The organism is Clostridium lacusfryxellense (assembly GCF_018861735.1).
Taxonomy (GTDB): domain Bacteria; phylum Bacillota; class Clostridia; order Clostridiales; family Clostridiaceae; genus Clostridium_AD; species Clostridium_AD lacusfryxellense.
In genome coordinates this window covers 1-57,671 of record NZ_JAHLEB010000029.1, presented here as the reverse complement: position 1 = coordinate 57,671, position 57,671 = coordinate 1, and the positions used below count along the sequence as shown (strand labels likewise).

At 31.4% G+C, this 57,671-nt stretch carries 50 protein-coding genes, 2 tRNA genes and 1 riboswitch (1 of these 53 running past the window's edge); of the genes, 36 read left to right on the top strand and 16 right to left on the bottom strand.

Annotated features, from left to right (window positions below; all coding sequences use genetic code 11):
* The 7 genes from recD2 to KPL55_RS15760 form a co-directional block, all read left to right on the top strand.
* A protein-coding gene (gene recD2 / locus KPL55_RS15790; RefSeq protein WP_216307707.1) for an SF1B family DNA helicase RecD2 crosses the window boundary here: on the top strand, positions 1-2,099 show its 3' portion. Its footprint begins 142 nt before the window's first position; the window shows 2,099 of its 2,241 coding nt (coding positions 143-2,241); its start codon lies off the left edge, out of view; it ends in the stop codon at positions 2,097-2,099.
* Between the two features lie 35 nt (positions 2,100-2,134).
* On the top strand, positions 2,135-3,163 hold the full coding sequence (locus KPL55_RS15785) for a hypothetical protein (protein WP_216307706.1): 1,029 nt from the start codon (positions 2,135-2,137) through the stop codon (positions 3,161-3,163).
* The gene (locus KPL55_RS15780) at positions 3,136-3,816 is read left to right on the top strand and encodes a ComF family protein (RefSeq protein ID WP_216307705.1); all 681 of its coding nucleotides are present in this window, start codon (positions 3,136-3,138) and stop codon (positions 3,814-3,816) included. The genes KPL55_RS15785 and KPL55_RS15780 overlap by 28 nt, the downstream gene beginning before the upstream one ends.
* Before the next feature lie 448 nt (positions 3,817-4,264).
* The gene (hpf, locus tag KPL55_RS15775; RefSeq protein ID WP_216307704.1) at positions 4,265-4,795 is read left to right on the top strand and encodes a ribosome hibernation-promoting factor, HPF/YfiA family; all 531 of its coding nucleotides are present in this window, start codon (positions 4,265-4,267) and stop codon (positions 4,793-4,795) included.
* 210 nt (positions 4,796-5,005) lie between these two features.
* Positions 5,006-7,510 (top strand): preprotein translocase subunit SecA, encoded by a 2,505-nt coding sequence (gene secA, locus KPL55_RS15770; RefSeq protein WP_216307703.1) that lies wholly within the window; start codon positions 5,006-5,008, stop codon positions 7,508-7,510.
* Positions 7,511-7,604: 94 nt separating this feature from the next.
* Positions 7,605-8,709, top strand: a protein-coding gene (gene prfB, locus KPL55_RS15765) for a peptide chain release factor 2 (RefSeq protein ID WP_216307702.1) whose coding sequence is annotated in 2 segments (ribosomal slippage) — positions 7,605-7,682 and positions 7,684-8,709 — 1,104 coding nt in all. Because the reading frame shifts where the segments join, the coding sequence is not laid out codon by codon here.
* A gap of 175 nt (positions 8,710-8,884) precedes the next feature.
* Positions 8,885-10,372: an alanine/glycine:cation symporter family protein gene (locus KPL55_RS15760; RefSeq protein ID WP_216307701.1), complete on the top strand. Its 1,488-nt coding sequence runs from the start codon at positions 8,885-8,887 to the stop codon at positions 10,370-10,372.
* Positions 10,373-10,472: 100 nt separating this feature from the next.
* On the opposite strand, the gene KPL55_RS15755 is transcribed toward KPL55_RS15760, so the two are convergent.
* Entirely contained in the window at positions 10,473-10,649 is a 177-nt protein-coding gene (locus KPL55_RS15755) for a hypothetical protein (protein ID WP_216307700.1), read from the bottom strand.
* Between the two features lie 208 nt (positions 10,650-10,857).
* On the opposite strand from KPL55_RS15755, the gene KPL55_RS15750 reads away from it, so the two are divergent.
* Both KPL55_RS15750 and aroD read left to right on the top strand, forming a co-directional pair.
* Positions 10,858-11,634: a MerR family transcriptional regulator gene (locus KPL55_RS15750; RefSeq protein ID WP_216307699.1), complete on the top strand. Its 777-nt coding sequence runs from the start codon at positions 10,858-10,860 to the stop codon at positions 11,632-11,634.
* Positions 11,635-11,650: 16 nt separating this feature from the next.
* Positions 11,651-12,415: a type I 3-dehydroquinate dehydratase gene (aroD, locus tag KPL55_RS15745; RefSeq protein ID WP_216307709.1), complete on the top strand. Its 765-nt coding sequence runs from the start codon at positions 11,651-11,653 to the stop codon at positions 12,413-12,415.
* 47 nt (positions 12,416-12,462) lie between these two features.
* Here the strand turns inward: aroD and dhaS are convergent, their stop codons facing one another.
* From dhaS to KPL55_RS15730, 3 genes are all read right to left on the bottom strand, one after another.
* Positions 12,463-13,056, bottom strand: coding sequence for a dihydroxyacetone kinase transcriptional activator DhaS (gene dhaS, locus KPL55_RS15740; RefSeq protein ID WP_216307698.1), 594 nt, complete (start codon positions 13,054-13,056; stop codon positions 12,463-12,465).
* A 47-nt stretch (positions 13,057-13,103) separates the two neighbouring features.
* Positions 13,104-14,540 (bottom strand): proline--tRNA ligase, encoded by a 1,437-nt coding sequence (gene proS, locus KPL55_RS15735; RefSeq protein WP_216307697.1) that lies wholly within the window; start codon positions 14,538-14,540, stop codon positions 13,104-13,106.
* A 181-nt stretch (positions 14,541-14,721) separates the two neighbouring features.
* Positions 14,722-15,954, bottom strand: a complete 1,233-nt coding sequence (locus KPL55_RS15730) for a M28 family metallopeptidase (RefSeq protein ID WP_312887315.1) — start codon at positions 15,952-15,954, stop codon at positions 14,722-14,724.
* A gap of 287 nt (positions 15,955-16,241) precedes the next feature.
* On the opposite strand from KPL55_RS15730, the gene KPL55_RS15725 reads away from it, so the two are divergent.
* Positions 16,242-18,404 carry a Tex family protein gene (locus tag KPL55_RS15725; protein ID WP_216307695.1) on the top strand — a complete coding sequence of 721 codons (2,163 nt, stop codon included), beginning with the start codon at positions 16,242-16,244 and terminating at the stop codon, positions 18,402-18,404.
* An 80-nt stretch (positions 18,405-18,484) separates the two neighbouring features.
* Positions 18,485-18,598, top strand: a riboswitch (FMN riboswitch).
* A 91-nt stretch (positions 18,599-18,689) separates the two neighbouring features.
* A complete protein-coding gene (locus tag KPL55_RS15720) occupies positions 18,690-19,328 on the top strand; it encodes an ECF transporter S component (RefSeq protein ID WP_216307694.1) in 639 nt (212 codons plus the stop codon).
* A 109-nt stretch (positions 19,329-19,437) separates the two neighbouring features.
* On the opposite strand, the gene rimI is transcribed toward KPL55_RS15720, so the two are convergent.
* Genes rimI through tsaE form a run of 3 tightly spaced genes read right to left on the bottom strand, consistent with a single transcriptional unit; the run spans position 19,438 to position 21,066 of the window.
* Positions 19,438-19,887 (bottom strand): ribosomal protein S18-alanine N-acetyltransferase, encoded by a 450-nt coding sequence (gene rimI / locus KPL55_RS15715; protein ID WP_216307693.1) that lies wholly within the window; start codon positions 19,885-19,887, stop codon positions 19,438-19,440.
* Between the two features lies 1 nt (position 19,888).
* Positions 19,889-20,611: a tRNA (adenosine(37)-N6)-threonylcarbamoyltransferase complex dimerization subunit type 1 TsaB gene (gene tsaB, locus KPL55_RS15710; RefSeq protein WP_216307692.1), complete on the bottom strand. Its 723-nt coding sequence runs from the start codon at positions 20,609-20,611 to the stop codon at positions 19,889-19,891.
* A complete protein-coding gene (gene tsaE, locus KPL55_RS15705) occupies positions 20,608-21,066 on the bottom strand; it encodes a tRNA (adenosine(37)-N6)-threonylcarbamoyltransferase complex ATPase subunit type 1 TsaE (RefSeq protein ID WP_216307691.1) in 459 nt (152 codons plus the stop codon). Before tsaE ends, tsaB begins: the two co-directional genes overlap by 4 nt.
* Positions 21,067-21,264: 198 nt before the next feature.
* Here tsaE and KPL55_RS15700 point away from each other — a divergent pair.
* The 8 genes from KPL55_RS15700 to nth all read left to right on the top strand — a co-directional run bounded on the left by KPL55_RS15700 (position 21,265) and on the right by nth (position 27,390).
* Positions 21,265-21,340: transfer RNA gene (locus KPL55_RS15700), tRNA-Trp, on the top strand.
* Between the two features lie 38 nt (positions 21,341-21,378).
* Positions 21,379-21,454 (top strand) — tRNA-Trp (locus KPL55_RS15695).
* Between the two features lie 108 nt (positions 21,455-21,562).
* Entirely contained in the window at positions 21,563-22,558 is a 996-nt protein-coding gene (locus KPL55_RS15690; RefSeq protein ID WP_216307690.1) for an NAD(P)/FAD-dependent oxidoreductase, read from the top strand.
* A 566-nt stretch (positions 22,559-23,124) separates the two neighbouring features.
* Positions 23,125-24,036, top strand: a complete 912-nt coding sequence (gene cysK / locus KPL55_RS15685) for a cysteine synthase A (protein ID WP_216307689.1) — start codon at positions 23,125-23,127, stop codon at positions 24,034-24,036.
* Positions 24,037-24,223: 187 nt separating this feature from the next.
* A complete protein-coding gene (gene epsC, locus KPL55_RS15680) occupies positions 24,224-24,808 on the top strand; it encodes a serine O-acetyltransferase EpsC (protein WP_216307688.1) in 585 nt (194 codons plus the stop codon).
* A gap of 14 nt (positions 24,809-24,822) precedes the next feature.
* Positions 24,823-25,815, top strand: a complete 993-nt coding sequence (gene queG / locus KPL55_RS15675; protein WP_216307687.1) for a tRNA epoxyqueuosine(34) reductase QueG — start codon at positions 24,823-24,825, stop codon at positions 25,813-25,815.
* Positions 25,816-25,853: 38 nt separating this feature from the next.
* A complete protein-coding gene (locus KPL55_RS15670) occupies positions 25,854-26,558 on the top strand; it encodes a lysophospholipid acyltransferase family protein (protein ID WP_216307686.1) in 705 nt (234 codons plus the stop codon).
* A gap of 190 nt (positions 26,559-26,748) precedes the next feature.
* A complete protein-coding gene (gene nth, locus KPL55_RS15665; RefSeq protein WP_216307685.1) occupies positions 26,749-27,390 on the top strand; it encodes an endonuclease III in 642 nt (213 codons plus the stop codon).
* Here nth and trhA read toward each other — a convergent pair.
* Positions 27,387-28,040 (bottom strand): PAQR family membrane homeostasis protein TrhA, encoded by a 654-nt coding sequence (trhA, locus tag KPL55_RS15660; protein ID WP_216307684.1) that lies wholly within the window; start codon positions 28,038-28,040, stop codon positions 27,387-27,389. The genes nth and trhA overlap by 4 nt on opposite strands.
* Before the next feature lie 242 nt (positions 28,041-28,282).
* On the opposite strand from trhA, the gene KPL55_RS15655 reads away from it, so the two are divergent.
* The 4 genes from KPL55_RS15655 to KPL55_RS15640 all read left to right on the top strand — a co-directional run bounded on the left by KPL55_RS15655 (position 28,283) and on the right by KPL55_RS15640 (position 32,138).
* Positions 28,283-28,873: a DUF1836 domain-containing protein gene (locus tag KPL55_RS15655; RefSeq protein WP_216307683.1), complete on the top strand. Its 591-nt coding sequence runs from the start codon at positions 28,283-28,285 to the stop codon at positions 28,871-28,873.
* Positions 28,874-28,885: 12 nt separating this feature from the next.
* A complete protein-coding gene (gene pepT / locus KPL55_RS15650; RefSeq protein WP_216307682.1) occupies positions 28,886-30,112 on the top strand; it encodes a peptidase T in 1,227 nt (408 codons plus the stop codon).
* Positions 30,113-30,350: 238 nt separating this feature from the next.
* A complete protein-coding gene (locus tag KPL55_RS15645; protein WP_216307681.1) occupies positions 30,351-31,808 on the top strand; it encodes a S1C family serine protease in 1,458 nt (485 codons plus the stop codon).
* Between the two features lie 144 nt (positions 31,809-31,952).
* Positions 31,953-32,138: a hypothetical protein gene (locus KPL55_RS15640; RefSeq protein ID WP_246599549.1), complete on the top strand. Its 186-nt coding sequence runs from the start codon at positions 31,953-31,955 to the stop codon at positions 32,136-32,138.
* Positions 32,139-32,266: 128 nt separating this feature from the next.
* Here the strand turns inward: KPL55_RS15640 and KPL55_RS15635 are convergent, their stop codons facing one another.
* Positions 32,267-34,258, bottom strand: a complete 1,992-nt coding sequence (locus tag KPL55_RS15635; protein ID WP_216307679.1) for a fructose-1,6-bisphosphatase — start codon at positions 34,256-34,258, stop codon at positions 32,267-32,269.
* 225 nt (positions 34,259-34,483) lie between these two features.
* Positions 34,484-36,163, bottom strand: a complete 1,680-nt coding sequence (locus KPL55_RS15630; RefSeq protein WP_216307678.1) for a SulP family inorganic anion transporter — start codon at positions 36,161-36,163, stop codon at positions 34,484-34,486.
* Positions 36,164-36,436: 273 nt separating this feature from the next.
* Here KPL55_RS15630 and KPL55_RS15625 point away from each other — a divergent pair, with 273 nt between their 5' ends.
* The 3 genes from KPL55_RS15625 to KPL55_RS15615 all read left to right on the top strand — a co-directional run bounded on the left by KPL55_RS15625 (position 36,437) and on the right by KPL55_RS15615 (position 39,121).
* Positions 36,437-37,447: a MarR family transcriptional regulator gene (locus KPL55_RS15625; RefSeq protein ID WP_216307677.1), complete on the top strand. Its 1,011-nt coding sequence runs from the start codon at positions 36,437-36,439 to the stop codon at positions 37,445-37,447.
* A 200-nt stretch (positions 37,448-37,647) separates the two neighbouring features.
* Complete coding sequence (locus KPL55_RS15620) at positions 37,648-38,217, top strand: LemA family protein (RefSeq protein WP_216307676.1); 570 nt, start codon at positions 37,648-37,650, stop codon at positions 38,215-38,217.
* Between the two features lie 109 nt (positions 38,218-38,326).
* On the top strand, positions 38,327-39,121 hold the full coding sequence (locus KPL55_RS15615) for a TPM domain-containing protein (RefSeq protein WP_246599548.1): 795 nt from the start codon (positions 38,327-38,329) through the stop codon (positions 39,119-39,121).
* Positions 39,122-39,210: 89 nt separating this feature from the next.
* Here the strand turns inward: KPL55_RS15615 and KPL55_RS15610 are convergent, their stop codons facing one another.
* Positions 39,211-39,822, bottom strand: a complete 612-nt coding sequence (locus KPL55_RS15610) for a DUF4230 domain-containing protein (protein WP_216307674.1) — start codon at positions 39,820-39,822, stop codon at positions 39,211-39,213.
* A gap of 164 nt (positions 39,823-39,986) precedes the next feature.
* On the opposite strand from KPL55_RS15610, the gene glgP reads away from it, so the two are divergent.
* Complete coding sequence (gene glgP, locus KPL55_RS15605) at positions 39,987-41,606, top strand: alpha-glucan family phosphorylase (protein WP_312887314.1); 1,620 nt, start codon at positions 39,987-39,989, stop codon at positions 41,604-41,606.
* 58 nt (positions 41,607-41,664) lie between these two features.
* Here glgP and KPL55_RS15600 read toward each other — a convergent pair whose 3' ends face one another.
* Complete coding sequence (locus KPL55_RS15600; protein WP_216307673.1) at positions 41,665-42,693, bottom strand: branched-chain amino acid aminotransferase; 1,029 nt, start codon at positions 42,691-42,693, stop codon at positions 41,665-41,667.
* 152 nt (positions 42,694-42,845) lie between these two features.
* Positions 42,846-43,523, bottom strand: coding sequence for a RusA family crossover junction endodeoxyribonuclease (locus KPL55_RS15595; RefSeq protein ID WP_216307672.1), 678 nt, complete (start codon positions 43,521-43,523; stop codon positions 42,846-42,848).
* A gap of 275 nt (positions 43,524-43,798) precedes the next feature.
* On the opposite strand from KPL55_RS15595, the gene tsaD reads away from it, so the two are divergent.
* On the top strand, positions 43,799-44,821 hold the full coding sequence (tsaD, locus tag KPL55_RS15590; RefSeq protein WP_216307671.1) for a tRNA (adenosine(37)-N6)-threonylcarbamoyltransferase complex transferase subunit TsaD: 1,023 nt from the start codon (positions 43,799-43,801) through the stop codon (positions 44,819-44,821).
* 21 nt (positions 44,822-44,842) lie between these two features.
* Here tsaD and KPL55_RS15585 read toward each other — a convergent pair whose 3' ends face one another.
* Entirely contained in the window at positions 44,843-45,949 is a 1,107-nt protein-coding gene (locus tag KPL55_RS15585) for an AI-2E family transporter (protein WP_216307670.1), read from the bottom strand.
* A 735-nt stretch (positions 45,950-46,684) separates the two neighbouring features.
* On the opposite strand from KPL55_RS15585, the gene KPL55_RS15580 reads away from it, so the two are divergent.
* The 5 genes from KPL55_RS15580 to KPL55_RS15560 all read left to right on the top strand — a co-directional run bounded on the left by KPL55_RS15580 (position 46,685) and on the right by KPL55_RS15560 (position 51,879).
* A complete protein-coding gene (locus KPL55_RS15580; protein ID WP_216307669.1) occupies positions 46,685-47,779 on the top strand; it encodes a hypothetical protein in 1,095 nt (364 codons plus the stop codon).
* 123 nt (positions 47,780-47,902) lie between these two features.
* On the top strand, positions 47,903-48,310 hold the full coding sequence (locus KPL55_RS15575; protein WP_216307668.1) for a hypothetical protein: 408 nt from the start codon (positions 47,903-47,905) through the stop codon (positions 48,308-48,310).
* A gap of 21 nt (positions 48,311-48,331) precedes the next feature.
* Positions 48,332-48,583, top strand: coding sequence for a cysteine-rich small domain-containing protein (locus KPL55_RS15570; protein ID WP_216307667.1), 252 nt, complete (start codon positions 48,332-48,334; stop codon positions 48,581-48,583).
* 603 nt (positions 48,584-49,186) lie between these two features.
* Complete coding sequence (kamA, locus tag KPL55_RS15565) at positions 49,187-50,437, top strand: lysine 2,3-aminomutase (RefSeq protein WP_216307666.1); 1,251 nt, start codon at positions 49,187-49,189, stop codon at positions 50,435-50,437.
* Positions 50,438-50,607: 170 nt separating this feature from the next.
* Positions 50,608-51,879, top strand: coding sequence for a M14 family metallopeptidase (locus tag KPL55_RS15560; RefSeq protein ID WP_216307665.1), 1,272 nt, complete (start codon positions 50,608-50,610; stop codon positions 51,877-51,879).
* Positions 51,880-52,236: 357 nt separating this feature from the next.
* On the opposite strand, the gene KPL55_RS15555 is transcribed toward KPL55_RS15560, so the two are convergent.
* Together KPL55_RS15555 and abc-f are read right to left on the bottom strand one after the other, a co-directional pair.
* Complete coding sequence (locus KPL55_RS15555) at positions 52,237-52,746, bottom strand: DUF2798 domain-containing protein (RefSeq protein WP_216307664.1); 510 nt, start codon at positions 52,744-52,746, stop codon at positions 52,237-52,239.
* A 613-nt stretch (positions 52,747-53,359) separates the two neighbouring features.
* Positions 53,360-55,285, bottom strand: a complete 1,926-nt coding sequence (gene abc-f, locus KPL55_RS15550) for a ribosomal protection-like ABC-F family protein (RefSeq protein ID WP_216307663.1) — start codon at positions 55,283-55,285, stop codon at positions 53,360-53,362.
* A 284-nt stretch (positions 55,286-55,569) separates the two neighbouring features.
* On the opposite strand from abc-f, the gene KPL55_RS15545 reads away from it, so the two are divergent.
* The 3 genes from KPL55_RS15545 to KPL55_RS15535 all read left to right on the top strand — a co-directional run.
* Positions 55,570-56,208, top strand: a complete 639-nt coding sequence (locus KPL55_RS15545) for a redox-sensing transcriptional repressor Rex (protein WP_216307662.1) — start codon at positions 55,570-55,572, stop codon at positions 56,206-56,208.
* A gap of 204 nt (positions 56,209-56,412) precedes the next feature.
* Positions 56,413-57,192 carry a short-chain-enoyl-CoA hydratase gene (locus KPL55_RS15540; RefSeq protein WP_216307661.1) on the top strand — a complete coding sequence of 260 codons (780 nt, stop codon included), beginning with the start codon at positions 56,413-56,415 and terminating at the stop codon, positions 57,190-57,192.
* An 80-nt stretch (positions 57,193-57,272) separates the two neighbouring features.
* A partial coding sequence (locus tag KPL55_RS15535; RefSeq protein ID WP_216307660.1) for an acyl-CoA dehydrogenase family protein occupies positions 57,273-57,671 on the top strand: 399 nt, incomplete at its 3' end.

Here is a 57,671-nt window from a genome sequence, read left to right as displayed (position 1 = left end):
AATTAACGGGTGATTGGGTTACTCATCCTCAGTTTGGAAAACAATTTAGGATAAATTACTGCGAGGAAATAATACCTAGTTCTCTTATTGGCATAGAAAAATATCTAGCTTCGGGAGTTATTCAAGGGATTGGCCCAGTAACTGCTAAAAAAATTGTAGAGCGCTTTGGCGAAGATACTATGAATATATTAGATAATGAAATTGAAAGACTAAAAGAAATTGACGGGGTAGGACAAAAAAAGATACAATTAATTTTTGAATCTTATTCTAAGCAACGTGAAGTTAAAAATATAATGATATTTCTTCAAACTTATGGGGTCACGCCCAACCAATGTGTTAAGATTTATAAACAATATGGAAGCGAATCCATAAAGGTTGTAAAAGATAATCCTTACGTTTTAACGGAAACAATATCCGGAGTAGGATTTAAAATTGCTGATAAGATAGCAAGGAGTTTAGGAATTGACAAAGAATCACCATTTAGGATACAAAGTGGAATTAATTATGTTGTTAATGAATTTTGTTCTATTGGAAATACTTATATGCCACTGGGGAAATTACAAAAGGAAGCTAAAAATATTCTTGGAGTTACAGATGAAGAAGTGGAGAAGAATATTTATGATAATGTGTTTCAAGGAAAGTTAAAAGTTGAAGATATTGATGAAGAAAAATGTGTTTTCACAATGCCTTTCTATTATTGTGAACTAAGCATAACTAAAAAAATTATAACTTTATCTGTAGCTGAGTATGATGAAGTAGAATTAGATATAGAAGAAAAAATAAAAAGTTTTGAGGCGGAAAAAAATATAGAATTTGCCATGTCACAAAAGGCTGCTATTTGTGGAGCTGTTGAAAATAGTATAGAAGTAATAACTGGAGGTCCTGGTACTGGTAAAACTACTATAATTAACTGTATTACAGAGGTGTTTGAAGAAGCGGGAATGAAGGTATATATGGCAGCTCCTACTGGACGTGCGGCTAAAAGGATGACAGAAGCTACTGGACGCCAGGCGAAGACCATACATAGGTTGCTAGAACTTGGAGTAGGTGGAGACGATGGGTCAGAGTTTTTTAAATCGGAGGAATCACCACTGGATTGTGATGTTCTAATTGTTGATGAGGCTTCTATGATAGATATAATGCTTATGAATAATTTGTTGAAAGCTATTAGCATAGGAACAAGACTTATAATAGTAGGTGATGTTGACCAGTTGCCATCTGTAGGGCCTGGGAATGTACTAAGGGACATCATTGATAGTAAATGCGTTAAAGTAGTTAAACTTAATGAGATTTTTAGGCAAGCAAGGGAAAGCATGATTATTGTTAACGCACATAAAATTAATAATGGCGAGATGCCAATTTTAAATGAAAAGGGAAAAGATTTTTATTTTATAGAAAATAATGAACCTGAAAAAATAGTCGATAGTATTATCTCTTTAATTAATACAAGACTTCCTAAATTTAATAAAGAGTGGGATAAAATGAAGAATATTCAAATATTATCTCCTATGCGAAAAGGTATATTAGGTATAGAAAATTTAAATGAAAAGCTTCAGGAGACACTGAACCCGAAGTCTAAACATAAAAAGGAAAAGGAATATAGGAACACTATATTTAGAACCGGCGATAAAGTTATGCAAATTAAAAACAACTATTCGATTAAGTGGCATAAGATAAGTGCAAAGGGTGAAGATGGTACTGGGATTTTTAATGGCGACGTAGGGTATGTTGAAGATATTAACGAGGATAACGAAAATGTTATAGTAATTTTCGACGATGATAAACGGGTTGAATATGAGGGTGTAAATTTGGATGAACTAATGCTGGCATATGCTATTACAATACATAAAAGTCAAGGTAGTGAGTTTGAAGTTGTAATCATGCCTATGTTTATGGGGCCTCCATTATTAATGAACAGAAATTTGCTCTATACAGGAATAACTAGAGCAAAAAACATGGTTGTTTTAGTGGGAGGGGTAAAAGCTATTAGTTTTATGAAAGATAACAATAGAAGTTTTGAAAGATATTCGGCACTTGGCTGGAGAATAAGACAAATAGTAGATGCAAATATGAGCCTTGATGAAACCTATATTAATTAATTTATAAAAATCTTTAACTGTAAAGGGGATTTTACATGTATTACAACGCAAAATTAAACCTTAGTAAGGGAAAAGATAAAGTTAGTAAAGAAATTTTAAGATTGACTTTAAATGATAAACGAAGAATTGATGTAGTATCAGTATTTTACAATTCCTCTGATATACTATTAGAAACCATAATTTCTTTTGCAAATAAAAATAAGAGTATTTTGTATATAACTAATGAAAAAGAACAACGCACTGATATTAGGTACTTTATAAATGAATTCAGTAACATGAGCGGATATGTATACTCAGATGTTATAGATTATGGAAGCAGAAAAGATTACATATATATATGTAATCATAATGATGCATTAAGATTGCAGGGAGAATTTGATTTAGTTATTTATAATGATATTAGTAGTTTCCCTCAATACAACAAAGAACAAATAAAAAAAATACTGTTAAAGATGTGCAAAGCTGAAGGGATAGCTATAGCCTACTGCGTTGAGGATGTTTTTAGCCTGGGAAACACAATTATATTTCCGCTTAAAGATACTAACACACCAATTATAGAACCTAGAATCATAACCACAAGAATAAATCTTAGCATGGATATACCTTTAGTGGTTTATGAATATCTAAATTGGTCAATTATATCTAATAGAAAGGTAGTTATATTTACACCAGATGCAGAAAAAGCTACAGCGGTATTTGAGTACTTAAGCCTCCTAAAAGAAAGGCTAAGTGAAAATATATATTTATTTATCGCGGGTAAAAGTGATGATTATATTAAGTTGAAATTTATGAGTAGAGAAAAAGGAATAATGGTAACTAATGATTTTAAAGAAAGTTCAGTAGAATTCCATTCCATTGATGTCATAGTTTATTTTGCTGATGATGTTAAATTTAATCACAAGCAGTTATTGTGTTTATCAAGTAAGGTTGGAAGATACGAAAGTGAAGACAGGGGGGAGGCCATATTCTTAGCTAATGCGGAAACTGATGAAATGGATGAAGCTAAAAGCATAGCTAGAAAATTTAATGAGAAGGCATGGGAAAGAGGATTATTGAATATATAAAAAATATATTTTATTGTTTAGCTGGACTTATATATTCAGGAGACGAGTTATGCGTAATCTGCAATGGATATAGTGAGGAAAGTGAAGCGTTATGTACTGTATGCAAGGGAAAGCTAAGAAGATGCTGCGAAAGCTTTTATATTGACCGCGGTGATGAAAAATATCTTTCTATGTCTGTATTTTATTATTCGAGTATTGTAAAAGAGTTAATTATTAAGCTTAAATATAAAAGTGATTTTATATGCGGTGAAATATTGGCTAAATACATGCTGGAACTTGTGAAGGAAAGTGAATTGAAATTTGATTTAATATCCTATGTACCTATGACTAAAAAAGCATTGAAAAGCAGAGGTTATAATCAAAGTGAGTTTTTAGCAAACTATTTATCACGGTTTTTAAATATTAAAGTTATATGTAACTTAATTAAAACTATAGATACTAAGGATCAAATAGGACTAAGTGGCGAAGAACGTTGGAATAATACCAATAATTGTTTTAATATTGAAAAAAGCGAAAATATAAAAAATAAAGACATTTTGCTTATTGATGATGTGATAACAACTGGAGCTACAGCTTTTCACTGCGCACATAACTTAAAAGAAAAGGGAGCAAATAATATTTACGTATTGACTATAGCCAAAAGTAATGTATAATACTTATTGTAGTAAGTTAGGTTTGTGGTTGAAAGTCGATGCCAGTCGCAGGCGAAACGATCCACGTAAGTTAAACAAAGTTTAGTGAGCATGGTGCGGCTTAGAGGTTAGTCCTGCCGTTTTAACGAGCGAGAGTGTTAGTAGTGAGAAGGTAATTCTGGGTAGCAAAAGCTCCAGCAGGCGAGTGTGGGGTCAAAGACCAGGTCAACTAACTTACTAAAGTACTTATAGTGCGAAAGTGACAGTCAGAAATGACTGTCATTTATTATTTTTTGACTATAGAAAATAGGGAAATAGTTAAGCCTTATGTATGAATTGAGTTAATATTATATAAATTCTGATTTTAATGGTTGCTATTTAGTAATAAAAGTAATAGAATAATATTATCAAACATATAACATGCTTAGACATTAAAGAGGTATGTGAATATTAGGGAGGGGCTGTAAGTATGAAAGTTAACGTAATTGGTAAGAACATAGAGATAACAGAAGCCTTGAAAAATATTATTGAAAAAAAAGTATCTAAATTAGATAAGTATTTTAATCCGGATGTAGAGGCTCAAGCAACTTTGGGGGTTCAAAAGAATAGACATACTATAGAAATTACTATTCCTTTTAATGGAGTGATTTTAAGAGCGGAAGAGCAAAATGAAGATATGTATATAGCTATAGATATTGTGGCTGATAAATTAGAAAGACAACTTAGAAAACATAAAACAAAATTAGAAAAAAGAAATCATGTGACTTCTCTTAAATTTAAGGGGACACAACAACTTAATAATGTTGAGGAAGATACAGAACCTGCGATAGTTAAAACAAAGAAATTTGCTATTAAACCAATGTCTGCAGAGGAAGCTGTACTTCAAATGGAATTAGTTGGTCATAGTTTCTTCGTATATATGAGGGATGATAGTTCAGAAGTAAATGTAGTATATAAAAGAAAAGATGGGGATTATGGTTTGATAGAACCGGAGTTTTAAACTTTATTAATTTAAAGGATTAAAGTAGATATATTTACTTTAATCCTTTTTTAACTTTTTTAATTCTGTTGAATATGTTAATATGAAAATATTAGTATTTTTTTTACAAAATTTATAAGGTCATATATGTTGAACGGCAATAAATTAAGTGGTATAATTTAAAAGTATATAATTTGAAAGTACTTAAATGAATTGTGAGGATGAAAAAATATGAAACTATTTGATAAATTTTTTGGTAGTTATAGTGATAGAGAAATAAAAAGAATAATATCAACGGTAGATGCAATAGAAGCATTAGACTCAGAGATGACTAGTCTAAGTGATGAAGAACTTAGAGCTAAAACAGAAGAATTTAAAACAAGGTTAAACGATGGAAGTACCTTGGAAGATATATTGCCTGAAGCATTTGCAGTGGTTAGGGAGGCTTCATGGAGAGTTCTTAACATGAAGCATTTTAGAGTGCAACTAATCGGTGGAATTGTACTTCACCAAGGTAGAATAACAGAGATGAAAACAGGTGAAGGAAAAACTCTTGTAGCAACTCTTCCATCATATTTAAATTCACTAACAGGAAAAGGTGTTCACATAATTACTGTTAATGATTATCTTGCAAAACGAGATAGAGATGAAATGGGAAGAATACATGAATTTTTAGGAGTTTCCGTAGGAGTTATTATCCATGACTTAGACCAAACGCAAAGGCAAGCGGCCTATAATTCAGATATAACATACGGAACAAATAATGAATTTGGTTTTGATTATTTAAGAGATAACATGGTTGTATATAAGGAAGAAAGGGTTCAAAGAAAACTAAACTTTGTAATTGTCGATGAGGTTGATTCTATATTAATAGATGAGGCTAGAACTCCTTTAATTATATCTGGCGAAGGAGAGAAATCTACAGATTTTTATAAAGTTGCAGACTATTTTGTAAAAACTTTAGTAAAAGAAGAAGATTACTCTATAGATGAAAAAGCAAGTGCTGTTATATTATCTGATGCAGGAATTGACAAATCAGAAAAGTTCTTTCACATAGAAAATTATGCTGATGCAGAAAATATGGGTGTCCAACACCATGTTGTTCAAGCTTTAAAAGCAAATTATATTATGAGAAAAGATAAAGATTATATGGAAAAAGACGGAGAAGTTATTATTGTAGATGAGTTTACTGGAAGACTTATGGAAGGTAGAAGATACAGTGACGGGCTCCATCAAGCTATTGAAGCAAAAGAGGGAGTAAAAATTGAAAAAGAGTCAAAAACTCTAGCTACAATAACTTTCCAGAACTATTTTAGAATGTATAGCAAACTTGCAGGTATGACAGGTACTGCGCTTACAGAAGAAAATGAATTTAGAGAAATATATGGTCTGGATGTAATAGTAATACCTACTAATATGCCTCTAATAAGACTAGACAATGCAGATTTGGTTTTTAAAACTGTCAAGGGGAAATATAATGCTATAATAGATGAAATAGTTGAAACTTATAATGCAAGGCAGCCCGTTCTTGTAGGTACTGTTAGTATAGAAAAATCAGAATTATTATCTGAGATGCTTAAGAAAAAAGGAATTCCTCATCAAGTACTTAATGCTAAATACCATGAAAGAGAAGCAGACATAGTATCTCATGCAGGTTCTATTGGAATGGTTACTATAGCAACTAACATGGCTGGTCGTGGTACGGATATTAAGCTTGAAGATGGAGTTGCAGAGGCTGGTGGACTCAAGATAATTGGAACAGAAAGACATGAGTCTAGGCGTATTGATAATCAACTTAGAGGACGTTCTGGTCGTCAAGGTGATTTGGGAAGCACAAGATTCTACATATCACTAGAAGATGATTTGATGAGAATATTTGGTTCTGAAAGGCTTCAAGGAGTTGTAGGAAAATTAGGTTTAACTGATGAAGACGCTATTGAAAGTAAAATGGTAAGTGGAGCTATAGAAAGCGCTCAAAAGAAAGTAGAAGGAAATAATTTTGATATAAGAAAAAATGTTGTTCAATATGATGATGTAATGAATCAACAAAGAGAAATAATTTATAGACAAAGAACAGAAGTGCTTCAAGGAGAAAATACAAAAGGACAAATTGAAGAGATGATGAAAGATGTTATTTTTTCTTCAGTTGATTCACATATAAGCGGTGATGAGGATACATTTGATGAAGAGCTTGGAAAATTAATTGATTACCTCGAAGAAATATATATTCCAAAAGATATGATTTCAGTAGAGGAACTTGGTAAAGCATCTAATGATGAAATTAAAAATATTCTTTTAGATTTAGCTCATAAAATTTATGATATGAAAGAAGCAGACTTTGGGGACGAACAAATAAGAGAAGTTGAAAGAGTTATTCTTTTAAGAGTAGTAGACAGCAAATGGATGGATCATATAGATGCTATGGAACATTTAAAACAAGGTATTGGTCTTAGAGCATATAAACAACAGGATCCATCACAAGCTTACCAAATGGAAGGTAGCGACATGTTTGCTGAAATGATTGAAACTATAAAAATAGAAACTGTTAAATACTTATTCCATGTGCAAATAGAAAAAGCACCTGAGAGAGAAATGGTTGCTAAAATAACATCAACAAATCATGATGATGATTCTATTAAAAAGGCTCCAACTAAAAAAGAAGTTAAGCAAGGTAGAAATGATGACTGTGCTTGCGGTTCAGGAAAGAAATATAAAAACTGCTGTGGTAGAGGATAGTTGTAGTTTATAATTTTAAAATTAAAGCTTTAAAAGGGGCGAGCAATAATTAATTGCACGCCTCTTTTTAAACATAATGAAAGAGGTGTTAATATTGATAATATTAATTGAAGAAATATTAAGTGACATAAATGTATTAAAAACTAACGTAGAAGAAATTCGGGTGTCTCTTTGACATAACATCATTGCAAAAACAATTAAAAGAGCTTGAGTTTAAGATGCAGGAGACCAGTTTCTGGGAAGATATAAAACTAGCGCAACAAATTACTCAAGAAGCTAAGGGAATAAAAGATAGAATTGATAGATATAATTTATTAATTAGTAAGATAGAAGATTTAGAAGTGCTCACCAAGCTAAGCCAAGAAGAGGAAGATGATGAATCTATAGCAGAAATAAAAAGCGAACTAGTAGAGTTAGGCAATGATGCTGATAGATTCAGGCTAGAGATATTGTTAGCAGGAAAATATGATAAAAATAATGCTATTTTAACTCTCCACACTGGTGCAGGTGGAAGTGATGCTCAGGATTGGACAGAGATGCTTTATAGAATGTATTCAAGGTGGTGTGAGAAGAAGGGATATAAGATAGAAGTCTTAGATTATCAACCAGATGAGGCTGGTATAAAATCAGTTACATTAAAAATAATTGGTGAGTATGCTTACGGATATCTAATGGCTGAAAAGGGAGTGCACAGACTAGTAAGAATTTCTCCTTTTAATGCAAATGGCAAGAGGCAAACTTCTTTTGCATCATGTGAAGTACTTCCAGAACTTACTGAGGATCAAGATATTGATATAAAACCTGATGACCTGCGTATAGATACTTATAGATCAGGAGGGGCAGGGGGCCAACATGTTAATAAAACTGACTCAGCCATAAGGATAACCCATATACCTACAGGCATTGTGGTTCAGTGTCAAAATGAGAGGAGTCAGCATAGCAATAAGCAAACTGCAATGAAGATGCTTATGGCAAAGCTTTTAGATTTAAAGGAAAGAGCAAAAAAAGATAGAATAGAAGACTTAACTGGTAATCTCATGGAAAATGGTTGGGGCAGCCAAATTAGATCATACGTATTTCATCCATATAATTTAGTTAAGGATCATAGAACTAATACAGAAATGGGAAACGTAGGTGCAGTTATGGATGGAGATATTGATATTTTCATTGAGGCCTATCTAAGGCAGATTAATAAATAGTTTAGTTTTATAGTCCTAATAAGAAGAGGTTGGTAATGAAATTACCAACCTCTTCTTATTATTGAAAAGTATTAAATAACTGGATTATTTAATGAGTTGAAACGCTTTTAAATGTATGATATCATTCATTTGTGTAAAAAAATAAATGAAAACCATCATAATTTAGGATGACTATATGGAAAACGTTATCAATGGTCTAAGCGCACTTATTTGGAGTAAAGCACTTATTTATTTATGTCTAGGGACAGGAGTTTATTTTTCATTTCGAACAAGATTTCTTCAAGTTCGACATATAAAAGCAATGGTAAAATACCTATTTAGTGGTGGAGACTCAAGTGCGGGAGTAACTTCATTTCAAGCATTTGCAATGTCTGTTGCCGGTCGTGTTGGTACAGGTAACATAGCGGGTGTAGCAACTGCCATAGCAATGGGCGGACCTGGAGCTGTATTTTGGATGTGGGCTATTGCATTTCTCGGTGCAGGTTCTTCGTTCGTTGAATGTGCTCTTGGCCAAGTATATAAAGAAGAAATTAATGGTGAGTATCGTGGAGGCCCAGCTTATTACATAGAAAAAGCTATGGGCGTAAAATGGTATGCAATTGCATTTGCAGTTGCAACTGTAATCGGTTGGGGTTTTCTTGGACCTTCAGTTCAATCAAACAGTATTGCAGCAGGTGTAACTAATGCATTTGGTATTAGTCCTTATATAACTGGTGCAATAACTACAGTATTACTTGCTTTTATAGTATTTGGTGGAACAAAGAAACTTGGAAAAATCGCTGAAATAGTAGTTCCTTTCATGGCAATGGCTTATATTTTAGTTTCGCTAGTAGTACTTGCAGTAAATATAACTGCGGTTCCTAGTATGTTCTCTTTAATAATTAGAAGTGCTTTTGGCGCCGATCAAGCTTTTGGTGGTATCCTAGGATATGCAATTCAATGGGGAGTTAAAAGAGGAGTTTATTCTAATGAGGCTGGACAGGGAACAGGACCACAGTCAGCAGCAGCAGCTGAAGTATCTCACCCTGCTATACAAGGATTAGTTCAAGCTTTTGCAGTTTACTTTGACACATTATTTGTATGTTCGGCAACTGCATTTATGATTTTATCAACAGGTAAATATAATGTTATAAATCCAGCAGGTGGATTTATAGTAAACAATATACCAAACATTGATATAGGACCAGGATATACACAAGCTGCGGTTGGAACTGTATTTGGAGGATTTGGTGCACCTTTTGTTTCCATTGCATTATTCTTCTTTGCATTTACAACACTAATGGCATATTATTATATAGCAGAAACTAACATTACTTATCTAATTAAGGGTGTTAAAAATGGTAAAATTTATATTAATATTCTAAGAGTGGGAATTCTTGTTTCAACTTTCTACGGATCTATTAAAACTGCAGAAGTTGCTTGGGCACTTGGTGACATTGCTGTTGGTACAATGGCATGGCTTAACGTTATTGCCATATTGATTCTTGGAAACATTGGTATCAAAGTCTTGAAAGACTATGAAGAACAAAAGAAAATGGGAAGAACTGCAGAAACATTTATATTTGACCCGAAAAAATTAGGAATTAAAAATGCGGATGCATGGTATGTATTTAACAAGAGAAGAGCTGAAAGAGCAAAGGAAAAAGAAAATAACAAAATATAAATAATATAAAAATATAAATCCAGTAGAATAATTTTATTATTCTACTGGATTTTTTATTTAAGTTATACATTACTATATTGAAGATTTATATATTGAAGATTTATATATCATCTAATGAGGTTGAACAAGTAAGGTCAGGAACTATAGGTGGTGTATCAGTATAATCTCCCATACTAATATCTACGTCTAATTGTTTAATGACTTCATCTGGCATAAATTCTATAAAAAGGCCATTATGTTCATTGAATGTATCCCCAAAAAATGTGTCTTCATCCACTATAACATCCCCTTAAAAAAATATTTTAAATTTAACTTATCAATATTATTATATGAATATTTGATATAATGGTTCTTATAATTAGTAATTAAGTTGAGGTGGAGTACAAAGAATGTATAAGTTAATTCCAATTTTTATCCTTAGAAAATATATGCTTGACATTAACGTTACGTGAAGGTGTATAGTATGTTTATCGGGAGGGGATAACGTGGAGTATACAGTGCAAAAGTTAGGGCAAATTGCTGGAATTAGTACTAGGACATTAAGATATTATGATGAAATAGGAATTCTTAAGCCGGCAAGAATTAATTCATCAGGATATCGCATATATGGCCAGGTAGAGGTTGATAGGCTTCAACAAATTCTTTTTTATAGAGAACTGGATATGAATCTTGATTCTATTAAAGATATTGTAATGCATCCATTATTTGATGCGGCAAAAGCACTGAAAGACCACCGCAATAAACTTCTGAGAAAAAAAGATCAATTAGATTTATTAATTTCAAATATTGATAAAACAATTGACTTAGCTGAGGGGAGAAATAGCATGACAGATATAGAAAAATTTAATGGATTCAAACAGAAATTAGTTGATGACAATGAAAAGAAGTATGGCGCTGAAATCAGAGGCAAATATGGTGATGAAGAGATTGATAAGTCAAATAATAAAGTTAAAGGTATGTCTAAGAGTCAAATGGATGAGGCAGAGAGACTTGCTACTGAAATTATGAAGGTGATTTCGGACGCGTTTAAAACTGGGAACCCAGCAGGAGAACTAGCGCAAAGAGCAGCAGAATTGCACAAACAATGGATTTGCATGTATTGGGACACATATACAAAAAAAGCACATGCAGGGCTTGCTCAAATGTATGTGGATGATGAGAGATTTACAGCATATTATGATGCGAAACAGGTAGGAACGGCGATGTTCCTTAGAGATGCAGTTTTAGTTTATACTGGGGATGAAAAACAAGATAATTATTAAAAAAAGGATTGATAAAATGAAGAATGTAGTTAAGATTAAAAATGTTATAATAGGAAAAGGGTTACCTAAAATTTGTGTTTCTATGATAGGAGAGACTTTCAAGGAACTTATTGATGAAGCAAATTTTTTAAAAGATTTAGACCTAGATGTTGTAGAGTGGAGAGCAGATTTCTTTAATGACGTTACTGATATAGATAAGGTTAAGGAAGCGTTAAAGGAAATTAGGAAGGTTCTAGCTAATAGGCCTATTGTTTTTACATTCCGCAGTGCTAAAGAAGGTGGACAGAAAGAAGTTACACCATCATTTTATTTTGAATTAAATAAATCAATAGCTCGTACAAAGCTTGTTGAGGTTATAGATATTGAGCTATTTAATGATGAAAGAGATATAAAAGAATTAGTTGAAGTTGCTCATGCAGCGAGCGTTGCTGTTATAATATCAAATCATGATTTTCATAAGACTCCAGATAAAGAAGAAATTATATCAAGGTTACGTAGGGCTCAAGAATTAGGCGCGGATATTCCTAAAATTGCGGTTATGCCCACATGTGCTAAAGATGTAATTACACTTCTAGATGCTACTCGCATTATGAGTGAAGAGTATGCTATTGGACCTATTATTACAATGTCTATGGCTGGTAAAGGTGTTATCAGTAGAGTGTCAGGAGAATTATTTGGATCTGCATTAACCTTTGGAGCGGCTAAAATGGTTTCTGCACCTGGACAAATTTCTGTAGTAGATTTACGTGAAAGTATTAAATTACTTCATAATAATATATAAAGAAAGAGGTTATGTCAAAACTAATTGACTTAACCTCTTTTGTTTAATTATTTTTCATTATTATAATTAGATGACCTTGTTAAAGCACCTAACATGCTTCCTTCAACCACATCATTTAGTTTACCTACCAATATTTTTGGAGATTCGACCATCTTATTTTTTATCCATTGGACAGTTATTCCCACAAAAGCATGAGTATAAAAATCAGCTATAAAGTTTTTATCAGTGATCGATACTTTAATTCCTAAGGAGGCGTTTATACTCGTGGAAATATCATTTACTACTCCCATAATAAGGTCATAGGTTTTCTTAAAAAGATATCCATCAAATGCATTTTGACCTGGTGTATTTAGAGCATTGGTATAAAAGGATTTATTATCCATGAAGTATACTAATGTCTTAAACATACCGTCAGTCCAGTGTGCATAACTTTTACAGTCATCTAAGTTTTCAATAGCCTCAGTATAATAAATCCAGTTTACAAGATCAAATTTATCCTTAAAATGATAATAAAATGTTTGCCTGTTAATTCCGCAGGTATTCGTTATTTCACGAATTGATATTTTAGATAGCGGAATTGTTTCCATTAACTTTTTAATTGATAGAGCAAGGGCTTTTTTCGTTAATAACGATTCTGACATCAATATCACCTACAAATTTAATTATTAGCAAAAGTTAATAATGAATTTTAATAAGCTCTTCCCCAAATAACATTGGTTTTAGCTGGTTTTCCACAACATAAACAAATACCTTTTTCATCGCTTTGATCAAGAGGCATGCATCTTGAAGTTGCTACAGCTACTTCTTTTACCTTCTCTTCACAAGCCAGTTCTCCACACCATGGAGCAAGAACGAATCCTAAATTTTTATCAAGAATTTCTTTTAGTTCTTCTACAGTTTTTGCAGTAAAGGTTCTACTATCTTGTGCAGCTCTAGCTTTTTCAAGTAAAGATTTTTGAATATCTTTTAAAAGCTGTGGTACTAATGTTTCTAGCTCAGACATAGGAACAAATATTTTTTCACGGGTATCTCGTCTTACAAGTACTACTTGCTCTTTTTCTATATCTTTTGGTCCAACTTCTAAACGAAGTGGAACGCCTTTCATTTCGTACTCGCTAAATTTCCAACCAGGCATTTTATCACTAGTATCCATTTTAACCCTAGCAACCTTTGATAACATATTTTTAAGCTCGGTTGCTTTTTCAATTACGCCTTCTTTGTGTTGCGCAACTGGAACGATCATAAGTTGAATTGGCGCTACTGCTGGTGGTAGTATTAGACCATTATCATCACCATGTACCATAATTATTGCTCCGATAAGTCTTGTTGACATTCCCCAAGAAGTTTGGTGAACATAAGCAAGTTTTCCAGTTTTATCTGAGTATTGTATGTTAAATGCTTTTGCAAAACCATCTCCAAAGTTATGAGACGTACCACATTGTAGTGCCTTTCCATCATGCATTAAACTTTCAATTGTGTAGGTTTCATTTGCTCCTGCGAATTTTTCTTTTTCTGTCTTTTTTCCACGCATAACTGGAATGGCAAGAGTTTCTTCACAAAAAGTTGCGTATATATTAAGCATTTTAAGAGTTTCCTCTTTTGCTTCTGCCTGCGTTGCATGAGCAGTATGGCCTTCTTGCCATAAGAATTCTGAACTTCTAAGGAATGGTCTTGTGGTTTTTTCCCATCTTACTACAGAGCACCATTGATTATATAATTTAGGAAGATCATTATAAGACTGAATTATTTTTGAATAGTGATCACAAAATAGTGTTTCGGAAGTAGGTCTCACGCAAAGTCTTTCTGCAAGGAGTTCATCACCACCGTGTGTTACCCAAGCAACTTCTGGTGCAAAACCTTTAACATGGTCTGCTTCCTTTTGAAGCAAACTTTCAGGAATAAACATTGGCATATATACATTCTCATGTCCTGTATCTTTAAACATTTTATCTAAAGTTTTTTGTATATTTTCCCAAATAGCATATCCATAAGGACGAATTACCATGCAACCTTTAACACTTGCATAGTCAGCAAGTTCAGCCTTTTTTACAATATCGGTATACCACTTAGCGAAATCTTCGTCCATTGAGGTAATAGCTTCTACAAATTTTTTTCCTTTTGCCATAATTATCATATCTCCTTGTTTAATAAAATATTTAAAAGTAAATACAAAAAAACCCGCATCCCGAAAAGGGACCGAGTATCGGTTGTACCACCCTAGTTGATATAAAAAAATATCCACTCAAATTCTAAATAACGGTAATAGGGTACTCTAAATTTAATCATAGAATAAAAATAATAATATGTCAAGGTGAGCTTCTTTTATAAAGAACAGAAAACATTAAAGTTCCAATTGTAGAAAGTATAATACATTCTTTATTATATATTATAAAGAAGTGATTTTTAAAAGTATATTTCACAATCTCCTTAGAAACTACAGAGTAACATCTGTTTATAGACGATAAACTTATATTATCATAAGTGTCTTTGGGGGTATGCACGCGGGACATATCGTTGTCACAAAAGGTAATAGCATCGATGTTTTGTTTTCTAAATCCTTCATGATCACTAGCGTCTTCAAAAATATAATTAAAGTCAATTTTATTTTTAAAAGCATTTGATATTGATTTTATAAAAGGTGTTTTAATAGTATCGTTTTTTCCGCCAAGCAAACATAGTGGAATAGCATTATTAGTCCCAATCATGTCAAAATTAAATACTTTGCTATTAGTAATACCATCTTTATATTGCTTAATAAATTCATTAGAACCTAAACATCCAAATTCCTCTGCGTTAAATCCTATAAAAAGAATACTGCGAGAGGGTTTACCAAGTGAAATTAAATATTTACTCATTTCAAGCATAAATGAAATACCTGATGCATTATCTAGAGCACCACTGTATATAGTTCCATTTAAGTCTGTGCCTATATGGTCAAAGTGCGATGAAACGATTATTGGTGAAAGGGATGTATCGCTACCTTCTAGATATCCCATAACGTTATTTATACAGGCAGAGGATACTTCATAGGGCATAAAACACTTAACTGTATTACCTTTACCTAATAGATACTTAAGATCTTCTAGGGTGTCCTTAGTGATCATGATATACATGTTATATTTGGAAGTCTTAATAAAGGAACTTCTAAATGATAAATCATTACCTTTTGGAACGTACAATATAAATGGGCCATCATTAGTATTAATTTGAATATAGTTTTGGGTTATTGCTTTAATATTGCTTTTGCCAAATGTTAAATTATTGGTTTTAAAATTTATCATATCCTCTTTAAAATCTTTACTATATAAAAAAATTTTAACTTCATTTCCATTTTTGCCTATAACCTTTAAATATGGATTACCATTAATTTTTTTAGGATATGCTACTTTAAAACTTTGAAGCTCCTTTCCCATGTAAGGTTTTAATCCATTATTTTTAAATTCGGTATTAACATAAGTAGCGATTTCTTGATTTTCTAAACTTCCAGGTAATCTACCTTTAAACTGGTCTGACGAGATATATTTTATATTTTTATACACATTTGTAGGATTGAAGCTATATAGGGTATAATATAAACGCATGCTATAGAACAATAAAAAAAGGCAAAGGGTTAAGAAAAAAGAATATATTAACTTTTTCATACATATCTCCTATAAAATTCTATTTTTTATATAGATATGAGGATTGAATTCGTGGTATGATTAAATATGTTAATTTAAAAATATAAATTATGTGAGGAGGATTGGTTATTTAGCTTGTGAAAGTAGATAGACTGGATACTTATCCTATTTATTTGAATTGGCGTTAAATAAATGACCAAAATAATATGGAAAATATAAATAGTAGATTAATAAAGGAATTTGCAATAACTTTAAATCAGGCGGAAAGTGTAATCGAATTATTAGATGAGGGGAATACTGTTCCTTTTATAGCTAGATATAGAAAAGAGAGAACAGGCGGACTTGATGATATAATACTTAGAAATTTTACAGAGAGATTAATATATCTTAGAAATTTACAGGAAAGAAAATCGGATGTAATACGCCTTATCGGTGAGCAAGAGAAGTTAACAGAGGAAATTGAGAAATCTGTAAACAAATGTGAAACACTTACAGAGATAGAGGATATATATAGACCATTTAAACCAAAGAAAAGAACTAGGGCTACCATTGCAATAGAAAAAGGACTTAAACCTCTTGCGGAAACTATTTTTAATGGTGAGTTTAAAGGTGATATAGATGAACTAACTCAAAAATTTATTAGTGAAGAAAAGGGAGTCACAAGTAATATCGACGCACTTCAAGGCGCTGGTGATATCATTAGTGAAATGATTTCAGATGAAGCGAGTTATAGGAAATGGATTAGGGCATTAGTACATAATCATGGAAATGTTGAAACAAAAGGAAGTTCTGATGAAACTACCCCTTTTGAAATGTATTATGAATATAAAGAAGGGGTTAAATCTATACCACCACATAGAATTCTTGCTATAAATAGAGGCGAGAGTAGTAAAATACTTTCTGTAAAAATTAAAGCTGATAATGATCAAATCATTGAGTACTTAAGAGTTAAATGTTTAAAAGGTAATAATGAAACTGATAAGTATATAGAGCTTAGCATAATAGATTCAGTAAAAAGACTTATATTTCCTTCAATAGAGAGAGAAATACGATCTGAACTAACAGAAAAGGGTGAAATAGGAGCGATAGAGATATTTAAAGCTAATTTAAAAGCTCTTTTAATGCAGTCACCTATAAAAGGTAAAGTAGTTCTTGGATTTGACCCTGGGTTTAGAACTGGTTGTAAAATAGCGGTGCTTGATGATACTGGTAAGGTTTTAGATATGGCAACAGTATATGCTACTGCAGGTAGTAAAGATGGTGTTCAAAAATCTATAGCAATTATTAAAGATTTAGTAATTAAACATAATGTAGATGTAGTGTCACTTGGAAATGGAACTGCAAGTCGTGAGTCTGAAGAGATACTGGCTCAAATTATTATAGAACTTAAAAAAGAATGCTCGAAAGATTTATATTATGTAATAGTTTCAGAAGCAGGGGCATCGGTATATTCCGCGTCAGAGCTTGCGTCTAAAGAATATCCAAACATTGATGTATCAATTAGAGGTGCTATTTCTATAGGAAGAAGACTTCAAGATCCCTTAGTGGAACTTGTTAAGATTGATCCAAAAGCTATTGGAGTTGGACAATACCAACATGATGTAACACCTAAAAAGCTTGATGAATCTTTAAAAGGAGTAGTTGAGGATTGCGTTAATGCTGTTGGAGTAGATCTTAATATTGCAACACCTTCACTATTAACTTATATATCGGGAATAAACGCTGCTATAGCTCAAAACATTGTAGTGTATAGAGAAGAAAATGGTAAATTCAAAACTAGAAAAGAATTGTTAAAGGTTAAAAGACTTGGAGCAAAAGCATATGAGCAGTGTGCAGGATTTTTAAGAGTTATGGAGTCTAGTGAATTTTTAGATAATACTTCAGTTCATCCAGAAAGTTATGCTGCTACTAAAAAGTTATTAGATTTTTTAAGTTATACAAAAGAAGATTTAAAATTTTTAAACTTTAAGGATATGGATGAGAAGTTGAAAGAGGTTAATGTTACAGAACTAGCGGAGAAATTAGAAATAGGAGTTCCAACTCTTAGAGATATTATAAAAGAAATTAAAAAGCCAGGTAGAGACCCAAGAGAGGAATTGCCAAAACCTATTTTAAAAACTGGAGTAGTTAAAATGGAACACCTTAAACCAGGAATGAAACTTATGGGTACGGTTAGAAATGTTTCTGATTTCGGAGCTTTTGTTGATATTGGAGTTCATCAAGATGGATTGGTACATATTAGCCAATTATCAGATAAATTTGTAAAACATCCTTTAGATATAGTTAGCGTTGGAGATATAGTAGAAGTTAGTGTAATTGAAGTTGATGAGAAGAGAAAAAGAATATCTTTAACAATGAAAAATCAATAATATAAAATGAAAAAGCAATAATATAATATGTTGCTTTTTTTGTAAAAGGTGTATATAATTAAATTATAAAAATAAAATTTAATAATCTTCAGGGCGGGGCGAAATTCCCCACCGGCGGTAAAGCCCGCGAGCCGTAAGGCTGATTCGGTTAGATTCCGAAGCCGACAGTAAAGTCTGGATGATAGAAGATGTGATATATATATAAATTCGCCCTGACATAATTTTATGTTGGGGTTTTTATTATATCCATCCCTAGGAGAATAATAAATCAGGGGGTATATAAAAATGAGAGACGATAAACTTGTTAGACTAATCAAAATTTCACTATTATCTGTAATGGCTTTTCTTTTGATGTACATTGAATTACCGTTACCAATATTTCCAGAGTTTCTAAAAATTGATATCAGTGATTTGCCAGCTCTTTTAGGAGCTTTTGCATTAGGACCGATAGCCGGAGTTCTTATTGAACTATTTAAGAATATATTACATGGACTACTAGCAACAAAAACTGCATTTGTTGGAGAATTAGCAAATTTCTTAGTTGGATCAGTTTTAGTATTAGTATCAGGATATATATATAAAGCTCGAAAAAGTAAAGGTGGAGCTATTGTTGGATTATTAACAGGGGTAGTTTGTATGTCAGCTTTTGCAGCCTTATTGAATTATTTTCTTATATTGCCTTTATATGAGTCGGTGTTAGGATTCCCAATTACTGCAGTAATAGGAATGGGATCAAAAATAAATCCTAATATTAAGGATTTAAATTCTTTCATATTATGGATGATTGTCCCTTTCAATTTACTTAAAGGGGTAGTAATATCTGCAATGACATTAGCTTTATATAAGAGTGTTTCTCCTATACTTCATAAAGAGAACATAGAGCAGAAATACAAAGATAGTCAACAAGCTACAAATAGAAAATAAAAATAAAAAGAAAAAAATATAAATAAAGGATGACTTCTACGATATGTTAGAGTCATCCTTTATCTTTATCTTTATTTAGTTTAAATAATTACTAAATGATTTTTTCTATTTATAAATTTCTATTCCACATAATTACTGCATCTTCTCCATTATCTTCATAATAATTACGCCTAAGGCCTTCTTGCTGAAAACCATATTTTTGGTACAAGTTTAGAGCAATAAAATTTGAACTCCTAACCTCTAAGGTTATTCCGCAAACTTTATGTTTTCTGCAAATTCTAAATAAAGCTTCAACAATCATATCTCCGGCCCCTTGACCGCGAACGTCTGGGTGGACAGCAACATTAGTAACATGAGCTTCATCTATAATTATCCACATACCTCCGTAACCTATAATAGAGTTACCGCTTTTTAATACAACATATTTAGCAAATTTATTATCTAGTTCACTTTGAAGTGATTCGTAGCTCCAAGAAATAGGAAAGCTTAATTCACTAATATTGAGAATTGATTTAATAGACGAAGCATCCATTGGGTAAATTTTAAAATCATTAATCATTTTATTTCTGCCTCATTTTTTCTTCATACTCACGCTCAGCTTGAGGTTTTCTAAGATAAATAGGAATCGCTCCATATATATCATCTTGAATACCTGAGGTTAAGAGCTTAAGACCTAATTCTCCAAGGGAAGAAGCTTTAGCTAAATTTAGGTGCTTAGGAGCAAAACGAATATTGGTTAAATTATCAAGAAGTTTTTCTTTGAATTTTGGGACACCATCTCCTACAAAGGTAATGCTACAATTTTTATCTTTAAGCATAATTATTAGTTCGCTAATAGAAATATTAACATAATCACTAATTTTGTTAAGTTTAGGATCAGTTAAAGCGTCTGAATTATCAAAACTATACAAAGCTGTATAAACGTTGTCTCTTAAAGCATCAAGTATAGGACATATAATTCCATCAGTATAGGCTAAGTTGTAAGCTAAAGAATCCAATGTAGATAAAGTTACAAAAGGTTTTTTGCAGCCTTGGCTTAATCCTTTAATGGTAGCCATACCTATTCGAAGACCTGTAAAAGAACCAGGTCCTTTTGATGCTACAAAGGCGTCTATATCGCTTATGCTCATTTGTGTGTTCTTTAATAAATCATCTATCATAGGCATAAGTATTTGAGAATGTTGTTTTTTTAAATTAAAAGTCGTCTCTCCGAGTATATTATTATCGTCAAGGATGGCACATGTTGCTGATTGAGTAGCGCAGTCAAGACTTAAAATCTTCATAGTTTTATCTCCTTTATGTAATCAAATCGTTTATCTGTATATTGCATTTTTATCTTTCGATAGTTATCAGAAATTTCAGGGCATTTTTCTATGGTTATAGTTAAATTATTTGGTGGAATCAACTCTTTAATATAATTGGCCCATTCAATAATACTAACCCCATCACTAAATATATATTCATCAAAGCCGATGGCTTCTATTTCATCAGGATCATTAACTCTGTAGACGTCAAAATGATACAATTTTAACCTACCTGTATATTCATTTACAATCGTAAAAGTAGGACTTGTAATATGGTCTTTTATGCCTAAGCCTTTTGCAATTCCTTTTGTTAAATGTGTTTTACCTGTACCTAAGTCACCGATCAAGCAAATTATATCTCCAGAATTAACAAGTGATCCTAATAATTCTCCTATCTTATAAGTTTCTTCAACTGTGTTTACAATGCATTCCATAAGTTTCACCTCACTAAATATTTTATCCTAAAACATAAAAAAAGAAAAGGGCTCACGGTTCAAAGGTGAATAATTAAATTTATCTAAATAATAGCGTTTTAAGATTGCTTGACAGTTCAAGTATTGTATAGTACACTATTTAGGTAAGTGACCGTTAGGTTGAAAATTATCATATAATCGTAAATAAGTGATTAATATAGGGGTATAGCTCAGTTGGTAGAGTAGTGGTCTCCAAAACCATTGGTTGTAGGTTCGAGCCCTACTACCCCTGCCATTTTACGGTGTATATTTTTGAAATTTAAAACTTAATAAAGGGGTATGGCTCAATTGGTAGAGTAGTGGTCTCCAAAACCATTGGTTGTAGGTTCGAGTCCTACTACCCCTGCCAAATAAAACCTGTGAAATTAATTTCACGGGTTTTTACGTTGATTTATAAAAACTAATATTAGGTATCTATAAAATAAATTTAAGATTCCTTGTAACTGGAGGGTGTGTTATGTTATACGATGTAGTAGTAATTGGCGGAGGCGTCGGAGGCCTTTCAGCTGCTATTTCAGCCAAAGAAAACTATAAGGGCAATATTTTAATTTTAGAAAGAGAAAATCAATTGGGTGGAGCACTAAATCAGTGTATTCATAATGGATTTGGTAAGTATATTTTTGGCGAAGAGTTTACGGGTCCAGAATTCGTACAGAAATTTACGGATAAAGTTAATGAACTAGGAATATCATATAAATTAAACACTACGGTTCTAGATATAAATACTTCTAAAGAGAATAATTATAAAGAACTTAATGTTGTTAATACATGTGATGGAATTTTAAAAATTAAAACTAAATCGATAATAATTGCAACAGGGGCTAGAGAAAGACCAAGAGGGTTTTCTAATTTGCCTGGTAGTAGGTGTGCAGGTATTTATACTGTTGGTTGTGCACAAAAATTTATAAATTTAGAAGGTTATATGCCAGGGAAAGAAGTAGTTATATTGGGTACTGGGGATATTGCATTAATAGTTGCAAGAAGACTAGTAATTGAAGGTGCGAGGGTTAAAGCTATAGTTGAAACTAAAGATTTTATTAGTGCTTATGATAAAAAACTAAGTGTTTCACTTAATGATTTTAATATACCATTAAGAATAAAGCATAAGATAATTGATATTCAAGGTAAAAGTAGAATCGAAGGTATTACTTTGGTGAAGCTAGATAATAATAATGAAGTTATTAAAAACAGTGAGGAACATATTTCATGTGATGCATTACTTTTATCAGTTGACCTATACCCTGATAATGAATTAGCAAAACAAGCTAAAATAGTAGTTGATGCGAAAACGGGACAAATTGAATTAGATGAAAATTCACAAACTAATATAGGTGGAATTTTCGCCTGTGGAAGTGTAGTTCACGGATATAGTTTTTCGCAGAATCTAGTAAATCAAAGTTATGATATAGGCAAAAGTACAGCGCAATACATTAGAACTGTTGGGTTAGTCTAACAGTTCTTTTTTAGATAAAAGCCTAAATCATTTTATTAAACCAATAAAATACTATTGACATATTTTGATGATAAGAATATAATAAAGTAAAAGTAATTCATACTGAAATACTAGGAAATAATAAAAAAATACTGTGAAAAAGGAAAGTAATATAAGAGGGATTTACAGAAAGAGAATCTAAAGATGAGAAGATTCTTATGGAAACTTATACGAAGTGCCCTTTGGAGTTATGCACCGAATTAGTCACATGAAATAAATAACAAGTTGTTATTTATTACGTGATTCAGGTAGGCTGCATCGGGATTCACCCGTTATAGTGATAGAGCATAATGTTGTGCTTGAAAAAGTGGCGTTATAATCAATTTAGTGACTATAACTTAGAGTGGGACCACGAAGTAAAACTTCGTCTCTAATATTGAGGGAGTTTTTTTTGTACCCAAAAACTTGTAATTTGATACATTAACTATTATTAATGTGTTGATTTTATATATTAGATTAATTTATAAATGCATAAATATGGATAATTTTAAATACAAATTTTTTAATATAAATAGGAGGAGATTATTATGATGTATAACAATGTTTTAGATATGATAGGAGCAACACCGGTTTTAAAATTAAGTAAATTAGTTGACGGTGATATGGCTGATATTTTTGTGAAATTAGAAAAATATAATCCAGCTGGAAGCATAAAAGATAGAGCCGCTCTTGGAATGATAGAAAAAGCTGAAGAATTAGGATTTTTAAAAGAAGGGTTTACTGTAGTGGAGCCAACTAGCGGAAATATGGGAATAGCTCTTGCTATGATTGGAAGAATTAAAGGATATGATGTAATTATTGTAATGCCTGATAGCATGAGTGTTGAGAGACGTAATTTAATTAAGGCATATGGAGCACAACTTGTGCTTACAGATGGTTCAAAAGGTATGAAAGGTGCTATAAATAAAGCTAAAGAAATAGCAGAAGGTAAACCCAATTATTTTATACCGCAACAATTTGTTAATGTAGCAAATCCAGAAAAACATTATGCTACTACTGCAGAGGAAATTATTAGTGACGTAAAAGACGTAGATGTTTTTGTAGCAGGAGTAGGGACTGGTGGAACAATTACCGGTGTAGGCAAAAGATTAAAAGAAATTAGAAAAGAAATTAGAATTGTTGCTGTGGAACCTGTAAAATCTCCAGTTTTATCAGGGGGAGAACCTGGTCCACACAAAATTCAGGGAATAGGAGCAGGTTTTACACCAGATATATATGATGCGAGTGTAGTTGATGAAATAATAAAAGTTACTGATGAAGAGGCCTTTGATATTGCAAAGAGAATGGCTAAAGAAGAAGGTATATTAGTAGGAATTTCAACAGGAGCTAATATAGCAGCAGCTATAAAAGTTGCTAAAAAATTAGGTAAGGGCAAAAAAGTTGTTACAGTTGCACCTGATGGTGGAGAAAAGTATATTTCAATGGGTATATATGACTAGTTTTAAAGTTAGGTAAAAACATCTATTTCTATTCTATAGATAGATAAGGCACATGAGGATATACTAACATACTGACTTTTTATTTGTTTAAAGGTGCCAAGTGTGAAAGTTTTAAATATCCAAATTTATATTTAAAAATAGACATTTGGATATTTACAAACTATAATTCTATAGGAGGAATTATCATATGTTTAAAGTGTTAAAGTATGAAATAGATAATATATTAGAAAAAGATCCAGCAGCTAAGAATTGGGTTGAAGTAATATTATTATACCCATGCATTCATGCTGTTATATTGTATAGAATAGCTCATTTTTTGTTCAATCATAAAAGATTTTTCATGGCTAGATCATTATCACAAACAGCTAGGTTCTTTACTGGAATAGAAATTCATCCAGGAGCTAAAATTGGGAAAGGATTATTTATAGACCATGGAACGGGTGTAGTTATCGGTGAGACTACAGAAATTGGAGACAATGTTACTTTATATCAAGGGGTAACACTAGGTGGTACAGGTAAAGATACTGGTAAAAGACATCCTACTTTAGGTAGCGGTGTAGTAGTAGGTGCGGGTGCAAAAATTTTGGGACCAATAAATATAGGTGCAGGTAGTAAAATCGGTGCAAATGCAGTAGTTCTAAAAGATGTATTACCAAGAGCAACTGCGGTAGGAATACCTGCTAGAGTGATTTTTGTAAATGAAATTACAATAATAGAAGTTAAGGACTATGCAGGTAATACTAAAAAAATATATAATGATATGGTAATATAAAAGGGAATTATAATATGAGTAATAAAGAAAAAATAATAGAATTTTGTAAAACAAATGGACTAGATGTTATAGGATTTAGCGAGTGTAGGATATATCATGAGCTAAGTCCTTATTTCAGCGAAAGAAAAAAACGTGGATTTGTAAATGAATTTGAAGAGAAGGATGTAGATAAAAGGATAAATCCCTTTTTATATATGCCTGAAGGGAAAACTATAATTACTATTGCATTTCCTTATTTATATGATTTGGATTTTAGTAATAATGTGAGTTTTTCAAAATATACATTAGGGAGAGATTATCATATTGTTACAACTGATTATATGGATAAGATTTGTAAATTCATTAGAGACATGGGCTTTCGAGCAATAAATATTGTGGATAGTAACGCGTTACCTGAGAGGTATATCGCAGAGCTTGCTGGAGTTGGATTTATAGGTAAAAACAATACATTGATAACTCAAAAATATGGTTCATATGTTTTTTTAGGGGAAATTATAACAGATATGATAATAGAGCCTGACATTCCAATTGATCAAAAATGTGGTGATTGTGAGGTCTGTTTAAATGCATGTCCAACAAAAGCTATACTACCCGGTAAAGTAGGCGTAAATAACAATTCAAATATATGCTTGTCCTACATAACTCAGAAAAAGAATATAGATGATTATTGGTTTGAAAAGTTGAATGGTAGATTATTTGGGTGTGATACTTGTCAAAAGGTATGTCCATTCAATAAAGAGATCGAATTAAGTTCTATTGAAGAACTTAAACCTTATGAACATATGGAAAGAGTTAAATTGAACGAAATTATTGCTATTGATAATAAATTATTTAAAGAAAAGTTTTTATTAACTTCATGTGGCTGGAGAGGTAAAAATATACTTAAGAGAAATGCAATGATTAATACGATTAGTATGGGAAAACACGATATTTCAGCTACGCAGACGGATACATCACCGTATATAAGAGATTATTATTATAGACTTTTAAAGTATTTCAAATTATAATAATTATAGAGTTATTTTTTATGAAAGGTGGAATTCAAATGGTTCCGAAAGTAATGTTAGGAATAATAGACATTTTACCGGATAAAGTAGTATCATTTATAGCAACCAAATTATTAGATTCGTATATTAACAAATATGCAAACATTAAAACAAGTGGTATGGAGAAGATTAAGGACATAAAATCTCCAATAATTTTCATATGCAATCATTTAAGTAATGCGGATGGTATAGTTATGAATAGACTTCTAAAGGACAATAATGTAACTTTTGTTGCCGGTGTAAAGCTTACAGATAATAAACTTACTAAATTAGGGTTTCATGTAGCTAAAACAATACAACTAAAACCTAATTCAGCAGATAAGGAAGCTATATCTAAAATAGTTAATACCCTAAAAGAAGGTAATAACATTATGATTTTCCCAGAAGGTACAAGAAGTAGAAGTGGAAAAATGATAGAAGGCAAAAGGGGCCTAATATTAATGGCTAAATTATCAAAGGCAAGAATTGTACCGATGGGTATTTGGGGTACAGAAAAGCTGTTACCTATTAACATCGATATGGCATCTGAAAGATTCCATCATGCAGAGGTCAATATTAGAATTGGGGATCCTATTACGCTTGCTATTAAAAATCAGGGTGAGGATAAAAATGAGTATTATGACAGGGTTATGTTTGAAATAATGTCAAGTATAGCTGTTATGCTTCCAAAGCGGTATAGGGGAGTATATTCTGATAACGAGTAATTTTATAACATTTTGTATTATAGTATATGATGTAAATGTTAGTATATATAAAGAGTAATACATATACGTTGTTGACTTTTCAAGGGTTAGCAGCGTATTTTTATTAATTATTAAGAGGTTAGGTTATATTTATATCCATTGTGATAAAATAATGAAAGATAAATTAAATAGTGTGAAGTAGGAGATATATATGAATAAAAAAACAATTAAAGAAGTACTTAAGATTCTTAGTGAGACATATACAGGGGTAAAATGCGGGTTAGATTTTTCGTCTCATTATGAGCTTTTGATATCAACAATACTATCAGCACAATGCACAGATGTACGGGTAAATGTTGTGGCAAAGGAGCTTTATAAACAGTACAATACACCTGAATCCATGATTACTTTATCAAGCCAGCAGCTAGGAGAAAAAATCAAGAGTTGTGGCTTTTATAACAATAAAAGTAAAAATATCTTAGGAGCTACGAAACTTATATTAGAAAACCATAAGGGCGAGGTGCCCAGCACAATGGAAGAACTAATAAAACTTCCGGGGGTTGGAAGAAAAACGGCTAATGTGGTTTTGTCTAATGCATTTGGTATTCCTGCTATTGCTGTAGATACCCATGTCTTTAGGGTCTCAAAAAGAATTGGGCTTGCTACTGGGAAAAATGTTGAAATAGTGGAAGAACAGCTTATGAAAAACATACCTAAAAAAATGTGGAGTGATGCTCACCATTATATCATATGGCATGGACGAGGAATATGTAAGGCTAGGAAACCTAATTGTGAGGAGTGTCCTATAGCGCCTTACTGTGAGTTCCTAAATGGAAAAGGTAAAAAAAATTAGTTAATGTACATTATGTATTTAAACATAAGTACAAAGTGGCAAAGACTTCCAAGCAAAATGAAAATATGAAATATCTCGTGAAAACCAAAAAGTGGTAGTTTTATTTTGGGACGTTTAGTGGCATATATAATCGCGCCTATTGTGTAAAAGAGACCACCGGATAGAAGCCACATAAAGCCACCTAAGCCTATAGCCTTTATAATGGGTACGATAGCTATAACTGATATCCAACCCATTAAAATATAAAAGCTAGTGTATAATAATCTAGGGGCATCAAACCAAACAATTTTTAAAATTATACCTACAAAAGCCAAAACCCAAATTCCTAAAAAAAGAATGGTTCCGAATGTTCCCTTTAAAGCGATTAAGCAGATAGGAGTATACGTTCCGGCAATTAGAACATAGATCATAGAATGATCTACTCTTCTAAGGACACCAATAACTTTTTGTGAAGACAAGGACTGGTGATAAGTTGTACTTGCGCAGTAAAGTAATATTGAACTTATTCCAAATACTGCAAGTATGATCGTGTTGTATGTATTTGTTATGTCTAATGAATATTTTACTAAAACTACTAAGCCTATTAATGATAAAAATGCTCCTAGTAAATGTGTAAGGCTACTTACGGGTTCTCTAAATTTTGATAACAAATCACTCACTCCTTTATTTAATATATATTTTCATTAGAACTAATTTTTTATGAATAAGGCAATACTATTTATGAGATTAGTTAAACATATATTGTCCATTTATTATAATCTTATACGTAGTTTTGAAAACTATGTAGGATATATATTAATACTACAATATAAAGTAACAAATATCAATAGCAACAGTGTTATAATAGTATAAATATAATTTAATAAATATAACAAGAGTGAGGTAGAGTATAATGAATTATAACAAAGAAAGTTTAAATAAATTGGTAGAAGAAATAGTAGGGTCAAAAGATATTAGTTTGGCTGAAATACCTTGTGTGGATTTATATATGGATCAAGTTACTACCTTTTTTAATGATAAACTTGGAAGCCTTAAAAGAAATGAAGAGGATAAAATCCTTACTAAAACTATGATTAATAATTATACTAAAGGCAAAGTTTTAATGCCTGCAAAAAATAAGAAATATACCAATGAACATATGATTTTGCTTACTCTTATTTATAATTTGAAACAGACTATATCCATTAATGATATAAATACAATATTTGATCCTATTATTGATGTGAAAGCTCCTAAAAGCATCACGATTCCATTAGAGGATTTATATAATAACTTCTTAGATATAAAAGGAGTACAAAATAAAGAGTTTGCACTTGATATAGATAAAGACACAGAATTTATAAAAGAAAAGATTAAAGAAATGGGAAAAGAAGATGGGGAGTTAATAGAATTAATATTAATGGTGCTTGTGCTTATTAATAAAGCTAATATGCAAAAGAGAATGGCAGAAAAATTAATCGATAATTTTTTAAAGAAAGAATAAGGAGATGGGGACATGTCAAAAGTTGTAGAGAAATTTTTGAAATATGTAAGTTATGATACTAAATCTGATGAGGATTCAAATACTGTGCCAAGCACAGCGGGGCAAATGTTACTTGCGATTGAACTAGTTAAAGAACTAAAAGCAATGGGTATAGAAAATGCAGGTGTAGATGAGAATGGATATGTAATGGCTACACTTAATTCTAATATTGAAAAAAATATACCGGTTATAGGATTTATAGCCCACATGGATACTGCTCCAGATATGCCGGGAAGTAATGTTAAGCCTAAGTTAATTGAAAACTATGACGGACAAGATATTATATTAAATAAGGAAAATAGCATAGTATTATCACCAAAGGATTTTCCGGAATTAAAAAATTATGTAGGTAAAACTATTATAACTACAGATGGAACAACGCTTTTAGGTGCTGATGATAAAGCAGGAGTTTCAGAAATAATGGCTGCTATGGAATATTTAATGGAAAATCCTGAGATTCAACATGGAATTATTTGTATTGGATTTACTCCAGATGAGGAAGTAGGTCGTGGTGCCGACATGTTCAACGTAGAAAAATTTGGAGCGGATTTTGCATATACAATGGATGGTGGAACTATTGGTGAGCTGGAATATGAAAATTTTAATGCCGCAGGAGCAAAAATTTGTATTCATGGAAGAAATGTTCATCCGGGGTCAGCAAAAGGAAAAATGATACACTCCTCGCTTATTGCAAATGAATTTATCAACTTAATGCCTTCTGATGAAACACCATCAAATACGGAAGGTTATGAGGGTTTTTACCATTTAATTAGTATTAATGGTGAAGTAGAGGAAACAAAACTAACGTACATTATAAGAGATTTTGATAATGCGAATTATGAAAATAGAAAACGATATATTAAAAATGTAGTTGATAAACTAAATGAAAAGCATGGTCATGGTACAGTTGAAATAGAGATTAAAGATCAGTATTTTAATATGAAAGAAAAAATAGAGCCAGTTAAACATATTGTAGATACAGCTTACTTGGCTATAAAACAAGTAGGAATAAATCCTATAATGGTTCCGATTCGTGGTGGTACTGATGGGTCAAGACTCTCATTTATGGGACTACCTACACCAAATATATTTGCAGGTGGCCATAATTTTCATGGTAAATATGAATTTATACCTACATTTGCAATGGAAAAAGCTGTTGAAGTAATACTCAAAATAATAGAATTATATACTGCAAAATAATAACAATGACTTGACAAATATGAACAAGATGTTAAATAAATCATTTATATTAAAAATTTGTTAACAAATTTGCCACTAAATTGTAACATAAAAGTCTTAAAATATAATTAAAGATAAAGTTAAATAGAAAGTTAAAAAATATAAAAATTATATGAATATAATTTTTATTGAAATACGTATTATTTAAATAAACAAAGACTAATAGTTGCAATGATAAATAAATAAGGAGGCAAATAGTATGAGTGATGATATAAACAATAATAAAACAGATGAGACAAATGAAAGCATAATAAATAAAGAAAACATAATAGATAACGAAAGTGCAATAGATAACGAAAGTACAATAGAGGATAATAATATAATTAATGGTGAAAATAATGACACTAGCGAAAATATTAATGATTCTAATGAAGAGGTTAGGCAGAATCAAGAGGTTAGGCAGAATCAAGAGGTAAATGTGGAAGAAGATGTATATAAAGATAGAGAAAGTGAAACCAGGCCTATAAAAGTAGATGAAATTAAGTATACTGAGATAAATTCTCAAAATGTGAAGAATGACAAAAGGGATAAAAAACACAAAGGCGGTATGGGGAAGAGAATAATATCATACATAATAGTAGGAGTGATATGTTCTACACTCGGAGGAGCTGGATCTGCCATTGTAACAATGAATATGATGAAGGATACAAAGACCGCTGTTACACCTCAAGTTACTGATACTAAGGCCTCTACTCAGGCGAGTACAAAGCTTATTACTAATACTAGTACAGAAAATTTAACAGTACCTCAAATTGTAAAAAAAGTAAGTTCGTCAGTTGTTGCAATTTCAACAAATAGTTCTAGTGTAAGTGGTGATATTAGTGGCCAGAGCCAGGCTCAAGAAGGTGTTGGGACTGGAATGATATTTAGTGAAGATGGATATATTTTAACAAATTATCATGTTGTAAGTGGAGCTCAGAGCATTAAAGTAATGCTTAGTGATGGGAAGGAAGTTTCTGCAAAAATAATCAATTTTGATGCTGCAGCAGACGTAGCAGTAATCAAGTTAGCAGAAGGTACTAAAGTTCCTGGTGTGGCTGTATTTGGCGATTCAGATGCTCTTGAAGTAGGAGAATCAGTAGTTGCAATAGGAAATCCATTAGGAAAAGAATTAATTGGATCTGTTACTACTGGGGTTGTTAGTGCAGTTAATAGGCAAATAAGTATTGAAAATAAAGATCTTAAATTTATCCAAACAGATGCAGCAATTAATCCAGGTAATAGTGGTGGTCCTCTTGTTAATTCTAAGGGGCTAGTTATAGGAATAAATACGGCTAAAATTACATCTACTGGTCAAGAAGGGGTAGAAGGTTTGGGGTTTTCAATACCTATAAATACTATAAACCCTAAAATTGATAATTTGCTTAAACCAATACTCAATATAGGTATTACTTGCCGGAACATAACTCAAGAAATTTCAAAGCAATATAATAATATGACAGTGGGAGTATATGTATCACAAATTAAAGAATTCAGTGCAGCAGAAAAAGCTGGTATATTGCCTGCTGATATAATTACAAAGTTTGATGGTCAAAATATTAAAACTGTAGAAGAGATAAATAAAATTAAAGGAACTCATAAAGCAGGAGATATAGTTACAATGGAATTAGTTAGAAATAACAAGACAATAAAATTAAATTTGACTTTAGCTGAATAAAATTGGTCGTTATGTTAGATAAAAAAATTGGAAATCTTATGATTTTCAATTTTTTTTTGTTTATTAGCAAATTGCAAAATTTAAAATACATAAAAAAATATATTTTGTGGGAAAATAAAATTAGAGGGAGTGATAAAATTGGAAATGAATACTAGAGACACAATTATGAAAAAATTATTAGACGCGCAAGAAAATGTAAGAGACTATCAATCATTTGCAAGAGAAGTATCATCAGTGGAAGTAAGCGATACATTCAAAGAATTTGCAGAGCAATCCGCAATGCAAGCACAGAAATTGCAACACTTATTAAGTGTACATGACGCAAAATAATAATATGGGCAGGCTGATTTAATTATTATATTACAAAAACAAATGAGTTAATAAATAAGTTTAAAATCCACTTGGCTAATTTAATGCCAAGTGGATTTTACTTATGAACCTAAAATGTTTTATATACATTAACCTTTTTCTTTAATAAGTCCTTTTCTATATGCTGTAAGTAGTTGTTCTAAATCACCGATTTGCTCCTTGATTTCAAGCCCAACATCGGTATCTACAACACGTATACGATTTGAAGATTTTTCTAATATTATTGTTGACGAAAGAATATCCTTACCTTCATCAATGGCCTTTTGAGTTGACTCAAAAGGTGCATGGGAGGCGAGAAGCAGTCCATAAGAGTTATAAATAAGTGTATAGCCTGCTATGCCTGTTTCCGGTTGGTATGCCTTAGAAAAACCACCATCGATTACTAAAAGCTTGCCACCCGCTTTTATAGGGCTTTCGCCTTGTTTAGTTTTTACGGGAACATGGCCATTTACAATGTGTGAATCATCAGGATTTAACCCGAATTCAACTAATATATTATTACAGATTGTTTCATCGTCTCTGTATTTATAGTACGGATTCTTAACCTCTGTATGAGCACTTTTATCATTTATAAAATACCTTTCAAAGGTTGCCATTTTATCTTTTCCAAATAAAGGCGAATTACAACCGCACCACAAATACCATACATTATCCAGAGCATAAAGTTTAGATTCTGAATCGGCTTTTCCAAAATAGGCTTCTCGAGCTAGCCTTTCAGTCCTATCAATATAAGATCTTCCACTATATGTTACACCATCTATTTTCATTTTCTTAAAACTACCATCTTCACTTAGTGAAATACAACCATGGTATAACAAGTTAGAGTTATATTTGGAGTACATGCTACCATTAGAATATAAAAATCGTATATGTTCTTGGAGTTTATCACTATTAGCGAAAGAAGATTTAAGTTTGTCTACGAGTTCTATTTCGTCTTGGGTTAATTTATAAGGGTCACTAGGGTCTATAGTTGGGAAATTAGTGTCATTTAGTTTATATTCTTTCCCATCAATAGTTATGGTGCCATTTTCATAATCTATATCGCTTAGCAGTAACCTAGATTCCATTTCATAATGAGGACGCCTTTTTATTATTGCACCTTCAAGTTTAAACTGAATTATTGAAATAGCTTTATGCATTTGTGACATTAGGTTAAGATCTTTTTCTCTGTAGTTATTATCTGGATAAACTTTAGGTTTAAAAGATTTACATGGGTCATTATTATAAAAATCTAAAGCGAATGTAGCTAGAGGTAGTAAATTAATACCGTAACCTTCTTCGATAGTATCCAAATTTGCGTACCTTGTTGAAATACGAAGAACATTAGCAATGCAAGACTCACATCCGGCAGCTGCTCCCATCCAAAGCATATCATGATTACCCCACTGTATATCAATGGAGTGGTAGTCCATTAGGGTATCTAATATTATATGAGCTCCAGGACCTCTATCGTAAATATCGCCTATGATATGAAGCCTGTCTATAGTAAGTCTTTGAATTAGGTTAGAAATAGCAACTATAAATTCTTTTGCTCTTCCAATTCTAATTATGGTTTGAATAATTCCATTGTAATATTCCTGTTTGTTAAAGGTGCTTTGTTGTTCATGAAGCAATTCTTCAATAATATACGAAAAATCTGGAGGCAATGCCTTCCTGACTTTAGATCTAGTATATTTAGAGGAAATGATTCTACAGAATTCGATAAGTTTATAAAGAGTGATTTTATACCAATCTTCAATATCTGCTTCTTCTCTAAGTGATATTTCTAACTTTTGCTCCGGATAATAAATAAGTGTTGCTAGTTCTTTTTTTTCACTATCCCTAAGTGAATTACCAAAAATATCGTTAATCTTTCTTTTAATTACGCCTGATGCGTTTCTAAGTACATGAGTAAAGGACTCATATTCACCATGAATATCTGAAAGAAAATGCTCAGTTCCTTTAGGTAGATTTAAAATAGCTTGTAAATTTATAATTTCTGTACAAGCATCTGGAATAGTTGGATACTTGGTAGCCAATAACTTAAGATATCTCAAATCTTCTTCTAAACTATCGATAGATGTTTCACTAGAAAATATCATTTATGACGCTCCTTTGCAATTGCAATAATTTTACTAATGTAATGTAGCTATTTAAATATCAAGCTTACACCTAACAGTATAATACATTATTGTAGGATAAGGTATTACTAAAAGAAACTTTTTTATTTTAGATATTAATTAATAAAGATAAATATAATAAAACGCCTATATATCATCAATGATATATAGGCGTTTTATTATATAGTGCTTTTTTAAGATATGATATTACAAAGTGAAATTTCTAAGTTTAATTAAAGCCTCAGACTTTGCTATTAAAAATTTAGATCTTGAAATAGCTTCTTCGACATTATTGCAGATATTCTGTGCACATAACATATCAATAAAACCATATTTAGCAAGAGCATGAAGTGGCTGGTCTTGAAGATCTAAAAGTATTAACTCTGTGTGGTTTTTTTTGCAAATATTCTGAAGCATAGATAAAGCATGGTATCCTGTAGCATCGATGGCAGGTACGTTTGACATTTTTATAATTAAGACTTTAGGATGAACTCCTATTTCCTTAACTGCACGTATAAATTTATCTGCCGCTCCAAAGAAGAAAGGACCGTTAATTTCATATAAAGATACATTTTCTGGAGTCTTTATATTATCTAAGGTATCTAATTGGTCTTCGTCTTCACTATCATCAAGAATAAAGCGCACATCTGTAACATCTGCCATCCTTCTCATAAATAGCAATGATGCAAGAAGCAGTCCTATTCCTATAGCAATTACAAGGTCGAAGAAGAGCGTCAGTGAGAAAGTAACTAAGAGCACTGCGGCATCACTTTTAGGAGCCTTAAATATTTGCGTAAATGACTCCCATTCTCCCATATTGTATGATACTACAATTAATATTGCAGCAAGGGATGACATAGGCACAAGTTTCACATATGGCATAAATATAAGTAGTATTATGAGAAGTGCTAAAGAATGAACTAAACCAGCTACTGGAGTTCTACCTCCGTTTTTAACATTAGCAGCAGTTCTTGCTATTGCACCAGTAACTGGAATCCCTCCAACTAGACCTGAACAAATATTAGCTATGCCTTGAGCGACGAGTTCCATATTAGAACGATGTGAAGCGCCGATCATACCATCAGCGACTACTGCGGATAACAAAGATTCTATTCCACCCAAAATTGCAATGGTTAGAGCAGGAAGCATTAACTCTTTTATCATAGCGAAAGATGTATGGGGAAGAGAGATTCCTGGTAATGAACTAGAAATTTCACCAAAACGGCTTCCGATGGTTTCTACATTCAAATTGAATACAAGGGTTAGTACAGTAGCTAGTACTATTGCAATAAGTGTACCGGGAATTTTTTTGTTTATTTTAGGCCAAAATACAATTATTAAAAGTGAAAGTAAACCGATAATTACACTTTGCATGTTTAAAGTATTAAAATGCTTAATATAAGCGATCCATTTTGGAATAAAGTCAGAAGGTACGGTTTCCATGTGAAGACCAAAGAAATCTTTAATTTGAGTTGAGAAAATAATAATAGCTATACCACTTGTGAATCCAGTAGTAATAGGGTATGGGATATATTTGAGCATGCCGCCAAATTTTAGAAGGCCCATTATAATAAGAAAGAAGCCTGCCATTATTGTAGAAACAATTAGTCCGTCAATGCCGAATTTTTCAACAATGCCAAATACAATTACTACAAAGGCACCTGTAGGTCCACCGATTTGGACTCTACTTCCTCCAAGGAGGGATATGACAAAGCCACCTACGATTGCGGTGTAAATTCCTTTTTCAGGAGATACCCCAGAGGCTATGGCGAGAGCTATGGCTAGAGGAAGAGCTATAATAGCAACAATAATTCCAGCGATAAAATCTTTAATGAATTGGTCTTTGGAATAGTCTTTTAAGCAGGTAAACAGTTTTGGGACGAACATAATTTTCACTCCTTTATTTTAATTAGTATTCGAATATTGAAAATAAATTAAATTCAAGTAATTTTCACTTGAAACATCTTAATTTATATTATTAAATTTTAAAAACGACATTTATAATTATATCATATTTTACAAAAAAAAACAATGAAAAACATGTATTTTTTTGTAATATAAAATCCTTTTGTTGATTTGATATAAATTTTTTGATACAATATATTGAAATAGGGCGAAATGTGCTATAAAAATGATAATTAACATGTAAGGGGACATTTTATGAAACAAAGTGAATATTTATTTAATATACATTCGTTATATAATATAGCGAGATATGCCTTTCTGAAAATTGAGTCTAATTATGCAAGGACGGTAGAGACATCTGGGATAACACTACCACAACTTAGAATTCTTTGGATCATTAAAGTATTTCCAGGGATTTCACTTAGTAATGTTGCTAAGATTGGATGTTGGTCGTCACCAACTGTAAGTAATATGATAAAAATTTTAATAGGTAAAAAGTTAATATATAAAGAGGAAACTATTAATAAAAAGGTCTATAGGTTTCAACTTACGGAGCTGGGAGATTTGTTTATTAATATAAACAAACAAAACAAGGGTAAAAAAATATATCTGTTTGATTTGATTGGTATATTTTCACATAAGGAATTAGATTTTATTATAGAAATATTTACAAAAATTATTATTAAAGAAAAGAAAGAGTTTATATTTGATTATATAGCTAGGATCAATGAAATGAACTTGAAAATAGACATAACAGGATACGATGAAAATACAATTAGTATTATTAAAAAAACAATTAGTGTATATAACCTTTTAAGAACATTTATCTTAACTATTAAAAGCAATCATAGCGAACCACTTAAAGAATTTAATATAACCTATGCACAGCTTAGGGCGCTGTGGATAATTGAGGCATTCCCCGGAATTACATCAAGCGAGCTAAGCGAAATTAGTTTCTGGTCGCCCTCTACAGTTCACGTAATAGTAAAAAATTTATATTGTAAACAATATATTCATAAAGAAAAAGCATTAATAAAAAATGCTCATTACCTTGATATATCTAAATTAGGTGAAATTTTGATAATAGAAGATTATATTAAAAATCAAAAAACTTTATTAATCTTCGAGGAATTAAAGGATATAAGTCCAAATGATATTATATCTTTAAATCATTTATTAGTGAAAATGAATAATAAATTAGGAAATTGTAAAACTGAGGAATATGTTAAGAAAACATTTGCCATCATTAAAGATCGTGCATTTTAAAAATAAGAAAAAACAAACTTAATGTTTGTTTTTTTGCATTTAAAATAGAAAATATTAAAATAAATTTTAAAAACAATACATAATTTAAAAGAATAAATAGCAAATTAGTATAAAGCGATATTAAATTCATAAATTATTATATAAGGATAAATCTAGTAATTGATATTATATAGTCTATAAAATAGAAAGGCGGTATAGAAATGAATAAAACTTTAAGAACAATTGCGATTGTAGTAGCAGTAGTCCTATTAATAGCAATGCCAGTTGTTGGAGGCTACAATAAGATGATAAGCCTAGAACAAAAGGTTAAGGTATCAGAAGGAAATATAGATACACAGCTACAAAGAAGGTCTGATTTAATTCCTAATTTAGTAGCAACGGTGAAAGGTTATGCTTCTCAGGAAAAAGATATTTTTACGCAAATTGCAGAGGCCAGGGCTAAACTTGGTGGTGCTAAAACAGTAACAGATAAAGCGCAAGCTGATAGTGAACTTGGAAGCGCAGTTTCTAGACTTTTAGTAGTTGTTGAGAATTATCCGGATTTGAAATCTAGTGCAAATTTTAAAGATTTAACAGTTGCATTAGAAGGAACCGAGAATAGAGTAGGCATAGCAAGGCAGGATTATAATACAAATGTTAATAATTATAATAGTACCATTAAAAAATTTCCAAACTCAATTATAGCAGGGATTTTTAGATTTGATGAAAAGGCATATTATAAGGCTAGTGAATCAGCTAAAGAAGTACCAAAAGTTGACTTTACTAAATAGGAGATAGAATATGAAGAATTATTTAATCAGATCAATTAAAAAAGTCTATAATATTTTTAGGATAACACATATTAAAGATAAAGTTAGAATTAGAGTTCTTTCTATAGGTATGATTAGTATATTGATATTAAGTCAAATGATTAGTATGAATTTGGTCAGTGCTGAGGTTATTTATCCTAAAGTTACGCAGCTAAAATATGTTAATGACTATGCTAAGGTGATGGATAATGATTCCGTACAATATATTTTGGCGGTAGGAAAAGAATTGGAAGATAAAACAGGGGCTGAGGCTACAGTGGTGGTTGTGGATTCTTTAGAGGGCCAAACTATAGAGAGTTATGCTAATGGTCTTTTCAGAGAATGGAAGATTGGTCAAAAGGACAAAAATAATGGTCTGCTAATCTTATTATCGATAAAGGAAAAGAAGTGGAGGGTGGAAGTAGGTACAGGGCTAGAAGGTGCAGTTACAGATATATACTCTTCAAGAGTTATGAATGACTTTGCAGTCCCTAAATTCAAGCAAGGGCAATATGGTGAAGGGTTTAGGGAGGCCTACTCGACTCTATCAGATAATATAGCTAAAGAATATGGTGTAACACTAGAAAAGAATATTAATGTGCCACAACTAAACGAAATTTCGAAAAATTCCAATGGATCTAAAAAAGGAAATGGTATTTTAATAATTGGATTTATTGTATTCCTTTTTCTAGACTTTATTTTTAATAAAGGAAGGATATTTAGATTTTTGATCAAAATGCTGTTTTGGAGTTCAATCCTTGGACGTGGTGGAAGAAACGGTGGAAATGGCGGCGGTTATGGAGGTTTTGGAGGTTCAGGAGGAGGTTCTTCTGGAGGTTTCGGTGGAGGTTCATCAGGTGGTGGTGGATCTTCTGGAGGATATTAGTAACTATTTGAAAAATATAATCAAATATTAAAAGCAGAAAATATTTTATTTTCTGCTTTTAATATTTTGTATTTTTAATATTTAAAAAATTATTTAAATATTATTTTTACATTCTCAAACTCCATATCTGATAATATATCTAATAAAAGTAATTTAGCGTTGGTATTTGCTCCATCTAAAAAGGATGTGTTCAATAAATCTACTTCAATCTTTTTTTTCTCATTACTCATTTCATCTATCATATCTTGCATACTAAGTTTATTAAACAATGACGATTTCTCGTCAAGAACGGACAAATCCTGGTCATTCACAACATGATCTAGAATTTTAGATTTATTTAAAGTTATAGTGATATTTTTGTTATGAACAACAACATGTATATCTTTTAAATCTACACCTGCTTTAACATAGCCGCTATACTTAATTAAAAATGATTTTTCGGTGAATGGAATCTCAAAACTATTTAATTTTTTACTATTAGATAAAGATATTATTTTAGAGTAACTATATTTAATAGTGGAAAGTTCTGATATTTTAGATAATTTTTCAGCTATAATAGTGGATTTAGTAAGATCTCGATTTTTAACAATATTTGAAATGAAAAACGATAGTATAACAATTATGGTTATACATAAAAAAACAATAAAGAGGATAAATTTGTTTTTATGTTGTATAGGTTTTTTTAATGATTTTAATTTCATAATGAAACAACTCCTATTAATATTTAGTACGAAATAATAATATATTTTTATAAAAAGTATGTTTTAAACTAGGAAATTATGTATAATAATTAAGAAAGACACATTTCTTGTTAAGTTGAAAAATTTATTATACTAAACAAAAAAACACAATAGGGGGAATTTAAGTGGATGTTAACAATCTTCCAAGAGTTGCTTATTTTTGTATGGAATATGGACTAAATTCAGATTTTAAAGCTTATGCGGGTGGACTAGGAATACTTGCAGGTGATCATCTAAAAGGGGCTAAAGACTTAAATCTACCACTGGTGGGGATAGGGCTGAAGTGGAAACAAGGATATACTGATCAGTTTATAGATGATAATGGTGAAGTTTATGATACATACCATAATTATCATTATAATTTTTTGAAAGATACAGGAGTAAAAGTAACTGTGAAGGTCAGAAAAGTAGATGTGGTGTGCAAGGTATGGAAATTAGATGAATTCGGAAATAATCCAATATATTTATTAGATACTGATATACCGGAAAATGGTGATGCCTGGATAACGGGACAATTGTATGGATGGTTTGGAGAAGAAAGAATTGCTCAAGAGATAGTATTAGGTATTGGTGGAGTAAAAGCGTTAAGAGCACTAGAAATTTCTGTAGATGTATATCATTTTAATGAAGGGCACGCAGTTCTTGCAGCTACGGAGCTTATTAAAGAAGAAATGCAATCAGGCCGTAGCTTTGAACTAGCTTGGGAAAAAGTTCGAAGTAAAGTGGTATTTACAACTCATACCCCAATAGTTGAAGGAAATGAGTCTCATGATCTTTATAAATTAGAATATATGGGAGCATTTAATGGATTAACTAAATCGCAGATGGTTAGATTAGGCGATGAACCATTTAATATGACAATAGCAGGTCTTAGGCTTTCGAGAAAGGCAAATGCAGTAGCAAAGCTTCACGCCGAAACCGCAAATAAAATGTGGAAAACTGTTGCAGGAAGATCCGAAATCATTGGTATAACTAATGGAATTCATAAACCAACTTGGGTTGATGCGCGAATTACTAAGGCTTTCGATAATGATGGCGACCTATGGGGAGCGCATTTAGCTGTTAAAAAGGAATTAATAGAATTTATAAAAGAAAGAACTGGTATTTTGCTTGATGCTCAAAAGTTACTTATTGGGTTTTCAAGAAGGGCTGCACCGTATAAGAGAAGTGATTTAATATTTACAAGTGAAGAAATTATTGCGCCGCTACTTAAAAGTGGAAAAATTCAGATCGTATTTTCAGGAAAAGCTCATCCACTTGACGATACAGGAAAAGAGATAGTTGCTAAACTTGTGAGAATGATGAAAAAATACCCAGGAAGTGTAGTATTTCTTGAAAACTATGACATGAATATAGGAAGAGAGTTAACTAGAGGGTCAGACATTTGGCTAAATAACCCTAGAAGACCGTTAGAAGCTAGTGGAACATCAGGAATGAAAGCTGCAATGAATGGAGTGCTTAATTGTTCTATTCTAGATGGCTGGTGGCCGGAGGCTTGCATTGATGGTGTAAATGGATGGCAGTTTGGAGACGGAGTTTCTCTAAATGATTTATCAGAAGCTGAATTAGATAAACATGACACTTTGGCTCTTTACGATACTTTAATAAATAGAGTTATGGATACTTATTATAATAACAGAGAAAAATGGGTGGAAATGATGAAGGAAAGCATAAGAACTACAAGTCAAGAGTTTTCCGTAGAAAGAATGTTAGATGAATATTATAATAAAATGTATATAAAGTAAAACGTAAAAACAACTTCAAAACTAAGTTTTGAAGTTGTTTTTATATATATTAATAATTTTATTTAACCTTAACAATCCAGCCTTCCGGTGCCTTTACATCTCCAAACTGAATCCCATAAAGTAGATCATAAAGTTTTCTAGTGATTGGGCCTACTTCCGTTTCACTATAGAAAACATGAAGGTTACCTTTATACTCGATACCGCCAATAGGTGTTATTACTGCAGCGGTTCCACATGCGCCTGCTTCTATAAACTCACCAAGACTATCTATTGGAATAACTCTTTCCTCTATGTTCATCTTTAAGTACTCTTTTGCAATATGAATCAAAGAGTATTTAGTTATACTAGGTAGTATTGATGGAGACTTGGGGGTTGCAAATACATTATTATTCGTAATTCCAAAGAAGTTTGCAGCTCCAACTTCTTCAATGTTAGTATGAGTTGCTGGATCAAGATATACACAGTCTGCGAATCCTTTTTTGGTAGCTTCTACATGTGCAAGAAGACTTGCAGCATAATTACCACCAATCTTATCAGCGCCTGTTCCATGAGGTGCAGCTCTATCAAATTTTTCGGAAATCATAAAGTTCACTGGTGCTAGACCACCTTTGAAGTAAGCGCCTACAGGACAACAGAAGACGCCAAATAAAAACTCAGGAGCTGGACCTACTCCAAGATTGTCACCGATTCCTATAACATAAGGTCTGATATAAAGAGTCGCTCCACTTCCGTATGGTGGAACAAAAGCTTCATTTGCTTTAACAACTTGTAAACATGCATCAACAAATTTATCAACAGGAATTTCGGGCATAAGAACACGCTCACAACTTCTGTTAATACGTTTAGCATTTTCATCAGGTCTAAATAGTTGTATACTACCATCCTTAGTACGATAAGCTTTTAAGCCTTCAAAACATTGTTGACCATAATGAAGAGATGTTGAGGCTTCGCTTATACTGATATTGTTATCTTCAACTAGTTTTCCAGCATCCCATTTACCGTCTTTCCATATTGAAATATAACGTAAGTCTGTTTTGCTATAGGCAAAACCTAATTTATCCCAATCAATGTTAACATTTGTACTCATATTAATCCTCCTACTATGCAAATTCATTGCCAATTAGTTATTTTATATAGAATTATAACATAAAGTTTGGATAAATAAGGTGTTTTCAGTATTTTAGCAAATTAAATGCAGAATATTCTAAAAACGAATAAAAAGTTGCATTAATAAAATGCTTAAAATAATTTTTTGAAGCAGTTTTTACACAAAGAGGTTTTACCTTTATTGGCTGAAATATACTCGTCCTTTGATACTAGTTTTCCACAGATCTCGCATTTAAGTTTTGAATTAGAAGTATTAACAACACAACATTTTGCGTTATTTATAGGAGTATTTATTGTATTTGATTTAGAAATTTTACTTGATTTAGAGCCTATTGTGTTTTTCTTATTTGAAGGAGGCTTATAACTTATAGGTTCTTGTTTTTCTTCTTTTTTAGTTATTGAATAATCAATAGAATATGTACTTTCACCAAAAAGTTCTAATTCAAACCTTGGATTTTCTTTATCATAAAATTCTTCAATAATAAGTTTTGTAATTTGGGCATCATTTACTATAAGACCGCTTTTTTCTATTCCATCAAAAATACTTTTTGTTATGTTAGTTGTATCAGGATGCCGTTTTGAACTTTTATAATATACTTTTAAGACCGCAATAAGGGATTCTGTTAGAAAAGTACTTGAGTTTTGAATTCTACACTGGTAGGCAATTTCTTCTTCATATAAAGCATATCTATCATGGTACTTACCAGAATTATAAGGTAGAATAGCTCGTCCATTCATGTTGGAAAGTTTAAAATTGGATTTTGTTATAGGGGAGCCTTTTATTATTACCTTTGCATAGGTGTTAATCATGTATGCCTCCAATCTGACTTAAAAAATAATTGCATCTACAATTATATCATAGAAAGAGATATGCATCGGGAGGTTATTCCAAAAATTAATACAACTTTAAAAGTTAAGAGAATTTAAAAAGTATCTAGATTTTAAAAAGTATATAAAAATTTGAAATGATAAAGTTAATAAAGTATAATTAGTAGTGTTATAAATGAACGCAAAAATTATTAGAATAAAAATTGTAGCATATAATTTAAATATAGATAAGAAATTATTAAAGGTGGGTAAGGATAATGGATAAAGATATTAAAATACTTGCGATTGAATCAAGTTGTGATGAGACTGCTGCATCTGTGGTTGTGAATGGTCGAGAGATTTTATCAAACATAATTGCATCGCAAATTGATATACATGAAAAATTTGGTGGTGTAGTACCGGAAGTGGCGTCTAGAAAGCATATAGAAGTAATTAGTGCTGTTGTTCAAGAGGCGTTAGACGAGGCTAAAGTTACATTAGATGACATAGATGCAATAGGAGTAACTTATGGACCGGGACTAGTAGGAGCGCTGCTCGTAGGTGTTCAATATGCTAAGGGACTGGCTTATGCAACTAATAAACCTCTAATTGGGGTAAACCATATTGAAGGGCATATAAGTGCTAATTTTTTGGAATATAAGGATCTTAAACCGCCATTTATGTGTTTAGTTGTTTCCGGTGGTCATACATTTATTGTATATATGAAAGATCATGGCGAATTTGAGGTCATGGCTCAAACTAGAGATGATGCTGCTGGAGAAGCTTTTGATAAGGTAGCGCGTGCAATTGGGCTAGGATATCCTGGTGGTCCTAAAATAGATGAAATAGCAAAACAAGGGAATGCAGATGCTATAAAGTTTCCAAGAGCTAAATTCCATGATACTAGTTTGGATTTTTCGTTTAGTGGAGTTAAGTCGTCGGTTCTAAATTACTTGAATAAAATGAACATGAAAAATGAAATGATTAATGTGCCAGATGTAGCTGCATCCTTTCAAAAGGCAGTGGTTGATGTATTAGTAAATAACGCTTTAGAAGCGTGTGAAATTAAGGGCGTAAATAAAATAACTATAGCTGGAGGCGTAGCATCAAATTCTTGTCTTAGAGAGACAATGGTAAAAGAAGGGGCAAAAAAGAATATAAAAGTTTTATTTCCAGAGATGGTGTTATGTACCGATAATGCTGCTATGATTGGAAGCGCAGCTTATTTTGAATTTATCAAAGGCAGATTTTCGCCATTAACGCTTAATGCAATACCAAACTTAAAACTTGGAGAAAGGTAAGAATATAAAAAGAATAGGATATTATAAGTCAATATCCTTTTCCTTAAGCTTTCTATTAATAAATCTTTCGAGTAATAGCAAAATTATTGCCATGGTAGGAACTGCAAGGAACATACCAAGAACTCCAAATGTTCCACCGCCGATAAGTATTGAGAGGATAATAAGTAATGGGCTCAAGCCAACGGATTTTCCAAGGATTTTTGGACCTAAATATAATCCATCAAATTGTTGAAGTATAATAATGAATATAAGTACCCAAACGGCTTTTATAGGGCTAATAAATAGTGTAATAAAGAAAGCTGGAACCATTCCGATTAATGGTCCAAAATAAGGAATCATATTTGTAACTCCAACAATTAAACTTATAAGTAAAACATTAGGCATTTTCATAATGCTTAATCCTATAAAACATATGATGCCAATAATTATAGAGTCAATAAATTTTCCTACAATGAAACCAGAGAAAATAGAATTTGCTTCTTTACCGAATTGTAGGATGCTATCTGCATTTTCTTCCTTTAAAACGGCATATATTAGTTTTTTTGTGTTTAGTATTAATTTTTCTTTATCCTTTAAAAGATATAATGATACAACGAATCCTAGCATAAACTTCATAAATGAAGAAGTGAACCCTACGGCGGTTAGGAATGCAGCGTTGATACCGGTATTTAAATATTTAGCAAGGTTTGACATAAGAGTAGACGTACTTTCATCTAAATATTTGGTTATACCATATTTATCTAATAGTTGAACTTTGTCCATGTTTTTATAAAACCATGAGCGAGTATTAGAGACATAATCAGGAGTAGATAGTGTAAAGTCACTAATGCTAGCACCTATATTGGGGGTTATTATTGTTATGCTGAAAACTATGATGCCTAAAAGAATGATATAGATAATAAGTAGGGTTATATAACGTTTTGTGTGAAATCGTTTTTCCATGCTTACCATAATAGGGTTTAGTAAGTAAGCTATTCCGAATGCCCATATAAATGAACTTATGTATGATATAAAAACACTAGCGGAATCGGCGAACATTTCTATGTGATTTACTAATCTGAATAAGATAAATGATAATAAAATTATAGGGATTAAATTTAAGTAAGGGATTTTTTTATATTTTAACAAGTTAATTTCACTTCCTTAACTGTTGATTATTTTTTTAATAATGAGATGATATAATTATATCATCTCATTATTAAATTTAAAAGATGTTTATATGTTTTTAAGTCTATTTTTATGTGAGAGAAATTGTAAATTTTTAAATAAAATGTTACAATTTTTTTATCAGATGAAATTATAAATATCCTATTCATTTATTAAAAATATTAAACTTAACAAATATAAGAGATAGGAGAAATAATATGCTTAGAATACTCCTGGTTAATGATTGTAAATTTGAAAATTTTATTATGAGAGATATGCTTAAAAGTTTAGGATGCGAAGTTAAGATTAAAAGAATACAGAATTAAGGCAAGACCATTATTTTGCAAATACTGTGGTGAAAAATTACATAATAGTGATGAGCAAACAAAGTTTTGTGAATATTGCGGCAAAATGGCATAAATTTTAATTAATGAGTATATGATTATAAATATCATATACTCATATTAATTTAAAATTAAAAATTAATATTCGCATACTTATTTATATTTTATTGAAAATATGTAAATTAATTTAAAAATAATGGAAATAAAATCAATAAAATATATAACATGAACTAGAAAGTTATTAACAAAGAAAAAATAGTTCAAAACATTATGATTTCCAGTTGATACCCTTTTATAAGTGGAGTATAATAATCTAAGTTTCAATGATTTTAAATGATAATTATTTTTATAAATTTAGACGAGGAGCAAAATTATGGCGAACCATCAAAATAATACTAAAAAAAATTTTAAGCTACCTAATAAGGTTATGTGTTTATTTTTAAGCGTATTTACCATGGTTGCTTGTTCAAATATAAATGGAAAAATTAATATAGATTCAAATGGGAATAAAGGTCAAGTTAAACCAATAAATAATATTAAACCGATAAATAATGATAAAATAACAAAAATAGCATTTGAAAAGAATAATAGTATATACCTTTATGATGAAACGAATGGACAAATTAAATCACCAGGAGATAATACAAAATCAAAAGACTTGCTAGCACTTTCACCAGATAAAACAAAAATAGTCTTTAGATCCTTTGACGAAGTAAAAGCAGTATATCCTCCACATATAATTGTTTATGATATTAAAACGCAAGCACTAACAGATATTATTGTAAATGACAATAATGTTCAACAGATAATTGAACTTAAATGGATAGATAATGAACATATTTTAGTAACTGGGCATATTGATCCATCAGCCTCTGGATATGGGGTATACAATATAAAAAGTAAACTTGAGATAATGTCTTGCGTGGGAACAATAATAGATGCTAGTATAAATAATAAAAATATCCTTTATAGCAATACACCACATATATTTCCACAGCCGAAAGCTAATTTTTATCTTAATGGTAATAAAATCTTTGAAGTTAGTGACATTAAGGAACAAATATTAGATGGAGTAATATCTAAGGATGGTAAAATGATTGCCTTTAGGAGTGGGGTGGAAGATAAAGAAATAAAAGATAAAACAAATACGTATCTTAATATAGCTAAAATTAATAGTGATGGAAAAACGATAAGTGAAATCAAAAAAATAACTATAACTAATGATACAACGGGAAACTTAAGATTTGACGATGAAAATAACTTAAGCATTATAAGTGATGAATTTCTATATAAATTAGAAAATGGAAAGCTTATTAAGGAGAAAAATACATTGCCTAAGCAAGAAGAGATTTCAGTAGAGCAACTAAAAAAATTCAAACAAACATTATCAAATCTATTTCCAGATGAAGTTATTTCTGATGATACTGTATTAGAGGATATAGACGTTTACAATATTATATCGTTTTAGTATCCTACCCAAATATAGGAAAAAATAATTTGAGGTGATTTATTTTAAATATTGTTAACAAATAATTTTAAATTTGGTATAATAACCTTAATGGTTTCAGAAAAATATGGAAGAAGGTTTATTATGAAAAGTGGAAAATCTTATAAAACACTAAGCAAAAATAAACATGTTAAGTCATTACCAACATTAATGGTTAACAAATTATTAATGTTACTAGGAGCTATTATACCAATATCAATGTTCGTGGCTTATGCTATGAAAGAGAATTTTTTCTATGTTACAATTATTTTATCCATTTTTGTGTTAATTATAAGTGTGGCCGCTTATTTAAAAGGTGAAATTATATATTACCGTCCGAAAGTTGTACATCATGGTAATGTCTTAAAGAATAAAAAAAATGTAATCAATGAAACTTCCAACAAGAAATTTTCATTGTCACTTAGTAATGGAACTGTACAAGTTATGTTTTCAATAATAATAATTATATTAATGGCTGGTGTTGGACAAGCTATATATAAAGTAATTGGTTAGGTCACGTTAAGGAGAGCAAAAATGATTAATAATTATAAGTTTTTTAGAAATAAGGATTGTGAATATTTTCCTTGCCACAAAGTTGAAAATGATGAGAACTTTAATTGTTTATTTTGTTATTGTCCATTATATTTCTTAGAGCAATGTGGTGGAAATGGTAAATATGTAAACGGAATTAAAGATTGCTCGACATGTTTAATTCCACATTCTAAAAATGCCCATGAATATATAGTAGGAAAGATAGTGGAAGTAAATAAAACAAAAAGGAAATGATTATCTATTAAGGCATATGAAATTTCTCCTGCATGCATCGCAAAAGAACTAGAAACAAGAAATTTGATTAAGAAATTCTAATCTTTTGCTTATATAAAATCCTCTATCGCTCACACTCGGCGTCCTGCCTCGGGTTCGCTAGCCTGCCGTCCTGGCAGGCTTACGAGGATTTTATAGTCGCAAAAGAAGAATATCTAAATCAAATTTAAATTGTTTCGTCGTTTCTATTTGCGGGTCACTCTGGAGAAATTTCATACTCAATATGAGTTAATCAAGTACTAAAGGACGATTGAAATGCGAAAAACATTTTGATCGTCTTTTTTTATTGTGATGATAGAATTAAGAATAAGTTCAACTAGGTAGTTATGTTGGATTTTTTAGCGAATTTTGCATTTTGATGATTTAAAGACTATAATGTAAAGTATAGACGAATATAATCGAATAGTTATACACAAAATAGGGTTGAAAATAAAGCGCAAAGTTTATTTAAACTCTGTTAAAGAGAGGCACTGAAAATTCAGCGCCTTTTTTATACCTAAAAACGGAGAGTATGTCGGTTTTAATTAATGAAATTAAGGTTTATTAAAATATGGAGGTTATAACATGAAAGTAAATAGAAGGTTAGAATTATTTGAAGATATAACAGACGAGCAGTGGAATGATTGGGAATGGCAAGTTAAAAATAGAATTGAGACTGTAGAGGAATTAAAAAAATACATACCATTAACTGAGGAGGAAGAAGAGGGTGCTCAAAAATGTCTTCAAACATTAAGGATGGCTATAACTCCTTATTATTTATCATTAATAGATCCTAGTGATCCTCATGATCCAATAAGAAAGCAAGCTATACCAACTGCACTTGAATTGAATAAGGCAGATGCTGATTTATTGGATCCACTCCACGAAGACACAGATTCACCAGTACCGGGATTAACTCATAGATATCCAGATAGAGTGCTACTACTAATAACGGATATGTGCTCAATGTATTGCAGGCATTGTACAAGAAGAAGATTTGCAGGCCAAAATGATAATTCAATGCCAATGGATAAAATAGATAAAGCAATTGAGTATATTCGAAATACACCACAAGTTAGAGACGTATTATTATCGGGTGGAGATGCTTTGCTTGTATCAGATGATAAATTAGAATATATAATTAAAAAATTAAGACAAATACCACATGTTGAAATTATAAGAATAGGTTCAAGGGTTCCGGTAGTGCTTCCTCAAAGAATTACTATAGAACTAGTCAATATGTTAAAGAAATATCACCCAATTTGGGTAAACACTCACTTTAATCATCCAAATGAAATTACAGATGAATCAAAACTTGCTTGCGCGAGACTTGCAGATGCAGGAGTGCCACTAGGTAACCAGTCAGTTCTTTTAAGAGGAGTAAATGATTGTTCTCATATTATGATGGACTTAGTACATGAACTTGTTAAAATTAGAGTTAGACCTTACTACATATATCAATGTGATCTTTCCATGGGACTTGAGCACTTTAGAACACCAGTATCTAAAGGGATTGAAATCATAGAAGCTTTACGAGGACATACTTCGGGATTTTGTGTACCGACATTCGTTGTTGATGCTCCAGGTGGTGGTGGTAAAATACCAGTAATGCCAGGATATGTTATATCTCAAAGCCCTGAAAAAGTAGTACTTAGAAACTTCGAAGGAGTTATAACTACGTATGAACAGCCAACGGGTTATACTTCGATTTGTCACTGTGAAGCTTGCACTGGAAAGAAAAAAGTTCATAAGGTTGGAGTTGCAGGATTATTAAATGGCGAGAAAATGTCCATGGATCCAGTCGGTCTTGAGAGAAATTTAAGAGGAAACAAGTAATAAAATAAAAAAACATTAAAATAAAATAATATTTAAGCACTCATCAAAATAATAATCCTAGAGAGTAATCTCTAGGATTATTATTTTGATATTTATGATTAAAGTGGTAACACTTGAGGTAAAAATACGTAAAATAGTATCACAAGTAATTTTAGTTTGGGAGGGTCAATTTGGAAACCCTAAAAATAGGCTCAACGGGAACAAGGGTAATGGAAATACAAGCACTACTTAATAAATTAGGATATGATGTGGGTGAAGTGGATGGAATATATGGGACCAGAACTGCGGAGGCGGTAAGTAAATTCCAAAGATATTTCGGATTATCTCCTACAGGCGTTGTAGATGATGTCACTTATAAACTCATGAATAGATTTCTATCAGGATATGATACTTATAGAATTAGGCCAGGGGATACGGTATACCTTATAGCAAAAAAGTATTATACAACCCCTGCAAGTATAATAACAGCTAATCCTCAAATAAATCCTAAGGATTTACGAGTTGGACAGGTAATCAATGTTCCCTACTCATTAGATGTGGTTTATACAAATATAGATTATACTTATGACATTATGAAGAGGAATTTAGAAGGATTAAAGGTTAGATATCCATTTATTGAGCTTGGAAGCGCTGGTAAAAGCCAATTAGGAAAAGAGCTTTATTATGTTAAATTAGGTAAAGGGCCTAATAAGGTATTCTACAATGCATCTCATCATGCTATTGAGTGGATAACTACGGTTCTTTTAATGAAATTTGTTGAAAACTTTTCTAAATCATATGCATTAGGGCAAAGTATAGAGGGGTATAACGTAAATGATATATGGAATAAAAGTACCATATATGTTATGCCTATGGTAAACCCCGATGGAGTTGATTTGGTGTTAAATGGGCTAAGCCCAAGTAATCCATACTATAATGATTTAATTAAGTGGAATAATGGAAGTCTTGATTTCTCTAAAAATTGGAGTGCTAATATTCGCGGCGTAGATCTAAATCATAACTATGATGCAATGTGGCAAGAGTCTAAGGATGCAGAAGCCAGCTATGGAGTATATGGACCAGGACCAACAAGATACTCAGGGACTTCTCCGGAATCAGAAACTGAAACTAAAGCCGTAGCAAACTTTACAAGAGCCAATGATTTCAGATTAGTAATAGCATATCACAGCCAAGGTGAAGTAATATACTGGAATTATCAAAATTTAGCAACTGATGAAGCTAAAAGGATTGCGACAATATTTTCACAATTAAGTGGTTATCAGCTAGGCGAAACTACAGGAATTACAAGTTATGCAGGGTATAAGGATTGGTTTATAGAAAAGTATAGAAGACCAGGATATACCATTGAGGTTGGACTTGGAGTAAATCCTCTTCCAATAAGTCAATTTAATAAAATATATAGAGATAACATCAAAGTATTATTAGAAGGAGCATTAATTTAACTATTATAGACATTAAAGGTTCAGCATGTAGGCTGTTCTGATAGTAGAGCATTCGTTAACAGAATCTAAGCTTATTTCATGACAATTTTCCTAACGCACTTATTCGACGTCCTGTCTCAGAAGTGCTAACAGCACTTCCTGTGCTGTTTACGGAAAATTTTCACTACATAAACTAAGATTCTGTAAAACTCATTTTATACTATCTCTCACATCATACATGCAGAACATTAATTGTATTAAACAGTAGTTTAATAATAAACCATATTATATATTTAGAAGTAAATTAACAAGTTGATTTCTTACTCTAAATATAACACCTATATCCTTATTTTACATAGTAAATAAAGCTATATAAGTTTAATTTATACTATTGTTTTCGCTGTTGGTTTGATATTTTTCTTGGTTTTGATGCATTCTTCTCATTGCAGTTCTTGCAATAGGTTGTACAATAATAAGTTCCAAAAATATAGCTGTGCAAAAGTTACGTGGCCAGTGAATTGGGAATTCTTTAATGACTTCCAAACTGAACCCACTTGCTAAAATTCCTCCCACGATTGTCATAATAATTGACATACCAATAACGGTAAAAAATGTCCTAAACATAATATGAGCATTTAAACTATCTGTTGGTGAAATAAAAACATTTACTAGTTTATCAGCTATCTTACCCACAATAGATGCTTCAAGTATCATTGCAATTATAAAAACCAATGGAAATGATTTTAATGATATTACTATAGCATCTCTTGAAACACCACCCATGTGAATACTAATATTCAAAGTTGCCATGAAAATACAAGTCAATGCACATATAACACCCCCATAAACCAACCCTTCTTTTCCGTTTCTAGGCATACAATTCTCCATAATTTCCTCCTCTGTTTTACTTAAATCAAAAAAAATGCGTTGTGCCGACGATGATGTAACCGTCGGTACAACGCATTGAATTTGTTTTGACTTTGGTAGTATAGCATAATATTTTAATTCATGTAATACATTAATTTTATTTTTTAATTTTGCTAAAATTACTTTTCACAAAACATTTAGTGAGGTTAGCATTTATTTGATTACAACATTATTTAGCTAAATAGGGCTATAAAAACGAATCTATTATTTTAAGTGAAATATATTCTTTAAAGTAGAATATAATAAAATGTTGTTTCCTCATTTTATTATATATAGCAAATCTATTTTGGACATCATTGTCAAGAATAGAATAAAACATGATTTTTCACCGGAGTGACTTGCATAAGAAGTGAAGAAATATTGAAATTTAATTTAGAAATTCTTCTTTTGCGTTATAAAATCACCGTAAGACTGCCAGGACGGCAGTCTAGCGAACCTGAGCCAGGACGGCGAATGTGAGAGTTAGGTGATTTTATATAAGCAAATGATTAGAATTCCTTAATTTAAGTTCATATTTCGAACTCGTATGAAAGGCACTCCGGAGAATTTCATGCCCTTTCTAGAGCAATACCCCTCATTCTGATTCTGCTATAATTTCTTCCCATGTTTCATAAAGTTTTTCAAGTTTCGTTTTAATAGTTGCTATTTCATTATTAACCTCAACACTTCGATTTGGATTTGAATAAACCTCTTCAAGGCAAAGGTCATTATTTAATTTTTCTAATTCTTCTTCCATCGAAGCAATATTGTCTTCTAAAACTTTAAAGTCAATTTTCTTTTGTTTTTCTAATTTATCTTCATTTCTCTTTTTCTTTTTATCAGAATTGATTTGAGTTTTTGACATTCCGTCATAAGCTTCTTCAACTTGGAAACGGAGGGGGTTTTTCTTTTTATCTATATAATAACTATAATTACCTAAATACTCTTTAAGTCCATCTTGATTTAATTCAAGTATTTTATCAATAACCTTGTTTAAAAAATATCTATCATGAGATATTACAATGACTGTTCCATCATATCCTAGTATTGAATCCTCAAGAGCTTCACGAGACATAATATCTAAATGATTTGTTGGTTCATCTAAAAGTAAGAAGTTTGCTTTAGATAACATGATTTTAAGTAGATTTATCCTACATCTTTCACCACCACTGAGCGTAGAAACTATTTTAAATACGTCTTCACCAATGAACAAAAATGCGGCGAGAGCTGTGCGTACCTCTGTGGTGCTGAGTTTAGGGAAATCATCCCAAACTTCATCTATTATAGTTTTTTCTGGATTTAGATTGGATTGTTCTTGGTCATAATATCCTACAAAAATACTTTTTCCTAATATCTTTATGCCTGTATCGCTTGTCATTTTATCCATTATAATATTAAAAAGAGTCGTTTTTCCTCGGCCATTTTCGCCAATGAGAGCGATTTTTTCGGACCTTTTTACATCCAAATCTAAGTTCTCAAATAACAGATTGTCACCAAAGCGTTTTGACAAATTTTCTATATGCAGCACGTCATTTCCGCTTTTGATCTCTGTTTCAAATCTAATCTTAGCTTCCCTAGGATCTGTGTCTGGAACATCAATGCGGTCCATTTTATCCAAAGATTTTTGTCTGCTTTCAGCAGCTCTTACACTTTTTTCTCTATTAAATGATCTATATTTTGTTATAATATCCTCTTGTCTTTTTATTTCTGAGCGTTGTAAATTGTATGCTTTTAATTGGATTTCATAATTTATCTTCTTTAAATCAATAAAAGCTGTATAGTTTCCGTTATAACATTCAACATGACCATTAATAAGTTCGAATGTTTTATTTGTTATAGCATCCAAAAAGAATCTGTCATGGGATATTATAAACATAGTTCCTTTATATGACTTTAAATAATCTTCTAACCATTCTATAGCATCTAAATCCAAATGGTTAGTAGGCTCATCTAGTAAAAGTATATCGGGATTTTTAAGTAATAACTTACAGAGTGCAACTCTAGTTTTTTGACCTCCGCTTAATATGTTTATTGGTTTAGTATAGTCCTCTTCTGAAAATCCAAGACCTTTGAGAATTTTACTGATTTCAGCTTTATATGTGTAACCACCGCGATTATTGTAGAGCTCGGTGTATAATGTATAATCTTTTATTACTTTATCATGGTATTCTTTTTTTGAAACATTATAAGGTTCATTCATTTTCTTTTCTAAATCTTTAAGGTCTTTTTCAAGGTTTATTAAATTATCAAAAACTAAAAGTGTTTCTTCATATATTGTGTTCTCAAAATCTAATGATAAGTTTTGAGATAAATAGCCAACCTTTTTATTTTTATCTATAAATAGCTCACCATTATCTTGATCTAATTGTGATGTGAGTATTTTAAAAAGCGTAGATTTACCTGCTCCGTTAGCACCGATAAACCCAACTTTTTCACCTTCATTTATACTTAAAGTTATTCTGTCTAAAATAACATCTATACCATAACTTTTGTGAATATCTTTGCAACTTAGAACTATCATTTTTTTTCGCCTTCCCGTCGTGTAAAATTAATATTATAAAATGTAGTATTAATTTAAATTCATATCTATATTATTGTACTATTTATGTGTAAATTTTTGTAGTGTTATATGAATATATAACAATAATTTTTAATAATAGTATAAAAAGAAACAAAAATGGTTAAAATTTCATATGGACTATTAAATAAAAAGGTTTATATTTGCATAAAGAATTGATTTACCGTATAATAATGTAGTAAAATAGGTAATATAAAATTTATGATGGTTGCAGAGGAGTGTAAATTGTGGAAGCGAAAAAGAATATATCAATGGCAGTTATTAGAAGACTACCTAAATACCATAGATATCTAAGGGAACTTCTAAGAAATGATTTAGATAGAATATCCTCAAAAGAATTAGGGGAAAGAATTGGTTTTACAGCGTCTCAAATTAGACAAGATCTGAACTGTTTCGGAGATTTTGGACAACAGGGATATGGATATAATGTAAAAGAACTATTAAATGAAATTAGCGCAATATTAGGGCTATCAAAAAAATATAAGATGATAATAATAGGTGCGGGCAACATTGGTCAAGCTATAGCAAATCATACTAGATTTCAAAAGTTGGATTTTAATATGACAGGTATATTTGATGTTAACCCAAAACTCATAGGCCTGCGAATTAATGATGTTGAAGTTATGGATATAGACGAGTTAGTTGGGTTTTTAAGAGTGACACCTATAGATATCGGTGTGATATGTGTATCAAAAAATAATGCACAAGCAGTTTGTGACATAATGGTGGCAAATGGGGTCAAAGGTATATGGAATTTTGCGCCTGTGGATTTAGCAGTACCTAAAGAAGTAATAGTAGAGAATGTTCATTTAAGTGAAAGTTTATTAACTCTTAGTTGCTTAATGAATGGAAAGACATATACTTAAAATATACAAAAATGAATAAGGTTCACTTGGTACAATTCTATTATAAAAAATAACTTTTACAAAAAAAGTGATTTTTGTTGAATTATTAACCTCAAAGGGATATAATGAAGTTGAAGCGAGGGGCCTTATTTTTTAATATGGTTAATCGTTATATTATTAACAATTATAAATTTGTTAATGGATTTATTCGTAAGGAGTGATATTGTGGAATACAAAAATATTGTTTTTCAAAAAGAAGACAAAGTTGCAGTACTTACAATTAGCAGACCAAAAGCTCTAAATGCATTAAACTCAGAAACATTAAAAGAGCTAGATTTAGTAATTGATGAAATTGCTAATGATGACGAAATTTATGCGGTAATATTAACAGGTGAAGGCAAAGCGTTTGTTGCAGGAGCCGATATATCCGAAATGAAAGATTTAGATGTAATAAGCGGAAGAAAATTTGGACAATTAGGTAACAGAGTATTCAGAAAATTAGAAAGTTTGGAAAAACCCGTAATAGCTGCGGTGAACGGTTTTGCTCTTGGTGGAGGATGTGAGCTTTCTATGGCTTGTGATATTAGAATAGCATCGTCTAAAGCAAAATTTGGACAACCTGAGGTAGGCCTTGGTATAACACCTGGTTTTGGTGGTACTCAAAGACTTCCTAGACTTGTAGGGCTTGGAATGGCTAAAGAATTAATATATACAGCGAAAATTATTAAGGCTGACGAGGCACTAAGAATCGGTCTTGTTAATAAAGTTGTTGAGCCTGAGGAGTTATTAGCTGAAGCTAGAGCACTTGCAAATATAATTGCAGGACAAGCACCTATTGCAGTAAGCCTTTGTAAAGCAGCAATTAATAAGGGAATGCAATTAGATATAGACTCAGCAATTGCATACGAAGCAGAGATATTCGGAGAATGTTTTTCTACTGAAGATCAGAAAAATGGAATGACAGCATTTATTGAAAAAACAGAAAAATGCTTTAAAAATAAGTAATTAAAAGTACTCTGTATAAACAAGGCGGATAACAATCATTGATTGTTATCCGTTTCAGAGATTAGCGAGGAGGAAGGTTCATGAATTTTACATTGACAAGAGAACAAGAATTTGTAAAACAGATGGTAAGTGAATTTGCATTAAACGAAGTTAAACCTTTAGCTGCGGAAATAGATGTAACAGAAAGATTTCCTAGCGAAACAGTAGAAAAAATGGCTAGATATCATATGATGGGTATTCCAATAGCAACTAAGTACGGTGGAGCTGGCGGAAACAATTTATCATATATTATTGCTGTTGAAGAGTTATCAAAAGCTTGTGCAACTACAGGAGTTATACTATCAGCTCACACATCTTTATGTGCTGGACCAATAGATGCTTTTGGAACTGAAGCTCAAAAAATGAAATACTTAGTTCCACTTGCAAATGGATCTAAATTAGGAGCTTTTGGATTAACTGAACCTAATGCAGGAACAGAT

Coding starts and splice junctions, on each gene's coding strand:
- queG (WP_216307687.1), top strand. CDS start 24,823: ATGAGTAATAAAGAAAAAATAATAGAATTTTGTAAAACAAATGGACTA.
- KPL55_RS15615 (WP_246599548.1), top strand. CDS start 38,327: ATGATTAGTATATTGATATTAAGTCAAATGATTAGTATGAATTTGGTC.
- KPL55_RS15575 (WP_216307668.1), top strand. CDS start 47,903: ATGAAAAGTGGAAAATCTTATAAAACACTAAGCAAAAATAAACATGTT.
- KPL55_RS15655 (WP_216307683.1), top strand. CDS start 28,283: ATGAATTATAACAAAGAAAGTTTAAATAAATTGGTAGAAGAAATAGTA.
- KPL55_RS15725 (WP_216307695.1), top strand. CDS start 16,242: ATGGAAAATATAAATAGTAGATTAATAAAGGAATTTGCAATAACTTTA.
- tsaD (WP_216307671.1), top strand. CDS start 43,799: ATGGATAAAGATATTAAAATACTTGCGATTGAATCAAGTTGTGATGAG.
- KPL55_RS15625 (WP_216307677.1), top strand. CDS start 36,437: ATGAAACAAAGTGAATATTTATTTAATATACATTCGTTATATAATATA.
- tsaE (WP_216307691.1), bottom strand. CDS start 21,066: ATGGAATGCATTGTAAACACAGTTGAAGAAACTTATAAGATAGGAGAA.
- KPL55_RS15640 (WP_246599549.1), top strand. CDS start 31,953: ATGAATACTAGAGACACAATTATGAAAAAATTATTAGACGCGCAAGAA.
- cysK (WP_216307689.1), top strand. CDS start 23,125: ATGATGTATAACAATGTTTTAGATATGATAGGAGCAACACCGGTTTTA.
- nth (WP_216307685.1), top strand. CDS start 26,749: ATGAATAAAAAAACAATTAAAGAAGTACTTAAGATTCTTAGTGAGACA.
- KPL55_RS15620 (WP_216307676.1), top strand. CDS start 37,648: ATGAATAAAACTTTAAGAACAATTGCGATTGTAGTAGCAGTAGTCCTA.
- proS (WP_216307697.1), bottom strand. CDS start 14,540: ATGGCAAAAGGAAAAAAATTTGTAGAAGCTATTACCTCAATGGACGAA.
- KPL55_RS15670 (WP_216307686.1), top strand. CDS start 25,854: ATGGTTCCGAAAGTAATGTTAGGAATAATAGACATTTTACCGGATAAA.
- KPL55_RS15645 (WP_216307681.1), top strand. CDS start 30,351: ATGAGTGATGATATAAACAATAATAAAACAGATGAGACAAATGAAAGC.
- aroD (WP_216307709.1), top strand. CDS start 11,651: ATGAAGAATGTAGTTAAGATTAAAAATGTTATAATAGGAAAAGGGTTA.
- hpf (WP_216307704.1), top strand. CDS start 4,265: ATGAAAGTTAACGTAATTGGTAAGAACATAGAGATAACAGAAGCCTTG.
- KPL55_RS15555 (WP_216307664.1), bottom strand. CDS start 52,746: ATGGAGAATTGTATGCCTAGAAACGGAAAAGAAGGGTTGGTTTATGGG.
- KPL55_RS15570 (WP_216307667.1), top strand. CDS start 48,332: ATGATTAATAATTATAAGTTTTTTAGAAATAAGGATTGTGAATATTTT.
- KPL55_RS15780 (WP_216307705.1), top strand. CDS start 3,136: ATGGGAAAGAGGATTATTGAATATATAAAAAATATATTTTATTGTTTA.
- pepT (WP_216307682.1), top strand. CDS start 28,886: ATGTCAAAAGTTGTAGAGAAATTTTTGAAATATGTAAGTTATGATACT.
- kamA (WP_216307666.1), top strand. CDS start 49,187: ATGAAAGTAAATAGAAGGTTAGAATTATTTGAAGATATAACAGACGAG.
- secA (WP_216307703.1), top strand. CDS start 5,006: ATGAAACTATTTGATAAATTTTTTGGTAGTTATAGTGATAGAGAAATA.
- abc-f (WP_216307663.1), bottom strand. CDS start 55,285: ATGATAGTTCTAAGTTGCAAAGATATTCACAAAAGTTATGGTATAGAT.
- KPL55_RS15690 (WP_216307690.1), top strand. CDS start 21,563: ATGTTATACGATGTAGTAGTAATTGGCGGAGGCGTCGGAGGCCTTTCA.
- KPL55_RS15785 (WP_216307706.1), top strand. CDS start 2,135: ATGTATTACAACGCAAAATTAAACCTTAGTAAGGGAAAAGATAAAGTT.
- KPL55_RS15600 (WP_216307673.1), bottom strand. CDS start 42,693: ATGAGTACAAATGTTAACATTGATTGGGATAAATTAGGTTTTGCCTAT.
- KPL55_RS15595 (WP_216307672.1), bottom strand. CDS start 43,523: ATGATTAACACCTATGCAAAGGTAATAATAAAAGGCTCCCCTATAACA.
- KPL55_RS15760 (WP_216307701.1), top strand. CDS start 8,885: ATGGAAAACGTTATCAATGGTCTAAGCGCACTTATTTGGAGTAAAGCA.
- dhaS (WP_216307698.1), bottom strand. CDS start 13,056: ATGTCAGAATCGTTATTAACGAAAAAAGCCCTTGCTCTATCAATTAAA.
- rimI (WP_216307693.1), bottom strand. CDS start 19,887: ATGATTAATGATTTTAAAATTTACCCAATGGATGCTTCGTCTATTAAA.
- KPL55_RS15720 (WP_216307694.1), top strand. CDS start 18,690: ATGAGAGACGATAAACTTGTTAGACTAATCAAAATTTCACTATTATCT.
- KPL55_RS15630 (WP_216307678.1), bottom strand. CDS start 36,163: ATGTTCGTCCCAAAACTGTTTACCTGCTTAAAAGACTATTCCAAAGAC.
- KPL55_RS15635 (WP_216307679.1), bottom strand. CDS start 34,258: ATGATATTTTCTAGTGAAACATCTATCGATAGTTTAGAAGAAGATTTG.
- KPL55_RS15580 (WP_216307669.1), top strand. CDS start 46,685: ATGGCGAACCATCAAAATAATACTAAAAAAAATTTTAAGCTACCTAAT.
- tsaB (WP_216307692.1), bottom strand. CDS start 20,611: ATGAAGATTTTAAGTCTTGACTGCGCTACTCAATCAGCAACATGTGCC.
- KPL55_RS15610 (WP_216307674.1), bottom strand. CDS start 39,822: ATGAAATTAAAATCATTAAAAAAACCTATACAACATAAAAACAAATTT.
- epsC (WP_216307688.1), top strand. CDS start 24,224: ATGTTTAAAGTGTTAAAGTATGAAATAGATAATATATTAGAAAAAGAT.